This window comes from Herbidospora sakaeratensis, from assembly GCF_001570525.1.
Taxonomy (GTDB): Bacteria; Actinomycetota; Actinomycetes; order Streptosporangiales; family Streptosporangiaceae; genus Herbidospora; species Herbidospora sakaeratensis.
Window position 1 is genome coordinate 23494 of sequence record NZ_BBXC01000023.1, and the last position, 57209, is coordinate 80702.

General features: G+C 71.7%; 49 protein-coding genes (1 of these 49 running past the window's edge). 22 read left to right on the forward strand and 27 right to left on the reverse strand.

Annotated features, from left to right (window positions below):
- Positions 1-141 precede the first annotated feature (141 nt).
- From AW271_RS33145 to AW271_RS33210, 14 genes are all read right to left on the reverse strand, one after another.
- A complete protein-coding gene (locus AW271_RS33145; protein ID WP_062341558.1) occupies positions 142-2637 on the reverse strand; it encodes an ABC transporter permease in 2496 nt (831 codons plus the stop codon).
- Positions 2634-3326, reverse strand: a complete 693-nt coding sequence (locus tag AW271_RS33150) for an ABC transporter ATP-binding protein (RefSeq protein WP_062341559.1) — start codon at positions 3324-3326, stop codon at positions 2634-2636. The genes AW271_RS33145 and AW271_RS33150 overlap by 4 nt, the downstream gene beginning before the upstream one ends.
- Complete coding sequence (locus AW271_RS33155; RefSeq protein ID WP_062341560.1) at positions 3323-3832, reverse strand: PadR family transcriptional regulator; 510 nt, start codon at positions 3830-3832, stop codon at positions 3323-3325. The genes AW271_RS33150 and AW271_RS33155 overlap by 4 nt, the downstream gene beginning before the upstream one ends.
- An 83-nt stretch (positions 3833-3915) precedes the next feature.
- On the reverse strand, positions 3916-5163 hold the full coding sequence (locus AW271_RS33160) for a serine hydrolase domain-containing protein (RefSeq protein ID WP_062341561.1): 1248 nt from the start codon (positions 5161-5163) through the stop codon (positions 3916-3918).
- The gene (gene murQ / locus AW271_RS33165; protein WP_062341562.1) at positions 5156-6052 is read right to left on the reverse strand and encodes an N-acetylmuramic acid 6-phosphate etherase; all 897 of its coding nucleotides are present in this window, start codon (positions 6050-6052) and stop codon (positions 5156-5158) included. The genes AW271_RS33160 and murQ overlap by 8 nt, the downstream gene beginning before the upstream one ends.
- The gene (locus tag AW271_RS33170) at positions 6049-6828 is read right to left on the reverse strand and encodes a GNAT family N-acetyltransferase (protein WP_245653321.1); all 780 of its coding nucleotides are present in this window, start codon (positions 6826-6828) and stop codon (positions 6049-6051) included. Before AW271_RS33170 ends, murQ begins: the two co-directional genes overlap by 4 nt.
- A complete protein-coding gene (locus AW271_RS33175; protein WP_062341563.1) occupies positions 6825-7823 on the reverse strand; it encodes an ABC transporter ATP-binding protein in 999 nt (332 codons plus the stop codon). The genes AW271_RS33170 and AW271_RS33175 overlap by 4 nt, the downstream gene beginning before the upstream one ends.
- Positions 7820-8830, reverse strand: a complete 1011-nt coding sequence (locus AW271_RS33180; RefSeq protein ID WP_062341564.1) for an ABC transporter ATP-binding protein — start codon at positions 8828-8830, stop codon at positions 7820-7822. The genes AW271_RS33175 and AW271_RS33180 overlap by 4 nt, the downstream gene beginning before the upstream one ends.
- 7 nt (positions 8831-8837) lie before the next feature.
- Positions 8838-9737, reverse strand: a complete 900-nt coding sequence (locus AW271_RS33185; RefSeq protein WP_062341565.1) for an ABC transporter permease — start codon at positions 9735-9737, stop codon at positions 8838-8840.
- On the reverse strand, positions 9734-10738 hold the full coding sequence (locus AW271_RS33190; protein WP_062341566.1) for an ABC transporter permease: 1005 nt from the start codon (positions 10736-10738) through the stop codon (positions 9734-9736). Before AW271_RS33190 ends, AW271_RS33185 begins: the two co-directional genes overlap by 4 nt.
- Complete coding sequence (locus tag AW271_RS33195; RefSeq protein ID WP_062341567.1) at positions 10735-12525, reverse strand: ABC transporter substrate-binding protein; 1791 nt, start codon at positions 12523-12525, stop codon at positions 10735-10737. Before AW271_RS33195 ends, AW271_RS33190 begins: the two co-directional genes overlap by 4 nt.
- 109 nt (positions 12526-12634) lie before the next feature.
- The gene (locus AW271_RS33200) at positions 12635-13525 is read right to left on the reverse strand and encodes a MurR/RpiR family transcriptional regulator (RefSeq protein ID WP_062341568.1); all 891 of its coding nucleotides are present in this window, start codon (positions 13523-13525) and stop codon (positions 12635-12637) included.
- Complete coding sequence (locus tag AW271_RS33205) at positions 13522-14997, reverse strand: glycoside hydrolase family 3 N-terminal domain-containing protein (RefSeq protein ID WP_062341569.1); 1476 nt, start codon at positions 14995-14997, stop codon at positions 13522-13524. The genes AW271_RS33200 and AW271_RS33205 overlap by 4 nt, the downstream gene beginning before the upstream one ends.
- The gene (locus AW271_RS33210; RefSeq protein WP_245653322.1) at positions 14987-15910 is read right to left on the reverse strand and encodes an N-acetylglucosamine kinase; all 924 of its coding nucleotides are present in this window, start codon (positions 15908-15910) and stop codon (positions 14987-14989) included. Before AW271_RS33210 ends, AW271_RS33205 begins: the two co-directional genes overlap by 11 nt.
- A 154-nt stretch (positions 15911-16064) precedes the next feature.
- Here AW271_RS33210 and AW271_RS33215 point away from each other — a divergent pair, with 154 nt between their 5' ends.
- From AW271_RS33215 to AW271_RS33225, 3 genes are read left to right on the forward strand one after another with little or no spacing between them, the layout of a single operon-like run.
- Complete coding sequence (locus tag AW271_RS33215) at positions 16065-17021, forward strand: iron-containing redox enzyme family protein (protein WP_062341571.1); 957 nt, start codon at positions 16065-16067, stop codon at positions 17019-17021.
- Entirely contained in the window at positions 17011-17211 is a 201-nt protein-coding gene (locus AW271_RS33220; protein ID WP_062341572.1) for a CDGSH iron-sulfur domain-containing protein, read from the forward strand. The genes AW271_RS33215 and AW271_RS33220 overlap by 11 nt, the downstream gene beginning before the upstream one ends.
- Positions 17208-17975, forward strand: a complete 768-nt coding sequence (locus tag AW271_RS33225) for an SDR family NAD(P)-dependent oxidoreductase (RefSeq protein ID WP_062341573.1) — start codon at positions 17208-17210, stop codon at positions 17973-17975. Before AW271_RS33220 ends, AW271_RS33225 begins: the two co-directional genes overlap by 4 nt.
- On the opposite strand, the gene AW271_RS33230 is transcribed toward AW271_RS33225, so the two are convergent.
- From AW271_RS33230 to AW271_RS33240, 3 genes are all read right to left on the reverse strand, one after another.
- Positions 17972-19432 carry an RICIN domain-containing protein gene (locus tag AW271_RS33230; protein WP_062341574.1) on the reverse strand — a complete coding sequence of 487 codons (1461 nt, stop codon included), beginning with the start codon at positions 19430-19432 and terminating at the stop codon, positions 17972-17974. The genes AW271_RS33225 and AW271_RS33230 overlap by 4 nt on opposite strands.
- 151 nt (positions 19433-19583) lie before the next feature.
- Positions 19584-21299 carry a VanW family protein gene (locus tag AW271_RS33235; RefSeq protein ID WP_169806433.1) on the reverse strand — a complete coding sequence of 572 codons (1716 nt, stop codon included), beginning with the start codon at positions 21297-21299 and terminating at the stop codon, positions 19584-19586.
- Positions 21300-21344: 45 nt separating this feature from the next.
- Entirely contained in the window at positions 21345-21818 is a 474-nt protein-coding gene (locus tag AW271_RS33240) for a low molecular weight protein-tyrosine-phosphatase (protein WP_062341576.1), read from the reverse strand.
- 195 nt (positions 21819-22013) lie between these two features.
- Here AW271_RS33240 and AW271_RS33245 point away from each other — a divergent pair, with 195 nt between their 5' ends.
- From AW271_RS33245 to AW271_RS33290, 10 genes are all read left to right on the forward strand, one after another.
- Positions 22014-24452, forward strand: coding sequence for a M14 family zinc carboxypeptidase (locus AW271_RS33245; RefSeq protein ID WP_062341577.1), 2439 nt, complete (start codon positions 22014-22016; stop codon positions 24450-24452).
- 164 nt (positions 24453-24616) lie between these two features.
- The gene (locus AW271_RS33250) at positions 24617-26221 is read left to right on the forward strand and encodes an arylsulfatase (RefSeq protein ID WP_083977602.1); all 1605 of its coding nucleotides are present in this window, start codon (positions 24617-24619) and stop codon (positions 26219-26221) included.
- 2 nt (positions 26222-26223) lie between these two features.
- Entirely contained in the window at positions 26224-26544 is a 321-nt protein-coding gene (locus AW271_RS33255) for a cupin domain-containing protein (RefSeq protein ID WP_062341579.1), read from the forward strand.
- Positions 26545-26662: 118 nt separating this feature from the next.
- On the forward strand, positions 26663-27883 hold the full coding sequence (locus AW271_RS33260; RefSeq protein ID WP_062341580.1) for a glycoside hydrolase family 16 protein: 1221 nt from the start codon (positions 26663-26665) through the stop codon (positions 27881-27883).
- A gap of 184 nt (positions 27884-28067) precedes the next feature.
- Positions 28068-29216 carry an ROK family transcriptional regulator gene (locus AW271_RS33265; protein ID WP_062341581.1) on the forward strand — a complete coding sequence of 383 codons (1149 nt, stop codon included), beginning with the start codon at positions 28068-28070 and terminating at the stop codon, positions 29214-29216.
- Positions 29217-29302: 86 nt separating this feature from the next.
- The gene (locus AW271_RS33270) at positions 29303-30394 is read left to right on the forward strand and encodes a sugar ABC transporter substrate-binding protein (protein WP_083977604.1); all 1092 of its coding nucleotides are present in this window, start codon (positions 29303-29305) and stop codon (positions 30392-30394) included.
- The gene (locus AW271_RS33275; protein WP_062341583.1) at positions 30391-31842 is read left to right on the forward strand and encodes a sugar ABC transporter ATP-binding protein; all 1452 of its coding nucleotides are present in this window, start codon (positions 30391-30393) and stop codon (positions 31840-31842) included. The genes AW271_RS33270 and AW271_RS33275 overlap by 4 nt, the downstream gene beginning before the upstream one ends.
- The gene (locus tag AW271_RS33280; RefSeq protein ID WP_062341584.1) at positions 31835-32761 is read left to right on the forward strand and encodes an ABC transporter permease; all 927 of its coding nucleotides are present in this window, start codon (positions 31835-31837) and stop codon (positions 32759-32761) included. The genes AW271_RS33275 and AW271_RS33280 overlap by 8 nt, the downstream gene beginning before the upstream one ends.
- Positions 32758-33684, forward strand: coding sequence for an ABC transporter permease (locus AW271_RS33285; protein WP_062341585.1), 927 nt, complete (start codon positions 32758-32760; stop codon positions 33682-33684). Before AW271_RS33280 ends, AW271_RS33285 begins: the two co-directional genes overlap by 4 nt.
- A complete protein-coding gene (locus AW271_RS33290; RefSeq protein ID WP_062341586.1) occupies positions 33677-34480 on the forward strand; it encodes an SMP-30/gluconolactonase/LRE family protein in 804 nt (267 codons plus the stop codon). The genes AW271_RS33285 and AW271_RS33290 overlap by 8 nt, the downstream gene beginning before the upstream one ends.
- Positions 34481-34486: 6 nt before the next feature.
- Here the strand turns inward: AW271_RS33290 and AW271_RS33295 are convergent, their stop codons facing one another.
- On the reverse strand, positions 34487-34867 hold the full coding sequence (locus tag AW271_RS33295) for a winged helix-turn-helix transcriptional regulator (protein ID WP_062341587.1): 381 nt from the start codon (positions 34865-34867) through the stop codon (positions 34487-34489).
- 97 nt (positions 34868-34964) lie between these two features.
- Between AW271_RS33295 and AW271_RS33300 the strand changes: the two genes are divergently transcribed.
- The 3 genes from AW271_RS33300 to AW271_RS33310 all read left to right on the forward strand — a co-directional run bounded on the left by AW271_RS33300 (position 34965) and on the right by AW271_RS33310 (position 37058).
- Complete coding sequence (locus AW271_RS33300) at positions 34965-35369, forward strand: RidA family protein (protein WP_062341588.1); 405 nt, start codon at positions 34965-34967, stop codon at positions 35367-35369.
- Positions 35370-35454: 85 nt separating this feature from the next.
- A complete protein-coding gene (locus tag AW271_RS33305) occupies positions 35455-36333 on the forward strand; it encodes a CPBP family intramembrane glutamic endopeptidase (protein ID WP_218008245.1) in 879 nt (292 codons plus the stop codon).
- Positions 36330-37058, forward strand: a complete 729-nt coding sequence (locus AW271_RS33310; RefSeq protein ID WP_062341590.1) for a MerR family transcriptional regulator — start codon at positions 36330-36332, stop codon at positions 37056-37058. Before AW271_RS33305 ends, AW271_RS33310 begins: the two co-directional genes overlap by 4 nt.
- A gap of 49 nt (positions 37059-37107) precedes the next feature.
- On the opposite strand, the gene AW271_RS33315 is transcribed toward AW271_RS33310, so the two are convergent.
- On the reverse strand, positions 37108-38148 hold the full coding sequence (locus AW271_RS33315; RefSeq protein WP_157554889.1) for a hypothetical protein: 1041 nt from the start codon (positions 38146-38148) through the stop codon (positions 37108-37110).
- Positions 38149-38343: 195 nt separating this feature from the next.
- Between AW271_RS33315 and AW271_RS40320 the strand changes: the two genes are divergently transcribed.
- Positions 38344-38700: a hypothetical protein gene (locus AW271_RS40320; RefSeq protein ID WP_157554891.1), complete on the forward strand. Its 357-nt coding sequence runs from the start codon at positions 38344-38346 to the stop codon at positions 38698-38700.
- Here AW271_RS40320 and AW271_RS33325 read toward each other — a convergent pair.
- Genes AW271_RS33325 through AW271_RS33340 form a run of 4 tightly spaced genes read right to left on the reverse strand, consistent with a single transcriptional unit; the run spans position 38618 to position 48638 of the window.
- Complete coding sequence (locus tag AW271_RS33325) at positions 38618-39556, reverse strand: YihY/virulence factor BrkB family protein (protein WP_245653323.1); 939 nt, start codon at positions 39554-39556, stop codon at positions 38618-38620. The two genes, AW271_RS40320 and AW271_RS33325, sit on opposite strands and share 83 nt — an antisense overlap.
- 34 nt (positions 39557-39590) lie before the next feature.
- On the reverse strand, positions 39591-39860 hold the full coding sequence (locus AW271_RS33330; RefSeq protein ID WP_062341593.1) for a DUF2087 domain-containing protein: 270 nt from the start codon (positions 39858-39860) through the stop codon (positions 39591-39593).
- Positions 39861-39885: 25 nt separating this feature from the next.
- A complete protein-coding gene (locus AW271_RS33335) occupies positions 39886-45984 on the reverse strand; it encodes an RHS repeat-associated core domain-containing protein (RefSeq protein ID WP_062341594.1) in 6099 nt (2032 codons plus the stop codon).
- Positions 45981-48638 (reverse strand): LamG domain-containing protein, encoded by a 2658-nt coding sequence (locus AW271_RS33340; RefSeq protein ID WP_157554893.1) that lies wholly within the window; start codon positions 48636-48638, stop codon positions 45981-45983. The genes AW271_RS33335 and AW271_RS33340 overlap by 4 nt, the downstream gene beginning before the upstream one ends.
- A gap of 209 nt (positions 48639-48847) precedes the next feature.
- Between AW271_RS33340 and AW271_RS33345 the strand changes: the two genes are divergently transcribed.
- Complete coding sequence (locus AW271_RS33345; RefSeq protein ID WP_062341596.1) at positions 48848-51892, forward strand: AfsR/SARP family transcriptional regulator; 3045 nt, start codon at positions 48848-48850, stop codon at positions 51890-51892.
- A 20-nt stretch (positions 51893-51912) separates the two neighbouring features.
- Here AW271_RS33345 and AW271_RS40325 read toward each other — a convergent pair whose 3' ends face one another.
- The 4 genes from AW271_RS40325 to AW271_RS33360 form a co-directional block, all read right to left on the reverse strand.
- Positions 51913-52068 carry a hypothetical protein gene (locus tag AW271_RS40325; RefSeq protein WP_157554895.1) on the reverse strand — a complete coding sequence of 52 codons (156 nt, stop codon included), beginning with the start codon at positions 52066-52068 and terminating at the stop codon, positions 51913-51915.
- A 28-nt stretch (positions 52069-52096) separates the two neighbouring features.
- Positions 52097-52294, reverse strand: coding sequence for a hypothetical protein (locus AW271_RS33350; protein ID WP_062341597.1), 198 nt, complete (start codon positions 52292-52294; stop codon positions 52097-52099).
- Positions 52291-52518: a hypothetical protein gene (locus AW271_RS33355; RefSeq protein WP_062341598.1), complete on the reverse strand. Its 228-nt coding sequence runs from the start codon at positions 52516-52518 to the stop codon at positions 52291-52293. Before AW271_RS33355 ends, AW271_RS33350 begins: the two co-directional genes overlap by 4 nt.
- Before the next feature lie 69 nt (positions 52519-52587).
- Positions 52588-53400 (reverse strand): DUF6119 family protein, encoded by an 813-nt coding sequence (locus AW271_RS33360; protein ID WP_062341599.1) that lies wholly within the window; start codon positions 53398-53400, stop codon positions 52588-52590.
- A gap of 114 nt (positions 53401-53514) precedes the next feature.
- On the opposite strand from AW271_RS33360, the gene AW271_RS33365 reads away from it, so the two are divergent.
- The 4 genes in view from AW271_RS33365 to AW271_RS33380 are tightly spaced (each overlapping or abutting the next) and all read left to right on the forward strand, a layout consistent with a single transcriptional unit that may run on beyond the window.
- On the forward strand, positions 53515-54264 hold the full coding sequence (locus tag AW271_RS33365) for a hypothetical protein (RefSeq protein ID WP_245653324.1): 750 nt from the start codon (positions 53515-53517) through the stop codon (positions 54262-54264).
- Positions 54261-55334, forward strand: coding sequence for a hypothetical protein (locus tag AW271_RS33370; RefSeq protein WP_062341601.1), 1074 nt, complete (start codon positions 54261-54263; stop codon positions 55332-55334). The genes AW271_RS33365 and AW271_RS33370 overlap by 4 nt, the downstream gene beginning before the upstream one ends.
- On the forward strand, positions 55331-56788 hold the full coding sequence (locus tag AW271_RS33375; protein WP_062341602.1) for a hypothetical protein: 1458 nt from the start codon (positions 55331-55333) through the stop codon (positions 56786-56788). The genes AW271_RS33370 and AW271_RS33375 overlap by 4 nt, the downstream gene beginning before the upstream one ends.
- A protein-coding gene (locus AW271_RS33380; protein ID WP_245653325.1) for an AAA domain-containing protein crosses the window boundary here: on the forward strand, positions 56785-57209 show its beginning. Its footprint extends 868 nt past the window's final position; only the first 425 of its 1293 coding nucleotides appear in the window; the start codon lies at positions 56785-56787; its stop codon lies off the right edge, out of view. Before AW271_RS33375 ends, AW271_RS33380 begins: the two co-directional genes overlap by 4 nt.

Here is a 57209-nt window from a genome sequence, read left to right on the forward strand (position 1 = left end):
CCGCCACACCGCGCCCCCCGCCACACCGCGCCCCCCGCCACACCGCGCCCCCCGCCACACTGCGATGGGCACTCCGGGCGCAGGGGCCACCCCGCGCGGGCCGATCGCCGACGCGGCGCGCTCCAGGCACGTCACCTAAGGTCACGACAACCTCCTGGTCAGCGGTGCCCGGACCCTGAAGATCAAGGCGATCGCGCCCGCCAGCAGGGGCAACCCCACCACCAACGTCGCCAGGAACGCCCACGGCATTGCGATCGTGGCCGGGTCGCCGGCGCCTTGTGAGGTCATCGGCCGGCTCAGGGCCACGCCGGTCACCGTTCCGGCGGCCAGGCCGACCGCCGCGCCCAGGCCCGCGATGAAGAGGGCCTGGCCCGCCACGGCCCAGCGCAGCGTCCATGGTGGGGCGCCGATGGCGAGCATGGTCGCGCGGTCGGGGCGCATGTCGGCGGCCGCCAGGCGGGTGGCGGCCAGGGTGCCGCCGACGACCAGGAGGACGGCTGCGCCCAGCCAGATCCACAACCAGATCGGGCCGCTCGGGTTCTGCGGGCCGGGCTCGGTGGCGATCGAGACGCGCTGGGTCACCTTCGTCAGGTCGCTCCACAGGGTGGAGTCCGTGGGCAGGTCGTGTTTCGCATACAGCTGGCGTGGGGTGGCGGTGAAGCCTGCCTGCTCCGCGAAGGCCAAGGGCAGGAGGGTGCCGCCCTGGAACTCGTCGGCCGGGGTGGCGACGACGGCGGGGACCTCTATCCGGCGGTCGGGGTGGGAGGCGACGCTGGCCCGTAAGGTGATCTTGCCGTTGCGCACGCTGGACGGGTCGAAGACGACCGCCTTTCCGCTGGCCAGGGCCGCTGCGGCGGCCGGGTCGTCGCGGCCCTGCAGGAGGCGGAGCAGGTCGCGGTCGCCGACGGCGGCGGTGCGGCGGACGCGGGTGCCGTTCCAACGGGCCGTGTAGCGCATGGCGTAGCGGCGGCCCTCGGCGTCGTGGAGGTGGTAGCCGACGGCCATGGGCACGCCCGGCAGCAGGCGGGACGTCTCGGCGCGCAGTTTGGTCCAGGTCGAGTCGCGCATGTTGCCGGCCCAGACGGCCAGCAGGCCCGCCGGACGGGCCGAGGTGTAGGAGTCGTGGTAGTCCTGTCGCTGGCTTTCCGTCGCGATGCCGACCTCGACGGCGGCGGCGGTCACGGCGATGACGGCGGCCACGGCGCTGACCGTGCGCGCCCGGTTGCGGACGGCGTCGCGGACCGCGATCCGGAACGGCAGGCGCAACCGCGAGGCGATGCGCCCGGCGAACCAGACGAGGAACGGGGTCAGGGCCACCAGGCCGAACAGGATCGGCAGCGAGGAGACGAACGGCCAGACCAATTCGGACTGGCGGCGGGCGGCCACGCTGGCGGCCAGGCCGGCGAGCACCAGCGCCGCGCCGATCAGCGTCCAGGCCAGGGGCCAGGCTCGCCCCGGTGTGGCGGGGGCGCGACCGGCGAGCACCGTCGGGGTGTGCTGCCGTCCGGCCTGCAAGGCCGGGACGAGTGCGGCCAGCATCCCGGTGCAGAGACCGATCGCGGCGACGTAGAGGACCTCGCGCCACGGGATCTCGGCCGGACCGATCTGGCCGCCCAACTGGGCCAGGACGGGCGCGGCGCCCAGGCCCGCGCCGATGCCCAGCGTGGTGGCCGCCACGGCGGCGAAGCCTCCGAGGACCAGGCCGTCGGCCAGCACGATCAGCCGCAGGTGCGCGGCCGAACCGCCCTGGGCGGCAATGGCGGCCAGTTCGCGGCGGCGACGGCGGAGGCCGACCGCGAAGGCCGGGCCGGCGAGCAGGACGGGTACCAGAATCACCATGATCACGATGGCGGCGACGCCGATCGGGAGGGGGGTATTCCAGAGGCCGGCCGGGCGATCGGCCCGGTCGGGGAGCAGGTCGCGGGCGACGACGTACAGGCCGATCTTGTTGAGTGCCGTCACGTCGGCCCACGTGACCGGGCCCGGGACGGTGGCCAGCCAGCCGGGCCCCTCCTCCGGTGTCAGGTGGCCGCGGGACGCCAGCGGCAGGTCGGGGCCCGCCACCTGCCGGATCGTGGGCCGGTGGGGGTGGTCGACGATGCCGGTCACCCTCAGCGGCGGGGCGTCGGCCGGGCGCAGCAGGTCGCCGGGGCGCAGGCCCAAGGCGGGGGTCACCACGACCTCGCCCGCCCGGGGCAGCCGGCCCTCGCCGAGCGTCAGCAGGCCCTTGGTGAGCGGATCGCCGAGGTCGACCTCGATCGCGTCGACCGGGCCGGACGGCAGCCGGATGGCGCCGGTGCCGAAGGGGATCAGGCGGCTGCCCGGCCCGAGGAGCGTGGTGATCTCCGCCGCCTGGGCAGGGGGACGTTCGGCGTCACCGTCGGTCGTCCAGGAGAGGTTGTTCGGGCTCTGCTCGATCGTTCCGTCTGGCGGGAGCTGAACCAGGCCCGCGTCGGCCGCGCCGATCCGGGAGCCGATGCTCTCGTGGGCGTCGAGGGTGGTGGTCGCGTAGAGGACGAGCAGACCGGTGATCAGCAGCACGGGCAGGCCGATCATGACCACGATGAGCACGCTGCGGCCCCGTGCCCGCCACGCGCCGCGCCGCGAGATGCGCAGCGCCGCGACCAGGGCGCTCATCGGGCGCTCGCCATCGGGACGTCGGTGGCGTCGGCGACCAGGCCGTCGCGGAGGAACACGACCCGGTCGGCCCAGGCGGCGTATCGGGGTTCGTGGGTCACGAGCAGCACCGACGCGCCCGCCGCGCACCGGGCGGCCAGTAAGCGGAGGATCTCGTCGCCCGCGACGGTGTCGAGGGCGCCGGTGGGCTCGTCGGCCAGGAGGAGTCGGCGGTCGCCCACCAGGGCGCGGGCGATGGCGACCCGCTGGCGCTGGCCGCCGGACAGTTCGTCGGGGAAACGGTCGGCGAGCGCCTCGGCGCCGATCTCGGCCAGGACGGCCAGCGCCTCGGCGCGGGCCCGCCGCGACCGTACGCCGTCGAGTTCGCGGGGCAGCATCACGTTCTCGGCCGCCGTGAGGGAGGTGATCAGATTGAGGTCCTGGAAGACGAAGCCGACGCTGCGCCGGCGTAAGGCCGCCAGGTCGCGCACGGTCGCCAGGTCGCGGCCGCCGACGTGGACGGTGCCCGACGTCGGCCGGTCGAGGCCGCCGGCGATGTTGAGCAGGGTCGACTTGCCCGACCCCGACGGGCCCATGACCGCGACCAGTTCTCCTTCGCCGACCTGGAGGCTCACCCCTTTCAGGGCGTGGACGGCCGTCTCGCCCTCTCCGTGCACCCTGGTCACCCCGGCCAGTGCTACGACGGTCATGGCGCCTCCTTGAGAACGGCCTCGCAGTGGTCGAGCCACCGTTGTTCGGCCTCGGCCTGAAAGATCATGGAATCGAGCACGAGCAGCTGGGCCCGGCCCTCGGTGCTGTCGCGTTTGGCGCGGGTCAGCTGCTGGAGCGTGCGCATCGTGGCCGTGCGCTGGCGGCGGATGACCTCGGCGACGTCGATCTCTTTCGCGGCGACGGCCATGGCCAGCTTGATGACCAGTTCGTCGCGGGGCCGGTCGGACGGGACGACCGGCGTGGTGAACCACCGCTCCATCTCGGCCCGACCGGCCTCGGTGAGGGCGTGGACGACCCGGCCCTGGTCGTCGGTCTCCCCGGCCTCGACCAGGCCGTCACGCTCCATGCGGGCCAGCGTCGTGTAGACCTGGCCGACGTTCAGCGGCCAGGTCGCCCCTGTGGACGCCTCGAAGTCGACCCGCAACTGATAGCCATGGCGAGGCCCTCTGCTGAGCAGAGCGAGCAACCCGTGCCTGATCGACATGGTTACTCAGTATGCATACCGGGTATGCATCCGGCAACTCGACGTCCACATAGACCGGGAAAAGGAAGCAGGGACGCGGGAACTCAGAGCAGCGAATGACCGAACGCGGCGACCGCGTTCCGGAGGTCGCGGATCCCGGCCCGGCCGCGAAGAGGATGCACGTTGTTGGTCAGCAGGATCACGGTCAGCCCGCGTTCGACGTCGACCACGAGCGACGTCCCGGTGAACCCCGAATGCCCGTGGGCGTCGGCGAGCGGCCCGACGATCGCCGGATCCCCGATCCGGAAACCGAGCCCCTGCCGGAACGACGCCCCGGCCACCCGTTGATCGCGCATCATCTCGGCGACCGACTCCGCAGAAAGCACCCCGGCCCCGCCTGTCCGCAGAATCCCGGCGAACCGCAACAGATCCGCCGCCGTCGAGAACAATCCGGCGTGCCCCGCCACTCCCCCGAGCGCATGGGCGGTCTCGTCGTGCACCTCGCCCCGGACCACGCTTCCCGCCTGCCCCGACGACTCAGTCCCGGTTCCCAGAGCAGCCCCACCGCCGGCCGCCGTCGAAATCAGCCCGGCATTCCCACCCCGGACCACGCTTCCCGCCTGCCCCGACGACTCAGTCCCGGTTCTCAGAGCAGCCGCACCGCCGGCCGCCGTCGAAATCAGTCCGGCATGCCCACCCCGGACCACGTTCGCAGCAGCCCCACCGCCGACCGCCGCCGTGCGTTCCGGCTTGAACTCGGTCGCGGCGATCCGCGGCAGCAGTGCCGCCCCCGGCCGGTACGTCGTGTCGGCCAGCCCCAGCGGCCCCGTGACCACCCGCTCGACCAGCACATCGAGCGACGCCCCGGAGGCGATCTCGCAGACCCGCCCCAACGTGATCATGCCGACGTCCGAGTACGCGTAAGGACCGGGAGGCCCCGTCACCCCCGCCGACAACACGAAGTCCCACCGCGATTCGGGCGCGATCCCGTCGGGCCGCCGCCCCGGCGGCAGCCCGGACGTGTGCGTCAGCAGGTGGCGCAGGGTGATCGACGGCCGGTCGCCGTAGTAGGACGGCAACCACGTCGCCACCGGCTCGTCCAAACCCAGCGAACCGGCTTCTGCCAGCGACATCGTCACGACGGTCGTGAACAACTTCGTCAGCGACGCCAGGTCGAAGACCGAGTCGGCCGACGCGGGAGGCCGGTCTGGCAGGAGGGTCTCGGCCGCGTCGGCGTACCGGACCAGTTCACCGGCCGCCGACACGGCTACCGGCTCGCCGTCGACCGCCACCAGGGCCACCGCCGCCGACGCCACCCCCGGGACGGCCGAGGTCAGGAGGCGGTCAAGCATGGTGGAGGGCGGTGTCCAGGCGGTTCCCCGAGTCGGCGAGGATGGCGCGGGCCCGGTCGGCCGGGACGGCGCGTTCGATCATCACGACCGCCGTCTTGAGCTCCAGGTCGGCGGCCTCCAGCACGGTGCGGGCCTCGTTGAGGCCGGTGCCGGTGATGTCGCTGACGATGCGGGCGGCGCGGTCGGCGAGCTTGGAGTTGGTCGGCGACATCTCGACCATGTGGTTCCCGTACGTCCGCCCGCTGCGGATCATCGTGATCGTCGACATCATGTTGAGCACGAGCTTCTGCGCCGTCCCGGCCTTGAGGCGGGTCGAGCCGGTGATCACCTCGGGGCCGACGACGACCTCGATGGCGTGGTCGGCGGCGGCCGACAGCGGTCCGCCGGTGTTGCACGACACCCCCACGGTCAGCGCGCCGCGCCGGGCCGCCTCGGCCACCGCGCCGACCACGTAGGGGGCCCGGCCGCTGGCCGAGATGCCCACGACGGAGTCGAGCGGACCGGCCCCGGCGACCGCGAGCGCGCCCGCCTCGGCGTCGTCCTCGGCGCCTTCGACCGACCTGACCAGCGCCTGCTCGCCTCCGGCGATGATGCCGCAGACCTGGTCGGGCGCGGTGCCGAAGGTGGGCGGGCACTCCGAGGCGTCCAATACGGCCAGGCGGCCGGAGGTGCCGGCGCCGACGTAGATCAGGCGTCCGCCACGGGACATCCGGGCCGCGATGGCGTCGATCGCGGCGGAGATCGCGGGGATCGCCAGGGCCACCGCGCCGGGCACGGTCGCGTCGGCCGCGTTCATGCGGCGGGCGATCTCCTCGGTGGGGAGCTCGTCGATGCGGCGGTGCCGGGGATCACTCTGCTCGGTGACCAGGCCGCCGAGTGACTGTGTCATGAGAACTCCTTGCGATAGAGCCAGAAGACCCGCTCGACCCGGGCGCCGACGGCCTTGGCGTAGAAACCGATGGGCCCGACCCAGGCGATCTCCGCGGCCGGCAGGCCGGCGGCGGCCATGTCGGCGAGGCAGCGCCGCAGCAGCGCCGTGCCGACGCCGAGACCACGTGCCTTCGGGGTGGTGCCCATGGGGCCGAACCAGGCGGGGCGCGCCCCCCAGGCGGCGAAGCCGACGATCTCCCCGTCGACCTCGGCGTGGTAGCAGCGTTCGGCCTCCACGGCCTCCCAGGCCCAGGCCTCGTTCCAGTTCTCCCGGACGAACTCGGCGACCCCCGCCCGGTCGTCGGAGATCGTGAAGTCGCCCGGGGCCACGGAGAAGTCGGCGTGCAGGTCGACGGTCATGTTGCAGGCGGCCCGGTAACGTTCGTACCCGAGGCTGTCGGCCAGGCACAACGCCGGCGTGTAGCGCACGTCGATGCCGGGCCAGGCGTAGCAGGGCGGATTGCCCGCGAACCGCATCTCCCGTGCGCCGTGGGACCGGGCCCACTCCTCGGCCGCGAGCACCAGGGCCCGCCCGGTGCCGCGCCGCCGGGCGGCCGGATCGACGGCCAGCAGGTCGACATGCCCGATATCTCCCCCGTGGGACATCGAGGCGAACACGACGCCGTCCTGCTTGGCGAAGGACGTCCAGACCCGGCCGTCCGGCGGCGTGACGAGGCGGTCCACGAGCGCCTCGGCGGCGTCCGCGTCCCAGATCAGCGCGTCTCGGAGTTTCACGCCGCTTCCACGGGGATCACGTTGCGCCGCTGCGGGTGGTAGCAGGCGTGCGCCTGCTCGCCGTCGGAGACCAGCGAGGGCAGTTCGGCCTCGCACCGGTCGGTGCGGAACGGGCAGCGGCGGGCGAACAGGCAGCCGGTGTCGGGGTGGGCCTCGTTCAGGGCCTCGGTCGGCACGACCCGCTCGGGGCCGGGCCGCTCGACGCCGTGCAGGACGGGGATCGCCGACAGCAGCGACTGCGTGTAGGGGTGGACCGGGCCGGAGATCACCCGCTCGGTCGGGCCGCTCTCCACGACCTGGCCCCGGTAGATCACGTAGAGCTCGCCGTCGCCGCCGATGTAGCGGGCGGTGGCGATGTCGTGGGTGATGAACAACACGCTCACGTTCAGGCGTTCGCGCAGGTCCTTCAGCAGGGCCAGGACGCCGAGCCGCAGCGACACGTCGATCATCGAGACCGACTCGTCGGCGACCAGCACCTCCGGGTCGACGGTCAGCGCCCGCGCGATCACGACGCGCTGGCGCATGCCGCCCGACAGCTGGTGCGGGTAGCGCGGCAACACGTAGCCGGGGTCGATGCCGACGAGGGCCAGCAGCTCACGGGCCCGCTCCTCCATCCACGCCTTGCCCCGGCCGGTCTGCTTGGCGCGCAGGGCCAGCGGCGCGGCGAGGGTCTGGTGGATGGTCCGGGTCGGGTTGAGCGCCGAGTAGGGGTCCTGGTGGATCAGCTGGATCCGGCGGAAGAACGGCTCGCGGTGCCGGGGCTTCAGCGACGACATCGGGGTGCCGTCGATGACGATGTCGCCGCCGTCGTAGGTCTCCAGCCCGGCGACGATCCGGCCGAGGGTGGTCTTCCCGCAGCCCGACTCGCCGATGAAGGTGACCGCGCCGCCCTTCTCGATGCGGAAGTCGACCCCGCGCAGGGCCGGCACCGCGCGGGCGCCGAGCATGTTCCCACGCTGCTTGTACGTCTTGGTGATGCCGCTCGCGGTGATCACACATACTCCTTCGGGACGACCGGGGTGGCGAGATGCCCCACCGCGTGACAGGCCACGGTGCGGGCGTCCCGGGTGACCGGCTCGGGGTCGACGGTGTCGCAGACGGCGATGCGCAGCGGGCAGCGCTCGCGGAACACGCACCCCTGCTTGGGGATGGTGCCCAGCGTGGGCGGCCGTCCGGGCAGCGCCCGCGCCTCGTCGATGTCGCCCGAGAGCCGGGGGATGGCCCGGATCAGGCCCTTCGTGTACGGATGCCGGGGCGAGCCCAGCACCTCGGTGGTCGGGCCGTGTTCGACGACGCGGCCGCCGTACATGACGGCGAGGCTGTCGGTGACCTCGGCCGCGACCCCCATGTCGTGGGTGATGATCAGCGTGGTCAGGCCGCGCTCGTGGTGCACGTCCCGGACGATCTTGAGGATCGCCGCCTGGGTGATCATGTCGAGGGCGGTCGTGGGCTCGTCCAGGACCACCAGGTGCGCGTTCAGGACCAGCGCGAACATGATCCCGACCCGCTGCCGCATCCCGCCGGAGAGCTCGTGCTGGTAGGAGTCGAGCACCCGGCCGCCGTCGAGGCCCATCCGGCCGAGCAGCGCCCGCGCGTCCTTCAGCAGGGCGGGCAGGTCGTCGAAGTCGTGGGAGCGGCCCAGGTCGAGCAGCTGCTTGCCGACCGTCTTCAACGGGTTCAGGGAGTTCTGGGCGGCCTGGAAGACGTACCCGACCTGACGGCCGCGGGCCCGCCGCAGCTCCTCGCCGGTCAGTTCCACGACGTTCCCGAGCCCGTCGATCTCGACGGAGCCCTCCTTGATGCGGCCGGGCGGCTGCACCGCGTTGAGCAGCGACAACGCCAGGGTCGACTTGCCGGAGCCCGACTCGCCGACGATGCCGGTGATGGTGCCGGGCGCGAGCGACAGGGAGACGCCCCCGAGCGCGGGCAGTTCCCCGGCGGGGGTCTTGTAGACGACGGTGAGGTCCTTGACGCGCACGCCGGGTGCGGAAGTCCTGGTCATGTTCGGCCTACTCCTCACGCAGACGTGGGTTGAAGATCTCGTCCATCGCGTCGACGACCAGCACGATCCCGAGGGTCAGCAGCAGGATCGCCAGCAGCGGGGCCAGCAGGTAGGGCAGCGCGGCCGTGCTCGACAACGCGCCGCCGCCGAAGACCGACAGGTTGAGCATCACGCCCCAGTTGTTGGCGTCGAACGGCAGCACGCCCAGGAAGAACAGGCCGACCTGCGCGTAGATCGCGCCGGTCACCGCGATCAGCATGTTCATCGCGATGTACGGCGCCATCGAGGGCAGCAGCTCGCGCACCACGATGTGGCGGGTGGGCAGGCCCAGGCCCTTGGCCGCCTCGATGAAGCCGCGTTCGCGCAGCGAGAGCGACTGCGACCGGACCGCGCGGGCGATGCCGCCCCAGCCGAGCAGGCCGAGCACGACGCCCATCTCGATCGGGCTGGTGAACTTCCAGACCGTCGACAACACCAGCAGCAGCGGCAGGCCCGGGATGGTGAGCTGGAGGTCGGTGAGCCGCATGAGCACGGTGTCCCAGCGGCCCCGGTGGAACCCGGCCAGCAGCCCGATGGCCGTGCCCAGGGCGACCGTGATCACGGCCGTGGCCAGGCCCGCGAGCAGCACGTAGCGGGTGCCGGTGACGACCAGGGCGAGCACGTCGGTGCCCTCGAAGTCGGTGCCGAACGGGTGGGCCCAGCTCGGCGAGGCGTAGAGCGCGTTGTCGTCGCGCGGCAGCGGGTTCGGGTAGAGCAGCGGCCCGAAGATCCCCATGAACACGAACAACACGACGATGGCGACGCCGACCATGCGGCTCGGCTTGCGCCGCAGCACCCGCCCGACGCCGCGCCAGAAGTTGCGGCGCAACGAGATCGGCGCGGGCGCCACCGGTGAGGTGACGGTCATGCCTCGGCTCCCTTGCGGACTCGGGGGTCGATGACGGCGTACAGGAGGTCGGCCGCGATGTTGGCGACGACGATGGCGACGGTGAGCACCAGGAAGGTGCCGCCCATCAGCGCGTAGTCGCGGGCGCCGATGCTGTTGACCAGCAGCAGGCCCAGACCCGGGTAGTTGAAGATCGACTCGATGAAGATCGCGCCGCCGAAGAGCAGGCCCAGGGACAGGGCCAGGATCGTGAACAGCGGCAGGATCGCGTTGCGGGCGATGTAGCGGAACAGGATGCCCCGGCTCATGCCGCGCAGCTCGGCGGCCATGATGAAGTCGTCGCCGAGCACGGTCGCCACGCTCGACTTCATCGCCAGGATCCAGCCGCCGTAGCTGGCCAGCGCGTAGGTGAGCACCGGCAGGGTGGCGTGCTGGATCAGCGAGGCGATGTAGGGGCCGTTGAAGCCCGGGGTGAAGTCGATGTCGACCGGGCCGCCCGCGGGCAGGATCGGCCAGAGCGTGGAGAAGACCGCCACGACCAGCAGGCCGATGACGTACTGCGGGATGCCGTGCAGCAGCGAGCCGGAGATCGCCAGGGCGTCGCCGAGCTTGCCCGACCGCTTGATCGCCGCGTAGACGCCCAGGGTCACGCCGAGCAGGAAGCTCAGCAGGGTGCCGCCGAGCACCGGCAGGATGGTCCATTTGGCCGCCGACCCGATGATGGTCGCGACGCCGGTGCCCGGGGTGCTGAGCGACTGGCCCAGGTTGCCGTGGAGCAGGCCGTTCAGGTAGTCGACGTACTGGCTCCACAGGCTGCCCTTCGGCAGGAAGCCGTAGAGCGCCGCCGTGGCGCGTTCGGCCGCGTCGGGTGACATGCCCTGTTCGATGAGCTTCTCGTACTGGCCCCTGACGGGGTCACCCGGGATGTTGCGGATGATCACGAAGCTGAGCGTGGTGACCACCCAGATCATGGCCAGGCCGCGGGCCAGGTGGCCGGAGAGCCGCCGGACGACGGTTTTCATCGGGTCCCCTGTTCCTTGATCAGGCCGAGCTGCATCCACACGCCCGCCGACAGGCGCAGCACGTCGCTGTCGTCAGGCGGCCAGCCGGTGAAGCGGCTGTTGTTGACGAACTGGGTGTTGACGTAGTCGTACAGCTGGATCATCGGCAGGTTCTGGTTGGTCAGCCGGGCCAGGGTGCCGACGATCTGCTTCTGCTGCTCGGGCGTGGCCGCGTTGAGCTGGTTGGTGAGCGCGCCCGGGTTGACCCCGTCGAGGGTCTCGGGGCCGCCCATCCAGTTGCCCTCCTTGCCGGGGGGCACGTGGGTGAGGTTGCCCGCGAGCAACTGCCAGCCGTTGGCCGAGCCGTAGATGCGCTGGTAGATGTTGTACGGCGCGGGCCCGAGGGCCATCAGCCACAGCCCGATGTCGTACTTCCCGGCCGCCAGCTCGTCGAGGTAGAGCGTGTAGTCGGCCGAGGTCAGCACCGACGCCTGGATGCCGTGGTCGTTGAGCTGGCTGGTGATCGCCTTGGCCGCGGCGACCCAGTCGGAGAACGAGGCCGGCACGTGCAGCTCCACCACCCAGGGCGACCCGTCGGGCATCGTCCACTTGCCGTTGACCTGCTTCATGCCGGCGGCCCTGAGCTCCTGCGCCGCCTTGGCGGGGTCGAGCGTGTACTGGTCGAGGCCGCCGATCGAGTCGCCGAGCCACGACTTGGCCGCCTCGGCGTGGATGCCGGTGGTGGTCGGCGACGGGGTGCCGCCCTCGGGCGAGGCGACCTTGGTGACCTGCGAGCGGTCGATCAGGTACGCCAGCGCCTTGCGGACGTGCACGTTGTCGTAGGGCGCCTTGGTCTGGTTGAACGCCATCGACACGGCGACCGGGGAGAAGCCCTTGACGACCTCGTTGCCGTCGGTCTGCCGGATGCGGTTCAGCACGCCGCTCGGCACGGCCGTGAAGGGCGCGCTGTCGAGGCGTCCGGCGATCAGGTAGTTCCAGATCTGCTGGTTGCCGGTGTAGTTCAGCACCTTCACCCGGTTGGGCGCGATCTTGTCGCTGGCCCAGAAGTGCTTGTTCTTGACCAGCAGCGCCTCGCCCGGGTTCACCCGCTCCAGCACGAAGGGCCCGGCCGACACGTCCTTGGCGGGGGCGAAGGAGATGACCTTCTGCGCCAGCCCGGTGATCGACGCCTTGGCCTTCTCGGCGGCGGGGCCGCTCCCCCGGGCCAGCTTGAGCTGGGTCCAGAAGTCGGCCGGCAGCAGCGAGCCGAACACGTGGGTGGGGACGACCACGGTCGACAGGACGTTCCGCAGGAACGTGTTGCTCTTGTTGGCGCCCTGGGTGACCTTCACCGTGTGGGGGTCGACGACGATCACGTCGGCCGCCGCGCCCGCGGCCTTCGGGTCGACCGCGTAGGCGGTGCCGCCCTGGGTGTAGGCCAGGCCGATCGAGGTCTTGACGTCCTGGCTGGTCACGGGCTTGCCGTCCGACCACTTGGCCTTGGGCTGGAGGTGCACCACGACCTCGCTCTGGTCGGGCGTGGTGGTCCAGCTCTGGGCGATGCCCGGATAGAACTGGTTGGGGTCGACCGGGTCGTTCTTGGGCCAGGCCAGCGACATGGCGTCGTAGCCCAGGAAGGTGTTGCCCTGCGGGTTGAACGGGTTGATCGGCGCGGTGGCGTCGATCTGCTTGGCTCCGTCGATCGTGGTGTAGACGCCCGCCTCGCCGGACCCCCCCACGCCGCTGCACGCGGTGCCCGTGACGGTTGCGATCACCGCCACGGCTGCGATCGCCGCGAGTCGTCTCATGAACTACTCCTGGTTGCCGGTTTCCCTGGACGATACGGGCGGCTTCCGGAGAGGTCAATTTTTTTCACCCGTGGCGACGGATGTGGAGTTAATTTTTACCCGTAGGCATCTAGCTGCGATGACGCCGTTCGGCGTAACGATCGAGAGCGTCCTTCGTGACCCGGAGCGCGGTGTCGGCGGTGCTGAAGGTGCGCTGCGCGACGCCCACGAAGACGCAGTCGACGATGAGCAGCTGGCTGATCCGGGAGGCGAGCGCGCCGGGCCGGAACTCGGTCTCGCGGCCCGCCGAGACCAGGACGTGGGCCGCCAGCCCGGCCAGGGTCGAGCGCGGGTTGTTGGTGATCGCGACGACGGTCGCGCCGGCCTCGCGGGCGGCCCTGATCGGCTCGACGACGTCGGCCGTCTCGCCGGTGCAGCTGACCGCCACCCAGACGTCGCCGGGCGCGGCCAGGGCGGCGGCCGTCATGGCGAGGTGGACGTCGGTGAACGGGTGCCCGGCCAGGCCGATGCGCATCAGCTTCTGCGCCATGTCGGCCGCGACCAGCCCGGAGGCCCCCACGCCGAGCATGCTGACCCGGTTGGCCTCGACGACGGCGTCCACGACCTGGGCGAGCTTCTCGGGGGCGAGCTGGGCGGCGGTGTCGGCGATGGCGTCCGACTCGGCCCGGGTGACCTTGGCGATGACGTCGGCGAGCGGGTCGGAGGGGGCCAGGTCGCCCGGCACCAGCCGGTCGGCCGCCTGCCGCGACTGGGTCTGCGCCGAGGCCGCCGCGAGCGCCAGGCGCAGCTCGGAGTAGCCCGAGAAGCCCAGCGCGCGGGCGGTCCGCACGATCGTGGCCTGGCTGGCGCCGGAGGCGGCGCTGAGCTCGGTGATCGTGCTGCGGGCGACCATCGCGGGGTCGTCGAGGATCAGCCGGGCGATCGACCGCACCGAGGGGGTGAGCGAGGGCAGCACGGCCCGCACGCTCGCCACCAGGTTCGCGGCTGTCGGTCCGCTCATGGGGGGCTCTCCTTCTCCGGAGCAGGGGGTCGATGGGCCAGCCGGCGCGCGGCGGCCCTGGCGGAGGCACGGGAGTTGCCGTGGGTGGCGACGTAGCCCGCGCCGGCCGGGGGGCCGGGCAGTCCGGTCTCCACGACGATCGCGTCGGGACGGGTCTCCAGCGCCCGGCCCAGCACCTCTCTTATCCAGCCGTGCCGGGCGGCGTCCTGGACGACGACCACGAGCGGGCGGTCGGCGCTGAGATCCGGGAGGGGGTCGCCGACGGTGACGGAGACCGCCTGGGTGCCGGGGAGGAGCTCGGCCAGCGCGCGGGCGACGCCGGGCGGAGTGCCGCTGTCGGCGGCCTGGTTCGGGCGGGCGGTCACCTCGACGACCAGCGGGGCCCGGTCGAGCCGGGGCTCGCCCACCACGTGGAGGGCGGCGATGGCGGCCGTCAGGCCCAGGTCGTCGTCGGGCTCGGTCGCGGCGGCGGCCCGCGCGGAGGCCTGGCCCGCGTGCCAGCCGACCAGGTCGCCGACCCGCGCGGCGGCCTCGGCCAGGCGTTCCTCCGGGAGCCGTCCCTGCCTGACAGCGGCCACGATGGCGTCGCGGAGGGCGTACACGGACGAACCGTCGGCGGAGGAGATGCCGGCGCAGACCGCGTCGGCCCCGACCGACAGGGCGCGGACGGCGATCTCCTCCGGCGGCCAGTGGGCGGCCACGGCCCGCATCTCGATCGCGTCGGTCACCACGAGGCCGCCGAATCCGAGGGTCTCGCGGAGCAGGCCGGTCATGACGGCGCGGCTCAGCGTCGCGGGCACGTCGTCGAGGGCGGGCACGAGCAGGTGCCCGACCATGATCGCCCGCACCCCGGCGTCGATCGCGGCCCGGAAGGGGCGCAGGTCGCGTTCGGCGAGGACCTCGGGGGACGCGTGCACGGTCGGCAGCTCGACGTGGGAGTCGGCGATCGTGTCGCCGTGGCCGGGGAAGTGCTTGGCGCAGGCCGCCACCCCGGCGCCCTGCAGGCCGTCGACCCAGGCGGCGGTGTGCCGGGCGACCAGCCCGGGGTCGGCCCCGAACGAGCGCACGCCGATGACGGGGTTATCGGGGTTGGCGTTCACGTCGGCCACGGGGGCGTAGTCGAGGCTGATGCCGGTCGTGCCGAGGAGCCGGCCGATCCGGCGGGCGACGTGCTCGGTGACGTGGACGTCGTCGGCGACCCCGAGGGCCCGGTTGCCCGGCCACGAGCTGCCCGTCCGGGCCTCCAGGCGGGTGACCGACCCGCCCTCCTCGTCGACCGCCACCACGACGTCGGGGCTCTCGGCCCTGATCTGGGCCACCAGGTCGGCGGTGCGCACCTGGTCGGACAGGTTGCGGGCGAACAGGACGACCCCGCCGAGGCCGTCGCCGAGCGCCCGGCGCAACCAGTCGGGCGGCGCGGTGCCGTCGAACCCCGGCTGGAGCACGCTCATCGCCATCCGCTCAAGCCGCATGCGCGTCCCCGATCACCCGGCGGTGCGCGTCGGCCGACGGGCACGCCACCCGCAGGCCCAGCGCGGCGGCCCCGGCCGCGTTGTCACGGGCGGGGATGGTCGCGACGTCGCCGAGTTCGGCCCTGACCAGCCGCGCCAGCTCGGTCGGCTGGGTGAGCAGCGACCCGGCGAGCACCATCGGGCCGGGGCCGGGCCCGAGCGCGCGGGCCGTGGCGGTGAGGCGGCGGGCGGCGTCGATCAGGATGGCGAGGGCGGCCTCGTCGCCGTAGCGGGCGGCCTCGTCGGCGATCGGCGCGAACCGGCCGAGGGAGGCCGGGCCCTGGTCGGCGACCTGGGCGTACACGCGGGAGACGATCTCGTCGGGCGACCGGCCGAGGTCGAGCCGGTCGACCAGGTCGGTGCGGGGGCCCCGGCCGTCGAGCGACTTCAGGGCCGCCGTCACGGCCTGGCGGCCGATCCAGACGCCGGAGCCCTCGTCGCCGACCAGCCAGCCGTGGCCGTCGGCGACCCTGACCACGTCCCATCCCGCGATGCGGGCCGCGACGGAGCCGGTGCCGGCGAGCAGGACGGTGCCGTCGGGCTCGGCCGTCGCCCCGGCGAAGGCCACGAGCACGTCGGCCACGACGAACGGCCGCCCGGGGAGCCCGGCCGCCCGCCACGCCTCGGCCGCGAGCTTCCCGGCCCGTCCGGCGCCCGATCCGGCCAGGCCGAACACGCCGCCGACGACCCGCGCGGGGTCGAGCCCGCGCATCGCCTCGCGGAGCGCGGCCAGCAGGTTGCCGGCCGGATCGGCGGCCGAGACCACGTTCGCGCCCGCGGCGTGGCCGCGCCCGGCGACCCGGCCGTCCTGACCGACGACCACGCACCGGGTGCTGGTGCCCCCGCCGTCGACTCCGATGATCAACGCTGTCACAGCTCATCCCCCTGGAAATACCTTCCAAGAAGGTACAAGAGGATGAAGATTTCCTACAACGACCACGCTGTTAGCCTCGTCACTTCCGGTGTCGCGAGTCCCTTATGGATCACTTTGAGGCGGTTAGCCGTCGTCAGCCGGGTATGGGGAGCGCATGGGACAGCTGCCCCGGCCCCGAGGGCCGATCTCCGAGGGGATCCTCGCCGCACTCTCCGGCGGAGCCCCGCCACCCGCCGGAGACCCCGACCCGTTCGGGGAGGATCTCCACTTGTCCCTGTACGTCTGCTACGAACTCCACTACCAGGGCTTCGACGGCGTCGACCCCGAATACGAGTGGGACCCCGGCCTGCTGGCCCTGCGCCGCGACCTGGAACGCGTCTTCCTGACGGCGCTGCGCGACGGCGTCGAGGGAGGAACCGACGTCGAGGCGGCCGTCGACGCGGCGATGATCGACTCCCCCGGCGGGATCTCCCACTTCCTGGAGGACAAGGGCGAACTCTGGCACCTGCGCGAGTACGTCGTGCACCGGTCGGCCTACCACCACAAGGAGGCCGACCCGCACGCCTGGGTGATCCCCCGGCTGACCGGCCAGGCCAAGGCCGCGCTGGTCGCGGTCGAGTTCGACGAGTACGGCGGCGGCCGGTACGCCCGCATGCACGCGAAGTTGTTCGGCGACCTGATGCGCGCCCTTGGCCTCGACGACGGCTACCTGGCCCGGCTCGACGACGTCCCGGCGCCGATGCTGGCCGTGGTGAACATGATGTCGCTGTTCGGCCTCCACCGGTCGCTCCGGGGCGCCCTGGTCGGCCACTTCGCCTCGGCCGAGATCACCACCTCGCCCGGTGCGGCCCGGATGACGCGGGCCCTCGACCGTCTGGGCGTCGCCGAGACGGTGTTCTTCACCGAGCACGTGGAGGCGGACGCCGTCCACGAACAGGTGCTGCGCCGCGACGTCGTCGGCGACCTCCTCCGGCGCGAACCGGCGCTGGCCGGGGACATCGTCTTCGGGTTCCAGGCCACCGACCTGCTCGAAGGCCGGTTCGGCGCACACGTGCTCGGCGCGTGGGACCAGGGCCGGACCTCGCTCCGGGAGACCCCCGATGGCCGGTGACCCGACGCGGATCACGATGGTGACCGGCGGCCCGATCCTGGTGGAGGGCCCGGTCGAGATCACCCTCGACGACGGCCGGGTGGTGCGCTCCGACCGCTTCGTGGTCGCCCTGTGCGCGTGCAAGCGCAGCCGGACCTATCCCATCTGCGACACCAGCCACCGACCCAAGCACCGACGGGGAGAGTCATGAACATCGATCTCACTGGCAAGACCGCGCTGGTCACCGGCTCGACGCAGGGCATCGGCCTGGCCATCGCGACCGGCCTGGCCCGCGCGGGCGCCAGGGTCGGGGTGAACGGCCGCGACCCCGAACGCGTCGAGAAGGCCGCCGCCGAGGTCGGCGGCTTCCCGGTCGTGGCCGACGTGGTGGACGGCGCCGACGCGGTGCTCGCGGCGCTGCCCGACGTCGACGTCCTGGTCAACAACTTCGGCGTCTTCGAGTCGCGTCCCGCCCTGGAGATCACCGACGGGGAGTGGCGGCGCTACTTCGACACCAACGTCCTGTCGGCGGTCCGGCTGACCCGCGCCTACCTGCCCGGCATGATGAAGCGGGGCTGGGGCCGCGTCCAGTACATCGCCAGCGACTCGGCCGTGGCGACGCCCATCGAGATGATCCACTACGGCATGTCGAAGACGGCCCTGCTCTCGGTCTCCCGCGGCTTCGCCAAGGCCGCCGCCGGGACCGGCGTGACGGTCAACAGCGTCATCGCCGGCCCGACCCACACGGGCGGTGTGGAGGACTTCGTGTACGGCCTGGTCAGCCGGGACCTCCCGTGGGAGGAGGCCCAGCGCGAGTTCATGCGGCTCCACCGGCCCCACTCGCTGATCCAGCGGCTGATCGAACCGGAGGAGATCGCCAACATGGTGACCTACCTGGCGTCGCCGCTGGCCTCGGCGACGACGGGCGGGGCCCTCCGCGTCGACGGCGGTTACGTGGACGCGATCCTGCCCTAGACGGCCGTGCGCGACCACTGCTGGTTGGCGCCGGAGTTGCAGGTGTACTGCTTGAGGATCACCCCGTCGGCGGTCGCGGAGGCCGGCACGTCCACGCACTTGCCGCTGTGCCGGGCCCGGAGCTGGAAGTAGCCGCCGTTGGCGACCATCTGGAACTGCTGGTTGCCGCCGCTGCCGCAGGTGTACTGGACGAGCTCGGCGCCGTCGGCGGTCGAGGCGCTGACCACGTCGAGGCACTTGCCGCTGTGGCGGCTGACGATACGCCAGTAGCCGCTGCCGGCGTCCTGGAACTGCCACTGCTGCCACGCGTCGCCGCCGTAGGCGTACTGGCTGACGCGCGCGCCGTTGGCGGTGTTCGGCTGCTGGACGTTCATGGCCTTGCCGCTGTGGCGCGCGTCGATCCGGTAGGCCGACGGGGGCGGGGAGTCGTTGACGGCGTCGCCCCAGGCGTACCTGACCCGGTTGGCGCCGTGGCCGTTGCGGGTGGCCAGGTTGAGGGTGGTGCCGCTGCCGCCGAGAGCGAACATCGAGTAGTGGTCGTAGCCGAGACCCGCGGTCACCTTGCCGCCGATGGCGGGCCAGTAGGTGCCGCCCATCTGGTTGTCCCGCATGACCTGGGCCATGGCGCGGAGGTAGCGCACGAAGTTGTCGGTGCTGTTCGGGTCGCCGTAGTTGAGGCCGGTGGCCATCGGCGCGCCGAACTCGGTCGCGACCGCGCGGGAGGCGCAGGTGCCCAGACGGGTCTGGATGTGGCCGCGGAACTCGTCGTAGGTCATCGCGCCGTAGAAGAAGGCGTAGTAGTGGAAGGACAGCAGCGTCGCGTTGAACCGGCTGTCGTTGCAGATGTCCCGCAGGTCCTGGCTGAAACCGGTGCCGCCGATGAGCACCCGGCCGGGCGCCGCCGAGGTGTGCCGGCTGAGCCAGTCGGCCGCGACGTTGCGCCACTCGGCCGAGCTGTAGCCGTGCGGCTCGTTCATCGGCTCGAAGTAGACGTTGCCGTTCGCGCCGTACGTGCTGGTCACGCTGGACCACATGGTGTTCCAGGCGGCGAGGTTGGTGATCCGGCCGCCGGAGGCGGCGCCGTCCTCCCAGTAGGCCAGGATGACCTTGAAGCCGCGCTCGGTGGCGGCGTCGATGGCGCCGCGGTAGGAGTTCCACCAGGTCGTGTCAGCCACGGTGTGCGTGTTGATGGGCAACCTGACGGTGTTGACCCCCATCAGGTATTCCATGCTGTCGTAGATCGAGTTGGCCTTGGCGCGAACCGTCGCGTTGGTGTCGGACTGGCTCAGGCCCTGCACGACGAGCGTGCCGGTGGTGAAGTTGTCGCCCAGCACGGCCCAGTTCATGCCCCGGAAGTGGCTGGTGGCGGCGTGGGCCGACGGGGCGGAGACGACGAGGCTCGCCGCCGCGGTGAGCAGGGTCACCACGGCGGCGCTCAGTAACCGGCGGAACACCATGAGAGGTCCCCTCTTGTTAGCGTTAACATCCTGGGAGGAGTCTCGGGTTCGCCGCCGGGCCTGTCAAGGTTCGCTGACGGCAGTCAGGCCCGGCCGTCGGCCTATCGCCTGGTCAGCCCCCCGGCGGCCGGGACGGCCCGGATGAACGTATTCAGTCTTCGCACGTGAGCACCGGTTCGGCGTCGTAGACCGTGTGGAACTTCTGCCGCCGGACCTCCTTGCCGTCCTTCTTGAAGACCCGGGTCACGTCGATGGAGAAGCCCTGCGCCCCGCCCATCGGCAGGCAGTCGGGCCCCGAGTCGGTGATGGGATCGGCCGAGTTCACGTTGTACGGCCCCGAACTCTCCGCCTCGATCTCCCAGCGCTTGGTGCTCCAGAACGTCACGGTCACCGACGTCGAGGTGTACGACGTCGTCACCAGCACCCCGTACTTCGAGTCGTTCTTCCAGCGGAAGTCCGGTTGCGGATACGACACCGTCGACTCGCGGCCGGCCGGGTAGCGGGAGATGTAGTACTGGTGCGCCATGTGCTGGACGTCCTCGAAGCCGCCGAAGAACACCGCGTTGAACATGGTCGTCACGAACTGGGAGATGCCGCCGCCGACGTCGTTGACGAACCGGCCGCTGGAGATCATCGGGGCCGAGACGAAGCCGCGCGCGGTGTCGCGCTCGCCGACGGTGCCGTTCAGGGAGAAGGTCTCCCCCGGCATCACCAGGTGATCGTCCAGGATGTCGGCGATGGTGTGGATGTTGGTCACGCGGGGGGCGCAGCAGGGGTGGTGGGTGGTGAAGGTCGACACCTTCTCCTTGACGCCGAGCGCCTTCGCCTTCTCCGTCGTCAGTTCCGGCTCGCTGGTGGTGAACGACACCTCGACGGTACGGTCGCCGCCCCCGGTCACCACCTGCTCGACCGAGGTCTTCAGCGCCGCCGCGTCGACCCCCTGGCCGGTCTGCGACGGCACCACCACGGGCTTGCCCTTGACGATCTTGAAGCGGGCGTCCTTGGGGGCCTTGGCCGCGTCGACCAGGCGCTCCTCGACCCCGGCCAGGGCCTTGCGGGCGTTGAACGCGGGGCGTAAGGCGCCCTGCTCGTCGGGCAGGAAGCGCAGGTTGGCCGCGACGACGGCGGCCGGCAACCGGGCCGACCGGCCGCCGTTGGTCAGCGTGATCGGCCCGGCCGCCTCCTTGGCGGTGGAGTCCGCGAAGCGGCGCATCGTGTCGGCGGTGGCGTAGGGCTCGACGACGCCGAGGGGGAGGGAGACGGTCCGGGCGCCGTCGAGGTAGGCCTGCCGCAACTTCCCGACGGCGTCGGCCTGGTCGACGGCGCGTCCGGCGGCGGGGGTCACGACCCGGGGGGTGAGGCCCCGGTAGAGCACGCCGCCCTGCCGGGCCGGACGGTCGGCGCCCTCGGCGATGGCCGCGACGGCGGCCTTGAGGCGTTCCTCGTCGACCGTGAGGCGCAGCGGCACGTCCCGGCGGCCGAAGAGGGCCTGCAGCGAGTCGACCACGCCCCCCTGCGCGGCGGCCACGGTGCCCGGGAGGTCGAAGGCGAGGCCGGCGTCCTCGGGGACGAGCTCGGTCTCCTTGCCGCCGGCCGTGACGGTGATGGGCCTGTCGGCGCGGACGGCCAGCCCGGCCTCGAGTCTCTCCCGCGCGTCCTCGGGGTCGAGGCCGCCGATGTCGATCCCGGCGACGAAGGTGTTGCGCGGTAACTCCCCGGCGAACGCCACGGCGGGCCCGCCGACGGCCGCGACCAGTGCCAGGACGACCAGGCCGGCGATGAGGAGCGGGGTGCGCGACCGGCGTCGCGGCTCGGGCGGGGGCACGCTCCGGCCTACTCCGCTGGTCCCATCGGTCACGTACGTCACAACCGGCCTCCCACCCATTTCGGGCATTTTAGGGGGCCGGGCGACCTACGCGGTCAGCCGCGTCCTTATCTCCGTGACAAGTCCGGGGGCCGCCGCCTCGATCTGCACGCGCACTTTCTCGAAGTCGGCGCGGCCGCCGTAATAAGGGTCGGCGACGTCGGGGGAATCGGCGTCGGGGTCGAATTCGCGCAGCAGCCGGACTTTCTCCCGGTCGGCCTCACTCGGGGCCATGGAGCGCAGGTCGCGCAGGTGCCCGGCGTCGAGGGCGATGATCAGGTCGTACCGGCCGAACCACAACGCGCGGAACTGGCGGGCGCTGTGGGCGCTGGTGTATCCGGCCCGGCGCAGGGCGGCGATCGTGCGGTGGTCGGCAGGTTTGCCGATGTGCCAGCCCTGGGTGCCGGAGCTGTCGACCTCGACGTCGAGACCGGCGTCGCCGAGGCGGCGGCGGAGGATGTGCTCGGCCATCGGGGAACGGCAGATGTTGCCGGTGCAGACGAACGTCACGCGAAAGACCACGACGCGAACCCTATACCGGAGTGTTTTATCCCTCAATGTCCGTATAGACCATTTAGTTATCGAAACTTCCCAAATCGGTTGTTTCGACACCTTGACGGTGATCATCTTATGGGCGAAGACTTCAAAAATACTCGCGTGCCCTCTCCCGCCCGGTAGAACCTCGCCCGGCAGGCACGCTCATCTGGAGGAACTTCAGTGAGGATCGTTCCCCGAAGGAGGAGCCGCCAGCTGGCGGTCGGCCTCGCCATCCCCATCGCCCTCGTGCTCAGCCCGCTGCCGAGCCTCGCCGACCCGGTGCCACCGGTCAGCGCGGTGCCGGCCGACCGGCAGCCCGCCGGCACCCAGGACGGTGTCGCGCTGATTCGCATCGTCGTTCCCGACCAGGCGGCCGTCGACCGCCTGAACGACATGGGCGTCGACCTCGCCGAGTACAAGAAGCCCACCGACGAGGGCCTGGAGATCCACGCGGTGCTCAGCCCGGAGGAGGCCCAGGCGCTCCGGGACCAGGGCTACGACCTGCGCGGCACCATCTCCGACCAGAGCGACGTCGCCGAGAACCAGGCGCAGCGCCGCCAGGCCCTCGCGCGCATCGCCGCCGCGGAGGCGGCCGACAGCGACAAGCTGACCGTGCTGCGCTCGGAGTGGTTCACCAACACCGGCAACCAGCGTTTCCTGTCGGTCGAGGTCAAGTCGAGCGCCGTGGACGCCGAGACCGTGCTCACCGTGAGCTGGGACAACGGACCGGGCACCGAGCCCGGTTCGGGCGGCACCGCCACGATGAGCCGCTTCACCGACGCCGGCCAGTACATGTACCACCGCTTCAACTCGCCGCTGCCGATCAACACCGCTCCCTCTAAGGTGACGATCACCAGCAACCGCGGCGGCACCGTCACGGTCGACGTGAAGCAGTGGCTCGGCGCGCCGCAGAAGGCGCCCAGCCCCCACTACGTCTCCGACTTCATCGACCACTACATGGACCCGACGGAGATCACCGACCGCATCGTCGGCCTCGCCGCCGAGTTCCCGAAGATCGCCGAGATCGTCGACCTGCCGAACAAGACCAACGGCTACCGCCGCCTGGCCCAGGCGCAGTTCGGCGGCACCGGCGCGGCCGCGTTCTACGTGAGCTCCAAGGTGTACGGCCACGAGGGCGGCAACGACATCACGTTCGGGCTGACCAACCCGGGCACCGCGAGCAGCCCGCTCTCCGTCGCGGTGAACGCCAAGGCGATCACGGTCAGCCTCGGCACCGACGCCGCCGGCGCGGTGAACAGCACCACCAAGCAGGTCGTGGACGCCGTCAACGCCAGCGCCCCCGCCGCGGCCCTGGTCAAGGCCAGCCTCTACCGCACCAACACCGGCGCGGCCGTGGCCCCCACCTCGGCGGCGACCGCGCTGACCGACGGCCTGAAGGCCCCGGCGACCATCTCGCGCGAGCCCTTCCAGACGAAGGCGCTGCGCATCGGCCGCGACCGCGACGGCTCCAAGACCGGCGTCTTCCTGTACTGCCAGGAGCACGCCCGCGAGTGGGTGGCCCCGATCACCTGCCTGGAGACCGCCGAGCGGCTGCTGCGCAACTACGCGCACGACCGCCAGACCAAGGACCTGGTCGACGACCTCGACATCTTCGTCCTGCCGGTCACCAACCCCGACGGCGCGCACTACAGCTTCTACGACTTCAACTCGATGCGCCGCAACATGACCAACCACTGCCCCGAGAACAACGCCGACCCGGGCCGACGCAACTCGTGGGGCGTGGACCTCAACCGCAACTTCTCCGTCGGTTCGCTCACCGACGGCTACAGCGGCGCGTCGTCCTCCTGCACCAGCGACACCTACGCCGGTCCGGCGGAGTTGTCGGAGCCGGAGGCCAAGAACGAGGTCTGGCTGACCCACCAGTTCCCGAACATCAAGTTCGCGATGAACACCCACTCGTACGGCGGCTACTTCATGTGGCCTCCGGGCGCCTACAAGTCGGCCGGCCGTGAGCTGCTGCCGCGCGTCGACTTCGGCACCGAGAACTACTTCTGGGACGCCTCGTCCGAGATCCTGTCGGCCGTCCAGGCCTGGCGCGGCACGGGCATCTGGCCGGGCCGCACCGGTCCCGTCCCGGACGTGCTGTACTCGGCCGCCGGCAACAGCGCCGACGAGCACTGGTTCAACCGCGGCATCATCGGCTGGGACTTCGAGGTCGGCGCCGACCTCTGGAACCCGACCACCAAGCGCTTCGAACCCGTCGGCTTCCAGCCGCCGTTCGCGGAGGGCCACCAGGAGGCCATGGAGTTCGCCAACGGCCAGATCGCCATCCTGAAGGTGGCGAGCGAGTTCGCCGACGACGGCAAGCGGCCCACCTCCAGCCTGGTCAAGGTGTCGAGCGGGCCGGGCACCGCGACCTTCACCTTCTCGGTGAACGAGGCGGCCAACGTCTACTACACCCTCGACGGCAGCAAGCCGACGCTCCAGAGCACCAAGCTGGAGCAGGCCGGCATGCGCGAGGGCGCGGCGCACCTCACGGTCGACAAGGACACCACCGTCAACTGGTTCTCGGTCGACATCGCCGGGAACGTCGAGCGGAACTACGACCCCGCCACCGGCACGGGCAACTACAGCTCGAAGGTCGTCAAGGTCGGATAACCGCAGTACCAGATGGCCGCCGGGCGTCTCGCCCGGCGGCCATCGCCGTTCCGTTTCATTAGAGGTTTCCCGACAGCTGGCGTGAAAAGATCAGATCCGGTACGTTCCAGCACGGCGGGCCGCATTCCCGGCTCCCCCCTGCCCTCACCAGAAGCCAAGGATCAATGCTGTCCACTACCAGGCGAGGATTCCTCGCGGGCACCGGCGGGATGTTCGCCGCCGGTCTGGCCTCCGCGAGCGTGGCCCAGACGGCGGAGGCGCGTGCCCGCGCCCCGCGCAACATCGTCCTGATCCTCGCCGACGATCTGGGCGTGAGCGAGATCGGTCCCTACGGCCAGCGCATCATCGCGACGCCGAACCTCGACCGGATGGCGGCCCAGGGCGTGCGCTTCCGCAACGCCTTCGCGGGCTCCTCGCTCTGCGCGCCCTCCCGCTGCGCCCTCCTGACCGGCCTGCACACCGGGCACGGGACCGTGCGCGAGAACCCCGAAGGGGGTCCGCAGCACGCGCTGAACCCGGGCGACCTGACCTTCGCCGAGGTCGCGCGGCTGGCCGGCTACCGCACCGCCCTCATCGGCAAGTGGGGTTTCGGGCCCGAGCAGCCCGACCAGGACTCCCACCCGAACGTGCGCGGTTACGACGAGTTCTACGGCTACATCACGCACGTGCACGCCCACCAGTACTGGCCGACGTACCTGTGGCACAACCGCGAGATGGTGGCCTTCGACGGGGCGACGTACTCCCCCGACTTCCTGCGCGACCGCGCGGTCAGGTTCATCAGGGAGTCGGCCAAGGACGGCAAGCCGTTCCTGCTCCAGTTCGCCACGATCCTGCCCCACTCGCCGAGCGAGATCCCGGGCGACGCGGGCCAGTACGCCGACGCGCCGTGGACCAAGCCCAACCGCCGCCACGCCGCCCAGGTGACCCGACTCGACGCCCACGTGGGCGACATCCTGCGGACCCTGCGCGAGGCGGGCGTCGCCGACGACACCATCGTGATCTTCACGGCCGACAACGGCCCCCATCACGAGAAGGGCGTCGACCCGAACATCTTCAACTCCAACGGCCCCTACCGGGGCGTCAAGCGCCAGCTGTACGACGGCGGCATCCGCGTCCCGATGATCGCCTACAACCCGTCGTTCAGCCCGAAGGTCGTCGACGACCCGGTGGCGTTGTGGGACGTGCTGCCGACGGTGGCCGACGTCGCGGGTCTCCCCGTCCCGGCCCACATCGACGGCCGATCCTTCCTCGGCGCGTTGACCGGCGGCCGCTACGCGGGCCACCCGTACCTGGTCTGGAACCGCCCGAAGAAGATGCAGGCGATCCGGCGCGGCCACTGGAAGCTGATCCGCTTCCACCCGAACATCGCCGGCGCCGGCCCCGAGGGCCGCAACGAGCTCTACGACCTGCGCAGCGACCGGGGCGAACGCCACAACGTGGCCGAGCGCCACCCGAACCTGGTCGCCGAGCTCAACGAGCTGCTCGACGGCGCGATCGGCCCCGACCCGCGCATCCCCTACGGCCTGTCGGCCCGCGAAGAGGGCGACGGCGTGGTGGTCTCCCTGGCCAACGGCTCGGCCGGCCCGTGGACCAAGGTCCGCCTCTACCTCGACGACGACGACGCCAAGAGCGTCGGTCAGGAGCGCCTGGTCAAGGCCGAGTCGTTCGTGGCGACGTTCCCGAAGAAGGGCAGGGTCGCGCACGCCCGCTTCGTCGTGAACGGCGAGGAGATCCACTTCCGCACCAAGGTCCAGAAGGCCCCCCACTGACGATGCGGATCATCGAGGGCGCCGGCGTCTGGGCCGGCGCGGCCGACGACTGGACCGAGCACCTGCGCACCCCCGACCTGTCGGTGGGCACCTACTGCATCCCGGCGGGCGGCGTCGACGACCAGAGCCCCCACACCGAAGACGAGATCTACGTCGTGACGACCGGCCGCGCCCGCATCGTGACCCCCACGGGCGACGCGGAGGTCGGTCCGGGCGCGGTCATCTTCGTCCCGGCGGGCGAGGACCACCGCTTCGTCGACGTGACCGAGGACCTGACCCTCCTGGTGGTGTTCGGCCCGGCCTACGGCTCCCGCGGCGCGTGACCCGTCCTGCTCTGGGAGCTTTCCTAGATCAATAAGGAAACTTTCCTATTGACAACTCAAGTGACAGCGGTGTTACATCCTCTTAATTTAAGCCGTAAAGCGCTTTCGGAGGACTCCCATGCGCCGACCGAGGCTGCTCCTCGCCCTGTTAACCGCGGCCGCCACGCTCGTCAGCGGGCTGGTGGCCATGCCGCAGGCCCAGGCCGCCATCGGGCCTGTGACCTGGTCTGATGAGTTCAACGCTCCGGCGGGCACGTCGATCGACGGGTCCAAGTGGAAGTTCGACATCGGCGGCGGCGGCTGGGGCAACAACGAGCAGCAGTACTACACGAACTCGACTCGCAACGTTTACCACGACGGCGCGGGCAACCTCGCGATCACGGCCCGGCGGGAGAACCCGTCGAACCTCCAGTGCCACTACGGGACCTGCCAGTACACCTCCGGCCGCATCCTCACGGCCGACCGGTTCACGCAGGCGTACGGCCGGTTCGAGGCGCGGCTGAAGATCCCGCGGGGGCAGGGCATCTGGCCGGCGTTCTGGATGCTGGGCGGCGGCACCTGGCCCAACGGCGGCGAGATCGACATCATGGAGAACGTCGGCAACCAGCCGAACACGGTCTACGGCACCGTCCACGGCCCCGGGTACTTCGGCGGCACGGCGGTCGGCGGGAACCGGTCGATCGGCGCGCCGCTCGCCGACGCCTTCCACACCTACCGCGTCGACTGGTCGCCCAACCTGATCATCTGGTACCTCGACGGCTCGGAGTTCTTCCGCGTCACCCCCTCCAGCCTGCGCGGCAACGCCTGGGTGTTCGACCACCCGTTCTTCATGATCCTGAACGTGGCGGTCGGCGGCTACTGGCCCGGCTACCCCGACGGCACCACCCAGTTCCCGCAGACCATGCTGATCGACTACGTCCGCGTCTCGGCCTGGCAGCCCGACGGCGGGGGCGGCACCGGAAGCAACCTGCGCTCGGCCCTGAACAGCAAGTGCGTCGACATCCCCGCCGCCAACCCGGTCGACGCCGCGAGACTGCAGATGTACGACTGCAACGGCACCGCCGCCCAGCAGTGGTCGGTCAACTCCGACGGCACGGTCCGCGCGATGGGCAAGTGCATGGACGCCGCCGCGGCCGGCACCGCCAACGGCACCCCGATCCAGCTCTACACGTGCAACGGCACCGCCGCCCAGCGGTTCACCCTGTCGGGCGCGGGTGACCTGGTGAACATCGCCGCCAACAGATGCGTCGACATCGCCGGCCGCAACACCGCCAACGGAGCACAGCTCCAGCTGTGGGACTGCACGGGCGCCTCCAACCAGAAGTGGTCGCGCTCGTAACGTCCACCAAAAAGAGAAGAGGGCGCCCGCGACCCGGGCGCCCTCTTCTTTGCCCGGAGTTCTGCCTGTTTCAGGCTTAATTCAGTCGTGACACGCCGGTCAGCCGGTTGAGTATTGACGGTTTTCGGCACCGGTCCGATACTCGGTTCACTCCGAGAGAGCGTTCTCTGTGAGGGGGTGAACCATGTCCCGGCGGATCGCCAACCGCACCCGTGTCATCCGCGCCCTGCGTGAGCGCGGTCCGTTGTCGCGCCGGGAACTGGCCGGCATCGGGTTGTCCCGGTCGACCGTCACCTCGGTCGTCGACGAGCTCGCCGGCTCGGGGCTGGTCGTGGAGGTCTCCGGGCCCGCCCGGGGGGCCGGGCGGCCGGCGCAGCTCATCTCGCTCTCCCCCGCGCTCGGGGTGGCGGTGGGGGTCGAGATCGCCAACGGGGTGGTCCGGGCGGCGGTCTGCGATCTCTCCCGGCGGCTGCTCGCCCATGAGGCGGTCGCGGTCGACGAGCGTACCGGACCCGAAGAGACGCTGGTCGTGGTGGCCGGGCTGGTCGACCGGCTGCTGGCCGGGCGCTCGCGCGACGACGTGCTCGGGGTGGGCATCGCGATCCCGGGGCCGATCCAGCGCGGCACCGGGCGCAACGGGCGGGCGACCACGCTGAAGCCGTGGGTGGACGTCAACCCCTACGTCACCGCGGCCGAGGCGCTGAAGTTGCCGATCGCCGTCGACAACGACGCCAACCTCGCCGCCGTCGCCGAGGCCACGTGGGGCGCGGCGCGCGGGCTGCGGGACGTCGCCTACGTCTACTCCGCCGCCGGCATCGGCGTCGGGTTCATCCTCAACGGGTCCCTGTACGCCGGGGCGAACGGCACCGCCGGGGAGCTCGGCCACACCACGATCGACGAGAACGGCGAGATCTGCGAGTGCGGCGGCCGGGGCTGCCTGAACACGCTGGCCAACGCCGCGTCGATCTCCCTCAACCTGCGCCGGAGCCATGGACGCGAACTGTCCATCGCCGAGGTCATCACGCTGGCCCACCAAGGGGATCTCGGTTGCCGCCGGGTCATCGCCGACGCGGGCCGGCACATCGGGCTGGCCGCGGCCAACCTCTACAACCTGCTCGACCCCGAGCTGATCATCCTGGGCGGGAACCTCGCGCCCGCCGGGGAGATCCTCCTGGGGCCGCTGCGGGAGTCGATGGCCCGCCGGGCCATCCACGCCGGGGAGGTGCTGCCGCCCTTCATCGTCGGCGAGCTCGATCAGGACGTGGTGGTCGGGATGGGCGCCGCCGCCGTCGTGTTGCGGGACGACGAGAGGTTCCCGCTGCCCGACAGGTGACGGCCCGGCTCACGGTTGCCGCCGGGAGCCGGGCCTTTTACGCCACGGGGTGGGCCCGTGGCGGCGACACAAAAAGTGGAGCAGTCATGAATTTACCTCGCCTCGGCATGCTCATCGTGCTGGTGCTGGCGACGGCCTGCGGGACGGCGGCCGAGCCGCCCGCGTCGGCCCCCGCGGGCGCCGGAGGGAAGCTGAAGATCGCCCTGTCCAACTCGTTCATCGGGAACCAGTGGCGGGTCGAGATGGAGAACGTCTTCAAGGCGGCGTGCGCGATGCCGCCGTACAAGGACCAGGTCGAGTGCAGCGTCTTCAACGCCGGCAACGACGTGTCGACGCAGTCGCGGCAGATCTCCAACCTGATCTCGCAGGGCGTCGACGGCATCGTCATCAACGCGGCCTCCACGAGCGGGCTCAACGGGGTCGTGCAGCAGGCCTGTGACCGGGGGATCACCGTGGTGTCCTTCGACAACACCGTCGATCACCCGTGCGGGATCACGGTCAACACCGACCAGGTGAAGTTCGGGCAGCAGCTGGCGCAGTTCATCGTCGACGAGCTCGGCGGCAGCGGCAACGTGGTGATGGTCACCGGCGTGGCCGGGACCGGCGCCGACAACGACCGCAACAAGGGCGCCAAGGAGGTGTTCGCGGCCAACCCCGGCATCAAGGTGGTGGCCGAGTACAGCGGCATGTGGGACTCGGCGACCGCCCAGCGGGTCACGGCCGCGCAGTTGCCGAGCCTGCCCGACGTCGACGGCGTGTGGGTCTCGGGCGGCACCGACGGCGTCATCAAGGCGTTCGCCGACGCCAAGCGGGAGATGCCGGTGTTCGGCGGGGAGGCCGAGAACGGCTTCCGCAAGTACATGGCCGGCACCCTGACGCCGCAGGTCAAGGGCATGTCGATCGGCCAGCCGCCCTACCTGTCGGTGGTCGCGCTGGAACTGGCGCGGGCGGTCATCAAGAAGGAGCGTGAGAAGGGCAACCTGACGATCCCGTTCCCGGTCGTGACCGGCTCGGCGCTGACCCCGGGTGAGACCGTCTTCCCCGACCTGCCCGACAGCTTCTTCGCCGACTTCACCGACTCGGGCCCGAACGCGATCCTGGTCCTGTGCCAGCAGGCCGCGACCGACGGCACCCCCTGTCCTGGCGCGACCCTCTCCGTCAAGCTCGGCACCCCATGACCGTCGTGGCCACCGGGGTCGGCCGCGCGTTCGGCGGCGTCCAGGCCCTCCGGGACGCGTCCTTCGCGGCGCGTCCCGGGGAGATCCACGCCCTGGCCGGGGAGAACGGCGCCGGGAAGAGCACCCTCATCAAGGTGCTCTGCGGCGCGATCCGCGCCGACACCGGGACCGTCACGGTCGAGGGCCGGATCGCGACCGCCTTCCAGGAGCTCTCCCTGCTGCCCGACCTGACCGTGGCGGAGAACCTGCTGCTGGCCGCGCCGCCCCGGGGGCGGCTCGGCCTGGTCCGCCGCGGCCGCCTCGCCGACGAGGCCGCCCTCGTGCTCTCCCGGTACGGGGCCACCGGCGTCGACCCCCGCTCCCCCGCCCGTGACCTGGCCGTCTCGCAGAAACAGGTGGTCGAACTGGTGCGGGTGCTGGCCATGGAACCCGACGTCGTCTTCCTGGACGAGCCCACGGCCGCCCTGGCCGAACGCGAGGTCGACTGGCTCGCCGGGCACATGCGCCGCCTGCGGGACGCCGGGGCGTGCGTCATCTTCACCTCGCACCGCTGGCGGGAGATCGAACGCCTGGCCGACCGGGTGACCGTCTTCCGCAACGGCACCGACGTGGCGACCCGCGAGCGGCTGACCGAGGAGGAGGCGATCACGCTGATGACGGGCCGGACCCTGGGCGCCACCTATCCCGATATTTCGGGAATCGTTCCCGGAGAGAACGCGCTGACGGTGTCCGGCCTGACGAGCGGGCGGCTCCGCGAGGTGTCGTTCGAGCTGCGCAGGGGCGAGATCCTGGGCGTGGGCGGCCTGGCCGGGCAGGGCCAGCGGGACCTCTTCCTGACCCTGTTCGGCGCGGGCAAGCCGACCGCCGGGGGGTTGTCGGCGGGCGGGTCGAGAGCCCGCGCGGTGCGGCAGCCCCGGGACGCGATCAGGGCGGGCATCGCCTACGTGCCCGAGGACCGGAAGGCCGAAGGGCTGCTGCTGCACCTGTCGATCCGCGACAACGTCGCGCTCGCCACCCTGGCCCGGCGTTCCCGCGCCGGGTTCATCCGGCAGCGGGCGGAGAAGGCCGCCGTCTCGGGCATCGCCGCGAAACTGGACATCGGGGCCGGGCGCTCGACGGCGCAGGCGGCCGGCACGTTGTCGGGCGGCAACCAGCAGAAGGCGGTGATGGCGCGCTGGTTGCTCACCGACGCCGACGTCTTCCTCCTCTACGACGTCACCCGGGGCGTGGACGCCGCCACCAAGCACGACATCTACCACCTCATCGCCGACCTGGCCCGCGACGGCAAGGCGATCCTCTTCTACTCCAGCGAGACCGAGGAGATCGCGGGCCTGTGCCACCGGGTGCTGGTCCTGCGCGAGGGCCGCATCGTGAGCGAGCTCCGCGGCCCGGTCGGCGACGCGGAGACGATCGTCGCCGCCTCGATCAGGGAGCCCGCCGATGCGTGATCTCCAGGACCGGCTCGGCTACCTCGTGCTGGCCGCGACCGCGCTCGCCTACTTCGCCGTCTACACCACCAGCCTGGGCCGTCCGCCCGGGTCGTTCGACTACCTCGCCATCCTCAACACCACGATGCCGCTCGTGCTGGTCGCGCTCGGCCAGAGCCTCGTCGTGCTCACCGGCGGCATCGACCTGTCGGTCGGCGGGGTCGTGAGCCTCTGCGTCGCGATCACCGCCGCCACCGGGGGCGCCCCCGGCTGGATCGTCGCCGTCGTGCTGCTCGGCGCGCTCTGCGGCCTGGTCAACGGCCTGGTCGTGGCGTACGGCCGGATCGCGCCCATTCTCACCACCCTGGCCACGCTGTCGGTCTACACCGGGGCGGCCCTCTGGGTGCTGCCCGTCCCGGGCGGGTCGATCGTGCCCGAGGTCAGAGCGGTGTTGTCGAACCCGAACGTGCCCACCGGCCTGGGCTGGCTGGCGCTGGCCGTGGCGGGCTGGTGGGTGCTGCGCCGGACCCGGTTCGGTCTGCGCGTCTACGCCGTCGGCAGCGACGAGACCGCCGCCCGCGCGGTCGGCGTACCGGTCGAGCGGGTCAAGGCGACGGTCTACGCGCTCTCGGGACTGTGCTCGGCCGCCGCGGCCGTCTTCTACGTCGCCACGACGACGGCGGGCGACGCCAACGCCGGGGCGCCGTTCATCCTCACGTCCATCGCCTCGGTCGTCGTCGGCGGGGTCGCGTTCACCGGCGGGAGGGGCAGCGCCATGGGCGCGGTGGCGGGCGCGGTCGCGCTCACGCTGGTCATCGACGTGTTGTTCTTCGCCGGCATCGACCCGCTCTACCAGTCGCTCTTCCAGGGGTTGTTCCTGGTCGTCGCGGTGCTGCTCGGCACCGGGGCCGCGCTGCTCGCCCGTAGGAGGGCCGCGTGAACCGCCGGGTCGCCTACGCCGTCGCCGTCGCGGCCGTCGTGCTGATACTGGGGGCCGTGTTGTCGCCGGGCTTCGCGTCGTGGCCGGGCCTGCGGGCCGTGCTGATCGTGGCGAGCTTCACCGGTTTCGTCGCGGCCGGGCAGATGCTGGTGGTCCTGGTCGGCGGCATCGACCTGTCGATCCCGTGGGTGCTCAACGCGGCGGCGATCGTGCTGACCACCACCGGCCTGGGCCTGGCCGACCGGCTGCCCCTGGCGCTGGCGCTGGCCGTCGGTGCGGGCCTGCTGGCGGGCCTGGTCAACGGCCTGGGCGTCGCCTGGCTCGGGGTGCCGGCGGTGGTCATGACGCTCGGCATGAACGGCGTCCTGCAGGGCCTCACCCTGGGCGTGTCCCAGGGTCTGACCTGCGGAGACTGCGGCCACTACGCGCCGCAGCCGCTCCGGGACCTGTTCGCCGGCACCGTCCCGGCCGCGCTGCTGGTCTGGCTGGGCGCCGCCCTGTTCGTGACGGTCCTGCTCACGCTGACCACCTTCGGGCGCCGCGTGTACGCGACCGGCGCCAACCCCCGCGCCGCCTACCTGTCCGGGGTCGGGGTGAAGGGGGTGACGGTCGCCCTCTACACGCTGTCGGGCGGCTTCGCCGCGCTGGCGGGCATCATGCTGGTCGGCTACGGCGGCCAGGCGTCGCTGGGCCTCGGCGACCCCTACCTGTTCGAGTCGATCGCCGCCGTCGTCGTCGGCGGCGTGTCCATCCTCGGCGGGCGGGGCGACTACCTCGGCGTCGTCGCGGGGTCGCTGACGCTGGTGGCCGTCACGACGGTGCTGCGCGCCCAGCAGGTGCCCGAGTACGGCCGCCTGATGATCTACGGCCTGGTCATCCTGGCCATCCTTTTCGCCTACGGCCGGGAGAGGGCCCATGATTGACGTCTTCAGCGACATCCCCTGCGCGCTGGGCGAGAGCGCCCTCTGGGACGGCGAACGCCTCTACTGGGTCGACATCCTCGGCGACCGCATCTACGCCAAACCCTGGACCGGCGGGGACACGGCCGTCCTCGACACCCCGGGCCCGGTCGGCGCGGTCGCGCTGCGCCGCACCGGCCTGCTGGCCACCCTCCGCCACACCATCGCCTTCGCCGACGTCGACCGCGGCACCGTCGAAAGCGTCGTCCCGGTCGAGAGCGCCCCGGAGAACCGGCTGAACGACGGCGCGGTCGACGCCGAGGGCCGGTTCTGGTTCGGTTCGATGAACCTGGACGAGGCCGCCCCGACCGGCGCGTTCTACCGCCTGAACCCCGACCTCACGGTGGAGAGGATCTTCGGCGGCGTGACCTGCTCCAACGGCCCGGCCTTCAGCCCCGACGGCACCACGATGTACCACGTCGACTCCTCGGCGCGGCGCATCACCGCCTACAGCGGGGGCGAGAGCCGCGTCTTCGCCACCGACGACGACTGCTTCCCCGACGGCCTGGCGGTCGACGCGGAAGGCGGCGTGTGGAACTGCAAGTGGGACGGCTCCCGCGTCGTCCGGTACGCCCCCGACGGCACGATCGACCGGATCATCACGGTCCCGGTCGAACGGCCGACCCGGTGCGCCTTCGCCGGGCCCGGCCTCGACGTCCTGGCGATCACCACGGCGAAGGGAGACCACCCGCTGTCGGGCCAGGTGCTCTTGGCCGACCCCGGCGTGAAGGGGCTCCCGGCCCATCCGTTTCTGGGCTGACCGCGGTCAGCCGTCGAAGCGGCGGCGGGCGGTCTCGATGTGGCCGAAGTACTGGTGGGTCCAGCCGCAGATGAGATCGACCGTCGCGCGCAGCGCCTGCCCCGGCGCGGTGAGGGTGTACTCGACCCGGGGCGGCACCGTGGGATACACCGTGCGCTCGGCCAGGCCGTTGCGCTCCAGCATGCGCAGGTTCTGGGTGAGCATCTTGTGGCTGATGCCCTCGACCTCGTCGCGCAGTTCGCTGAAGCGCAGGGTGCGCTCGCCGAGGGTTTCGATGATCAGCAGCGCCCACTTGTTGGCGACGTCGGAGAAGATCTCCCGCGCCAGGGAGTCGGCGCGCCTGAGGTCGGCCTCGTCGGCCGTGCCCGCGAACTGCTTGGTCACCATGAGGTTCCCCAGTCTCCGAAAAGTGCGTTCTTCCATGTCAACGTACACTCTCCTATGGTTCCCGAGTAACCAGAAGAGAGCACTATCGGGAGATCTCATGGCCGTTTCACTCATCAACCCCGACGGGCACGTCCAGATCCCGCTCTACCACCACCTCGCGGTGGCGAGCGGCAGCAGGCAGGTCCACATCGCCGGACAGGTCGCCTGGGACGAGCACGGCGAACTCGTCGCGCCGGGCGACCTGGCCGGGCAGGTCGCCCAGGTCTACCGCAACGTCGCCAAAGCGCTGGCGGCGGCCGGGGCGACGTTCCACGACGTCGTCCGCATGACGTGGTACGCCGCGGGCTGGAAGAGGGAGATGTACGACGCCTTCAACGCGGGCGTGGCCCAGGCGGCCCGCGAGTTCGACCTGGCCGCGCCGCCGGCGGCGCTGATCGGGGTGGACGTGCTGTTCGAGCCCGGCATCCTCGTCGAGGCCGAGGTCACCGCCGTCGTCGAGTAGGACTTGAGTGTGCCCCCGGGGCACGGTGTTCGCTGGTCGGCGGAGCGACGGACGCGAACCTGGAAGGAAACAGACGATGAGTACCGTGACGCTTGGACAGTCCCAGGAGGCCCGGCCGTTCGGCGCGCATCTGCGTATGAGCCGGTGGAAGCCGCTGGTGGTCATCGTCGTGCCGTCACTCGTGATGCTGGCCCTGCAGATCCTGCTCTACCAGGTCGTCGGCGTCGTCGAGGGCAGTGACGACCCGCTGGCCGCCACGTTCACGCCGCTGAAGTTCCTGGCCGTCAACCTGAGCGTGGGCGCGGCGGGCCTGCTGGCGATCACGCTGCTGGCGTGGGTGGCCAAGGTGCCGTGGCGGGTGCTCCTCAGCGCACCGCGCGCCTTCGACCCGCGCCGCCTGGCGCGTCACCTCCTCGGCGCGGCGCTGCTGGTGGGCGCCGGGATCGGGGTCGTGGCGCTGGTCGCCCCCGACGCCCCGGGCTGGACCGCCTTCGGGGTGAGCGCCACGACGGTCGCCATGCTGGCGCTCATCCTCGTGACCACGCCGATCCAGGCCGCCGGAGAGGAGCTGATGTTCCGGGCCGTCGTGCTGCCCGCCGCCGCGTCCTGGCTGCGGGCGGTCCGCCCGGCCCTGGCCGTCGGACTCGTGGTCTCCAGCCTGGCCTTCGCCGTGATGCACGGGTCGACCGACCCCTGGTTGTTCGGCTACTACGCCTTCATCGGCGTCTCCACCGGCCTGATGGCGATCATCAGCCGGGGCCTCGAGGCGCCGATCGCGTTCCACGTCGCCAACAACGTCCTGATGACGACCGTCAACACGCTGATGGCCGACGGTGCGGCGTTCCCCCTCGACCGGTCCACCGACACCGGCGACGCGTCCCTGCTGATCCTCGCCGCCGTCAACGTCGGCATGGTCGTCCTGGTCTGGCTGCGCGAACGACGGGAGAAGGCGGGCAACCCGTGACCTGGAGCACGCGCGAGTTGGCGGAACTCGCGGAGACCACGGTGAAGACGGTGCGCTACTACCACCAGATCGGCCTGCTCGACGAGCCCGACCGCGCCCCCAACGGCTACAAACGCTACGAGGTCCGCCACCTGACGCGGCTCCTGCAGATCAAACGGCTGACCGGGCTGGGGGTGCCGCTCGCGCAGGTGGCCGCGATCGCCGCCGACACCGACCGTCAGACTTCGGTCTTCCGGACCATCGACGCCGAACTCGAGGCGACGGTGGAACGGCTCCAGGAGATCCGCCGGGTCCTGGCCACGCTGTCCGAACCGGGCACGTCACTGGACGTGCCGACCGGGTTCAGCCGCGCCGCCGGGCCCCTGGGCGACAACGACCGCGCCCTCCTCACGATCTACGCGCGATTCTTCTCGGACGAGTCGATGAACGCCGTGCGGCACACGCTGGAGGCGGACCCCGACCCCGCCCTCGACGAGGAGTTCCGCGATCTCCCCGAGGACGCCGACGACGCCACGCGGCAGGCCCTCGCCGAGAAGCTCGCCCCGTTCGCCGACGGCGCGGGCGCCGATCACCCGGTCAGGCTGGACCTGAAGGCCGCCACCCCACGCCAGGCCCGAGCGGCCCGAACCGCCCTCGGACACGCTCTCACAGCCCTCTACAACAGGGCCCAGATCGACGTGCTGCACCGGGCCCACGTGATCAGCACGACCGGCCGCCGGCCGTGACGTCGACGGTTCCCGTGCGCGGCGGAGGACGCCCCTATCCAGCGGGGCCTCAGCCGGAGGCGCAGGTCTGGTAGCCGCGGCTCGCCGTCGTGATGACGCCGTTGACGCCGACGACCTCCAGACGCCACGAGGCCGAGTCGCCCATGCTCGAACCGACCACCTTTGTGACGGGTGCGCGGCCGCCCGCCGAGGAGGTGATCATGACGGTCTTCCACGGCTCACGCGCCCACACGGCCTCCTCGGTGAAGCGGGACCAGGCGTAGGTGAGCTGTCCGGAGGTGTTGCTCTCGACGTGGCCCTCCAGCCGGTACTTGAACGGCGTCCACGGAGTGCACGTGCCGGCGGTGCGGGTCACGGAGACGAAGTCGGCGCCGATGCGGTGTTCGCCCGCGCACACCGTGCGGTAGGACCCCCACTCGACCGCGTCGACGTGTGTCTCGGGGCTGACGATCCGCACCGAGATCCAGTCGCTCCCCACTGGGCTGGCGACCGGCAAACGGTGGAAGGGAGTGCTCACGGTTCTGGTGCCCGGTTCGGTGAAGACCACCTCGTGCACTCCCTGGGCGCCCCGCAGGTCCGAGCCGTCATTGGTGATCCACCGGTAGCGCACGGTCTGCGCGATCGGCGAGGTGATCTGCGCGGTGGCCGTGTGCACGACACTGGCACCGCAGGGGCCGAGATAGTCGGCCACCGGTTGGATCTCCGGCCTGTGCGGCATGGGCTCGTCGCAGGCCAGGGTGTACGCGATGGTCGCCGTGCTCCCGGCACCGATCAGCCGGATGGTCGTGGATTTCGGCCCGTGCCCCCAGTGGTGCGTCTTCGTGGTGGTCACGGTCGTGGATCCGGCCTCGGCGAAGACCACCTGCTCGACGCTGCCGGTGCCCCACTGGTAGGCGACGACCCGGGGGCCGTCGACCGTGATCGTGGCGCTGAGGGTGATCCGCGCGGGCTCCGGGTAGCAGGAGCCGGTGTGTGAGGGTGGTTGTGCTCCCACGGCCGCCACCGTGGCGTTCGGGGTCTCCGCGTGGGCTGGAGGTGCGCCGGCCAGCATCACGGCCGTCAGCGACACCAGGGCACTCCATAACCGCATGTCTCGTCCTTCCGGGAGGGATCGAGATCATCCTGAGGAGGCCGGCTTGCGGCCGGATGGTGGATGGGTTGGAGCAGTTCTCTAGTTCGGGCCGCCGGCCCGGCGGAGCCGTAAAAGAAGAGCGAAGCGAGCGTGAGGGGGCGCAGCCCCCTGACAGCGGGGGGCTCGGGGGTCGGCCCCCCGTATGCTCGAACCATGTATGACGACGGGCTGGTGACCTGCACGGACGCCGAGCTGATCATCAGGACGTACTACCTCTGGGGTGGCGACAAGAGGATCTCCCTGAGGGCGATCCGGGCGGTCAACGCGGTTCCGTTGCCGCGGGGCAGCCGGCGGTTGTGGGGCACCGGTGACTTCGTGCACTGGTACAACCTCGACCGTGACCGTCCCCGCCGCCGGATGGCGCTCTGGATCGACGTGGGCGCGCGGATCGTGCCGGCCGTCACGCCGAAGGACCCCGGACGGTTGATCACTGAACTGGCGTCGAGAGGGATCCGGACGAATCGGGCCGGGTTTGTGCAACGTGGTCAGAGCTGGATGCGGCCGGCCTGACGCGCCGCCCCGTCGCGAGGTCGACCACGGTGCCGTGGCGGCTGGTGGCGGCGTGCGCGGCGGCGTACAGGATCAGGACGTTCATGAGTTTCAGGAACAGCAGCATGCCGACCGCGCCGGCCACCACGGTGTACGCCGGGTTCGACGAGCTCAGGTTGAAGTAGAGCTGACCGGCCGTCTTCAGCACCTCCAGGCCGACCGTGATGATCAGGGCGGGGCCGATCACGCGGCGCGGCGACAGGCGCAGTCGCGGCGCCAGTGTCAGCAGCGCGGCCGACAGCAGCAGGTTGACCGCGAAGCCCAGGCCGAAGGCGGCGGCCTGGAGGAAGAACCGGGCCGTCGGGGCGTCGGGGCCGACGGTGTGGCCGGTCACCCACAACAGTGCCGACTGCGCGCCGAACGACAGGGTCAGCGACGCCGCCAGCAGCAGGCCCAGCGCCGCCAGCACGCCCAGGTCGATGAGCCAGCGGGTGAGGAAGCGGCCCGGGTACTCGTTGAGGCCCCACACCGCGCGGCTGGACGACCGCATCGAGTCGACCCAGAACAGGCCGGTCAGCGGGAGGCCGAACAGGGCGATCCAGCCCGCCGTGTCGCGGGCGTCGCGCAGGGCCACGACGTCGAGGCGGGGAAAGGTGTCGGACAGGTAGTCGGCGACCTGGGCCAGCGCGCCGGGGGTGTCCCAGACGTGGCCCATGATCACGAAGGCGAGCAGGCCCAGCGCGAAGATCGCGAAGAACGCGTAGTAGGTCATGCCCGCCGACAGCCGGCCGCCGTCGGCCTGGTCGAACCGGAGGACCGCGCGGACGTGGTGGTCGATCCAGGGATGGCGCAGGCGGAGGTCACTCCATCGACTCACCCGCATGGCCCCTTATTACCCGAGAAGCGCTGATTCAGACGGTGCCGCCACTGCGCCAGTAGACCCCGTCCTCCCTGGACAACAGGTCATTATCGATGAGGTAGCGGCGCAGGGCGGCGTAGTCGTCGAAGAAACCGGCGAGGACCGTGTTGACGTCCTTCTCGGAGTAGCGCACGCCGATCTCGAACGACTGGGCGACGCGGTCGAGGACCGCCAGGCGCACCGCGTGTTTCGCGGGCATCTGCACCAGGCGGCCCCCGACCAGGAACCTCTCGATGACTTCTTGGGTGATCTCGGCGCTCATGCCTCGATCGTAGGGCGGCTCCCGGCTACATCAGGAACTGCGGCGGGATGCGGAACCGCCGGGGCGGGCTCGTCACCGTCTTGACGAGCGTCGGGACGAAGACCTCCCGCTCGTGGCAGATGCGGTAGCCCTTGCAGACCTCGTTGTAGCCGTTCTCGATGTTCATCGCGGTGCCCCAGGTGTCCCACGCCCGGTCCCGGGCGCGGGCCCTGGCCTGCGCCGCGAGCGCGCGTTCGCGGTCCTTCTGGGCCTGGATCATCTTGAGCCGGTTCTGGTAGAGCCGTTCGGCCTCGATGTCGACGTTCATGCCGGGTTTGGCGTGCCCCATGACCGCCTCGTCGATGGTGACGTCCTGCCTCCTGGCCTGGATCTTGGCGTCCGCCTCTCTGATCGCCTTCTTGGCGGCGTTCTTGGCCGGGCCGTTGGCCAGGGCCTTGCCCACGATCGGCACGAGCCCGGCCGCGCCCACGGCGCAGTCGATCTTCTTGCCCTCCTTGCACGACTTCACCGTGTCGATGACGCCGGTCACGGTGGAGACCGCGCCGAGCACCGCCGCGAACGGCTGGCCGCCGGGGATCATCGCGGCGGCCATCGCCGCGTACCCGGTGACCGCGGAGATCTTGCCGGAGTGCTCCCAGAGGAACTTGCCGGTGCCCTTGGCCGCGCTGACGACGGGGCTGGCCACGGTGGTGGCGACCGCCTTGGCGACGTTGGTGACCTTGTCCATCCACGCCGGCTTCTTGATCCCGAACAACAGGCCGTCGGGGTCGGTGAAGGTCAGCGGGTTGCCGTTGGAGTAGCTGTAGCCGTGCATCTGCTGCGGGTCGAGGGGGTCGATGACCGGGTCGACGCTGATGAACGCGCCGAGCAGCGGGTCGTAGTCGCGGGCCCCGATGTTGACCAGGCCCGTGGGGTCGTTCGTCCCGCCGACGAAGCCCTTCTCCCCCGCCCAGAAGGCCGGGTTGGCGCCGCGCTGGGCGCCGAAGGGGAGGCTGCGCTTGCGGGTGGCCGACAGGTCCGCGGCCCTGATCATCGCCTCGGCCGTGTTGTGGTGGTCCTGGGCCAGCCAGGTCAGGCCGGTGAGCCCGGTCCCGGTCCGCACCGCGACGGTGTCGTCGCCCTGCAGGTAGTAGCGGGTGCCGGTCACCGTGGCGCCGACCGCCTTCACCTCCTGGCCGTGCGGCAGGTAGGCGGTGATGGCGCCGGGCTCCTTGCGGATCAGGCGGGCGCCCTCGGTGTCGTACAGGTAGGAGGTGGTCTGGCCGTTCTGGACGGTGGTGGCCAGGTCGCCCTCGGGGTCCCAGGTGAGGGTGGTGGCGGCGCCGTTGACGGTCCGGGCGTTCATGTTGCCGGCTTCGTCGTAGGCGTAGGTGTCGGAGCCGCCGGTGGACTTGTCGACCCGGGTGACGGCGTGCGGCTTGGAGCCGGCGGCGCCGCCCTGGGCGGGCTGGACGAAGTCGCGGATCGTCGTGGTGGTGGCGGTGCGCCAGGTCTCGGTGTCCCGGCTGCCGGTGGTCGTGTACGCGTAGCTGTGCCAGTAGGGCGCCGGGCCGCCGAGCGTGGCGGCCGAGCGGGCGGCCGGGTTGCAGTCGCCGTTGGCCGGGGTCCACGCCTCGGTCATGCGGCGCAGGTGGTCGGTGGTGAAGCACTGGTGGTCGGCCTGCTGGCCGCCGTTCGGCCGGTCGCTGACCTTGGTGACCGAGCCCATCTGGTCGTACTCGTAGTTGAAGTTGGCCGTCTGGTTCTTCAGCTCCGGCGTCGTCGAGCTGGTCACCAGTCGGCCGGTGGGCTCGTCGAAGGTCTCGGTCTGCCAGACGCGCTTGTCGTCCTGACCGAGGATGCGCTGGATGCGCCCGCCGATCTGGTTGTAGACGGTGTCGTTGACGTAGATCTGCACGCCGCTCTTGATGTACGACTGCTTGCCGACCGGGTTGTAGCCGTACTCGAGCTTCTCCTCGGGCAGGTTGCCGGCGGCCGGCAGGGTCAGCGTGGCGGGCTGGCCGTCCTGCTTGTAGGTGGTCTTGTACTCGTACGTCTTGGCCAGCGCCCCCGTCTCGGCGGGCAGGGTGACCGTCAGGCCGGTCGCGTAGCCGCCGGCGTCGTAGCCGCTGATCAGGGTCGAGTACTTGGCGGAGCCGTTGTGCCTGATGGAGCCGGCGGGCTTGCCGAGGCCGCCGGGGGCGGTGTCGTACAACCACTCGGAGCGCAGCGGGCCGGTCGCCGAGCCCTCGCGCAGGGTGGTCTTGCGGCCCAGCGGGTCGTAGGTGTACGCGAGGACCACGCCCCGCGCGTCCTTGACGCCGGTGAGCTGCCCGGCCGTGTCGAAGGTCTGCTCGCTGACGCCCTTGTCGGGGTCCTCCAGCTTCACCTTGTTGCCGCGCACGTCGTAGGTGTTGCGCCAGACGTTCCCGGCCTGGTCGGTGATGCTCGCCAGGTCGCCCTTGTCGGTGTAGGTGTAGCGGGTCCGGTCGTAGGTCCCCGCCGTGAACGAGTGGAACTGGCGCAGTTCGACGGTCCGGCCCCGGGCGTCCTGGACGGTCTCCGTCTTGGTCCCGCCGATCGGCGGCGTGACGACCGTGCCGGTCCCGGTGTAGGCCGTCGTGGTCGCCCACTTGGCCACGCCGTACGCCTTGAACTCGGCCTTGGTGACCCGGCCGGCGCCGTCGTAGGTGTTCTCGGTCACCGACGGGATCGCCTTGGTCGGCACCGCGATGGCCTCACCCGGCCCGGCGGTGTCGTGGTAGTACGGGTCGGAGCTCCAGGCGACCAGGCCGCGCGAGTCGTAGACGGTGTCGGCGATGACCCGGCCGCCGCCGACCGCCTGGCTCTGCGCCTGGCGCTGGCGCAGCAGCGCGTCGAACAGCACGGTCGAGGTCTGGTAACGCCCGGTGCCGTCGGGGAGCAGCTTCTTCGTGGTGGTGACCGACGGCGCGGTGTTGCGCACCTTGTAGGCGTACAGGATGTTGGCGGCCTCGCTCCTGGCCCGGCCGGGCAGCCAGACCTTGGTCAGCCGGCCCGCGCCGTCGTATTCGAGCTCGGTCTTGCGCCCGCCCGCGTCGGTGATGGTCGTCGGCACCTGCCAGGCCGCCTCCATCAGCGAGGAGGCCGTGTGGTCGAGCGCGTTGGTCGTCTTCACCTCGGTGACCGGCCCGGCCTTGTCCGGGACGTACTGCGTCCTCGTCGTCCGGTTCAGGGAGTCGGTGGCCGAGGTCGCGCGGCCGTTGGCGTCGTAGGTCGTGGTGGTGACGGCGAACCACTGCGGCGTGGTGCCGTTCCAGCCCTTGAGCTCCTCCTCCTTGACGACCAGGCCGCGGGTCGGCGCGGTGCCGAGCGGCTTGGTCGCGTCGTCGTAGTAGTTGCGCTCCTGCATGATCACGTCGCCGGGAATCGACGGGGTGGTGGCGCAGGCGACGCCGTACTGGTCGGTCTGCAGCACCTTGTCCTTGATCCACAGGGTGCCGTTGTGGACGTAGGACGTCTTGGTGCACTGGTCGTCACTCGCCGTGGACTCGTCGCCGAGGTCGCTGACCTCGGTCGGCAGGTTCTCGGCGTTGACCTTGGTCAGCACCTTGGTCCACTGGGTCCGCCCGTCGGCGAGCCGGGTGCGGGTCAGCTGCACCGGCGTGTGCACCATGTACGCCTTGAGCGCCCCCGACGCGCCGGTCTGGGTGAAGCCGGGCTCGGTGAGCTTCCCGGTGATCCACTGGCCGCCGACGCCGTCGAAGGTGGTCTGCTCGCGGAGCTGCCCCTGGTAGGCGTCGTGGTCCTCGATGCGCTTGGAGTGCGCGTCGCCCGTGCCGTCGAGGCTGTCCTTCACCCAGACGTCGCGGACCTTGTCGTCGGGCTGCTTGTCGCCGTCCATGCCGCGGAAGTAGCGGTACTCCGACACCGACTGCGGGCCCGACTCCAGGCCGACCCTGACCCGGACGTGGCCGTAGCCGCGCCACTGGCCCCAGGTGCGCTTCTTCTCCTCGACGAGCTCGCTGTCGTCGTACTTCCACATCGGGGCGTCGAGGTAGTCGTAGTTGGTCTGCTCGTGGGTGAAGCCGCCGCCGTTGTCGTACAGGTCGATGCGGCCCACCACGTACTTGTTGAACCAGTCGAGGGTCGGGTCGGTGCCGTCCTGGGTCGACCACTGCGGGAAGCAGCGTTTGCCGTTGGAGTGCACCGCCGGCAGGGAACTGCGGGTGCAGTCGCTCGCCAGGTAGGTGACGCCGATCTGCGCGCCGGTCTCGGTGGTGATCGACACGACGCGGAAGCGGTTGAGCGCGGTCCGGCCGTCGTTCGCGCCGTCGACCCGGTTGGGGAACGGGTCGGCGCCGGGCGAGAAGGTCACCGCGGGGTCGGTCACCGTGGCGCCGCCCTTGACGCCCGAGCCCGAGTGGGTGATCGAGTCGAGCCACATGGGCACGCCCTCGTTCTGGCTGACGCCCGCGTTCAGCCACGAGTGCTTCAGCGTCCACGACTCGACGGTGCGGAAGCCGCTGCCGTCGCGCACCTGGGCGCGCACCGCGGCCAGCCGCTTCTGCGTCCAGAACGTGGGCGACATCTGCTCGGTGCACTTGTCGCGGCAGTACTGGTCCCACGGCACGTCCGGCCACGACGCCGCGACCGCCTTGCCGCCCGAGTCGAAGCAGGTCGCGCCGGCCAGGCAGCGGTCGGCCACCTCGAACGCGATGCGCGTGGAGGCCGTCGACTGGTCGGTGCGGGTGCCGTAGTCGATCGTGGTGAGGTAGCCGCCCCGGTCGTAGGTCTGGCGCTTGTCGGCGTCGAACTCGCGGCCGTAGGCGCCGGTCTCCTTGCCGTAGTTCAGCGTCATCGTGTTGCCGTGCGGGTCGACCACGTAGTCGAGGTTCCAGCGCCACGCCTGGGTCTCGCGGCTCCCGGCGAAGTCGCCGGCCTCGTAACCGGGGTCGCCGGGGTGGTTGCCGAAGACCTGGGTGGTCCAGGCCGAGTCGGTGCGGCGCCCGAAGAAGTACTGGGTGCCGTCGATCGTGGTGACCTTCCAGTGCTCACCGTTGTAGACGCCGTTGGAGGCGTCCGGCAGCAGTTCGACGCGGGAGCCGTCGTCGCCGGTGCCCTTCCACTTGCCGCCGCCCAGATCGATCAGCTCGGTCGAGCTGCCGTTGAGGCTCATGGTGGCGTTGGGCTTCCACCAGCACTGGTCGCCGGTCTTCTTGTCCTTGTTGTTCGGGTCCTTGCCGCCGACCGCCTTGGTGTCGTCGAGACAACTCTTGTACGTCCGCTCGATGAAGCCGGTCCACATGTCCCAGCCGTCGCCGACCCACGACCCCTGGCCGTTCTGGCCGGAGGTCTTGCCGTCGACCGCCTGCGACGAATACGAGAAGGCCAGCGAGGGCGCCGGGCCGCCCACCGCGGGCGGGCTCTTGATCGGGTACTTCCAGGAGAACGCGCCCGTCTGCTGCGACACCTGCCACGTCGAGGCCGGGGTCAGCGAGGTCGCCTTGTAGTCGCCGTTCGGCCCGGCCGGGGCGGCGGCGGCCGCCAGCAGCTGGGGCGCGCCGGCCGCCGGGAGGGCGACGTCGGCCGTGAGGGTCTGCGTCGCGGCGTCGTTCCTGCCGTCGACGGGGACGGCGGCGTCCAGGCCGCAGCCCTTCGCGCCGGGGGTGGTCAGGGCGCAGGCCGGGAGCCGGACCAGCCGCAGGCGGCTGGCCCAGTCGCCGCCGAAGGCGCCGGCGAACCCGGAGTAGTCGAGGTTGACGCCGACCGTGCCGGTCGACCGCTGGCCGTCGCTGCGGGCCACCGACATCATGACGCCGCTGATCCCGGCGGTCTCGGCGGCGGCGCGGCCGTACACCCGCACCCCGACCTTGCCCACCGAGGCCGCCGCGGCGACCGAGACCGCCTGACCGGCGGCGGCCCGCGCGCCCGGGGTGATCTGCGCGGCGGTGTCGGCGGGCCAGACGATCGTGGCGGGGCCCTTGACCCGGGGCGGCTGCGCCGTCTCGACGACGGTGCGCCGCGTGTTGTCCTCGACGGGGACGGGGGTGACGTCGACCGGGACCGGGGCCTCCCAGTCGGCGAGGGCGTTGGCCGTCCCCCCGCTGACGATTCCGGCCCCCGACAGTACGAGGGCGATCAGTAACGCGGCCGGTTTCCTCATCCCTTGGCTCCGTCCGTGACGATCTCACTCTGGGTCAGTGCCTTCTGGTAGGCGCCGACCCTGTCGACGGCGCCGGTCCAGTACTGCGTGAGGGCGCCGGCGTCCTTGGCCCGGCCGACCGACCAGCCCTGGGTCGCCGACCACGTCGAGGTGAAGGGGACCTGGTCGGCCTCCTCCCAGTTCAGGCCGTTGACGTAGACACGCAGGCGGGTGCCGTCGTAGACGCCGGCCAGGTGGGTCCAGCCGGTGCCGACCGACTCGGTGGAGCAGGCCTTCGTCTCGGCGCCGCCGTCGGCGGCGTACATCGAGAAGCACCAGCCCTCGGCGCGGTAGCCGAGGCGGAAGCCCGAGCCGGTCGCGCCGTGCGAGGAGACGGCGGTGATCGGGCCGCTCACGGTGGTGGAGGTGAGCTTCACCAGGGCGGTCACCGTGAAGGGCGTCTTGGTGTCGACGACCGGCTGGGTGCTCGCCCAGGCCGAGGCGCCGTCGAGGTTGAGGGCGTAGCCGCCGTTCTTGCCGGCGACGCGGGCGGCCGGGCCGGCCTTGCTGTCGAGCGTGGTCCCGGCGGGGTCGGAGGCGGCGGTGGTGCCGGTCGCCTCGTTGAAGCCCCACCCGATGGCCTTGGCCGGGACCGGGCGGACCAGGAACTCGTAGGTGAACGGGCTGCCCGCGACGTTGCCGGCCGCGTCGGCGGCGCGGGCGGTGAGCAGGTTGACGCCGTCGCGGTCGGGGGTCAGCGCGCCGGTCCAGACGTCGCCGGTGGTGTTCACCCAGCCCTTGTTCACGCCGTTGAGGGTCAGCTCGAAGCGGTTGGCGCCGGACGCGCCGATCGCGAACGTGCCCGCCTGACCGGCCCCGCCGTTCCAGGTGCCGTCGCTCGCTGGCGGGTACTCCGCCGACGTCACGCTCACGTTGGTGGGCGCGGTGGTGTCGACGGTGAAGTCGAACCAGCCGCCCCAGCCGCCGCAGACGTAGGCGTCGCAACCCCGGACCCGCCAGGAGTAGGCCCCTTCGGGCAGCGCCGGCGTGACCTTCCACGCCGCGGCCTGGCCGGAGGCGCGGTTGGAGACGGCCGTGCCGGACGCCGCCTTGCGGCTGGCGCGGGCGCGGTCGTACACCTCGAACTCGACCCGGGCGAGGGTGCCGCCGTTGGGGTCGGCGGCGACGGCCGACAGCGTGGGCGTGCCCGAACGCACCCAGGCGCAGGAGATGCCGCAGTCGGTGGTGATCTTCAGCGAGGTCGGCACCGTCGGGGTGTGGTTGTAGGTGATGATCAGCGCCACCGAGCCCGGGATGAAGTTGCTCCACCCCATGTGGTCGCCCTCGTCGGAGGAGATGAGCGCGAACGTGGTCTGCGAGGCGCGGGCGTTGGCCTGGCTCTGCATGCGGCCTTCGAGCACCTTGGCGCTGCCGTCGTCGTAGACCTTCTTCTGGTCGCCCGACGGGCAGCTCGACTCGTTGGCGTCGAACTTCTCGGTGCCGATGGTCTGCACGTTGCCGCTGCTGGTGCTGTTCCAGGTCGCGGTGTTCATGGCCGAGATGTTGTTGCGGAACAGCAGGTTGGTGTTGGCGCCCGCGCAGTTGGCGACGTGGTCGGCGGTCACCGCGAACTCGGCGGCCTGGATCGTCGCGCCGGCCAGCTGGGCGGTGTCGAACCGCATGTAGGCCCGCCACTTGCACGAGGTGTTCCACTGGCGGCCGACCCGCAACTCGCTGCGGTAGCTGGTGTAGAAGCTGGTGCCGGGCGAGCAGCTGTTGGTGTGCGTCCAGTTGCCGCCCATGCTGGGCTTGCTGAACGCCGGGTCGATGTAGATCGGGAAGGTCGCGTCGGACGCGGTCAGCAGCGCCTGGTCGGGCACGACGACCAGTTCGTGCGCGCCCACCTCGACGTCCATCTCGGCGGTGCGGCCGGGCGCGCTGTCGGCGCCCTCGTCACCCGCGCCGTCGGCGTCCCACATGAGCGCCGAGCCCGACGCGAACAGCACGTTCCCGGCGGCGTCGACGACCTCCAGGGCCGACTCGTTCTCGCGGATCGACGCCCCGCCGGACGCCTCGATCGGGAACGCGATGCGGGCGAGCTCCGCGTTGGCGGCGGCCGCCGGCGTGTTCACCACGAGGTACTGCGAGAAGCCGTCGGGTTCGGCCCGCAACTGCAGGTCGACGCCGGGCAGCACATTGGGGTAGGTCGCGGTGTCGCCGTTCAGGGAGGGCGTGGGAAGGTTCCACGGCGACTTGATCCGGATGGAGGCCGCGCCCTCGGTGAGGGTCACCATGGGGTCGGCGCCGCCGGTGGAGAAGCGCACGTCCGCCGAGGTCGCGACCGGGGTCACCCCGCCCGACAGGCGCAGGTCGGTGTTCACGTCGGTCCAGACGCCGTTCTTGACGACCTGGGTCGGGTAGAGGGAGGTGACGGCCTCCATCGTGCCGTCGGGCTGGGCGAAGACCTGGCTGGTCTCGGTGCGCTCCGAGAGCACCTCGACCTCGGTGCCGCACTGGGCGGCCATCCCGGCGGCTCCGTCGGGATTGTCGGCGGCCGCCACGCACGTCGGGGCCGTGGGAATCGGGACGGGCACGGCCGCCGCCGGAGCGGGTAGGGCGACGATGGCGGAAAGGGAGAGAAGGACGGCCGACAAGGCCGTCCGGGAGCGGGACACCACGATGTCTCCTCAGGTATGGCTGGGGCTGAGGCACACCATGAGGCACGGGCGTATTTTTGCCGTATAGGCGACGTGAGAGGCGTATATACCGTTCTGGAGTTTCGTGGGATATACGGCTCTTGACCCGATCCGATAATGGATAAGGCACATATAACGATCGACCGGTAAGGTGCATCTCACTCCCGGAGATCACCCCGAAGGTGGCGATGAGGCTTCGCGTTCTCGGTCCCCTCGACATCACGATCGACGGCGCGCAGGTGCCGCTGCGGTCGGAGAAACAACGGCTGCTGCTGGCCGTGCTGATCGGCAACGCCAACGCTCCCACGGCGGGTTCCCGCCTGATCGGGGCGCTCTGGGAGGAACCGCCGGCCTCGGCGCACGAGAATCTCCGCCTGTACGTCTACCACCTGCGCAAAGCCCTGGGAGACCGGGACCGGGTGGTCCGCCACCCCTCCGGCTACGCCCTGGCGGTCGGCCCCGGCGAGCTCGACGCGGCCGACTTCGAGGCCCTCACGGCCGAGGGCGCGCGGGCGATGAACGGCGGCGACCCCGCCACCGGGCGGCGGCTGCTGGCCAGGGCCCTGGAGATGTGGCGCGGACCGGCGTACGGCAACCTCGCCGACCACCCCGCGATCTGGCCCGCCGCAACCCGTTTGGAAGAGGCGCGGTTACGGGCGGCCGAATTGCGGATCACCGCCGACCTCGCACTGGGCCGCCACGAGGACCTCATCGGCGAGCTCACCGGCCTGGTGGCCGAACACCCGACCCGCGAACGGCTGCGTGCCCACCTGATGCTGGCCCTCCATCGGGCCGGGCGGCGGGCCGAGGCGCTGGAGACCTTCCGCGAGGGGCGGCGCGTCCTCATCGGCGAGCTCGGCCTCGAACCCGGCGCCGAGCTGCGCGCGCTGCACGAGGAGATCCTGCGCGGCGACTCCGGCACGTCCGCGCCGCGCCCGGCCGAGCCCAAGACCGGGCCGACCCTGTTCCCCACGCCCGCGCAGCTGCCCCACGACGTCGCCGACTTCGTCGGCCGGGCCGAGGAGCTCGGCGAGCTCGACCGGCTGCTCGACCTGCGGCAGAGCCAGGGCGTGCCGGCCTTCCTCGGGCTCACCGGCATGGGCGGCGTCGGCAAGACCGGCCTGGCGGTCCACTGGGCCCACCGCGTCTCCGGCCGCTTCGCCGACGGCCAGCTCTACGTCGACCTGCGCGGCTACGCCGAGGACGCGGAACCGCTGGCCCCCCGGCAGGTGGTCGACCGGTTCCTGCGGGCGCTCGGCGTGCCGGGCAGCCGGATCCCCGACGACGTCGACGAGCGGGCCGGGTTGCTGCGCAGCGTGCTCTCGCGCCGGCGGGTGCTGCTCGTGCTCGACAACGCCCGCGACGCCACGCAGGTCAGGCCGCTGCTGCCCGGCTCCCCCGGGTGCGCGGTCATGGTGACCAGCCGCGACGGGCTCGACGGGCTGGTGGCGCAGGAGCGCGCCGACATCCTCCAGGTCGGCACCCTCGGCGATTCGGAGGGCGTGGCCGTGCTGGCGGGCCTGGCCGGGGGCGCGGTCGACCCGGCCGACCCCGAACTGGCCCGGCTGAGCGAGCTCTGCGGCGGGTTGCCGCTGGCGCTGCGCATCGCCGGGGCCCGGCTGGCCGGGCGCACCCGCCTCACCGCGGGCGTGCTGGCCGGTCACCTGGCCGACGAGCGCAACCGGCTCAGCGAGCTCAGCCACGGCGGGGTGCGGGTGCGGGCCAACTTCGGGCTCAGCTACCGCGACCTCGACCCGGAGGCGGCGACGCTGTTCCGGCGGCTCAGCCTGCTCGGGGTGCCCGACTTCGGCGAATGGGCCGGCGGGCCGCTGCTCGGCATCGGCCGCGAGCCCCTCGGGGAGCTGTTCGAGCAGCTCGTCGCGGCGCAGCTGCTCGAAGTGGTGGCGCAGGAGGGCGCGGGCGGGGTGCGCTACCGCTTCCACGACCTGGTCCGCCTGTTCGCCCGCGAACGCGCCATGGAGGAGGACGACGAGGCCGCCCGCGCCGCCGCGATGGGCCGCTCGCTCACCCTGTGGTTGTCGCTGGCGCAGGAGGCCCACCGCCGCGAGTACGGCGGCGACTTCGCCGTGCTGCGCGGGAGCACGCCGCGCCGGGTGCCCGACCCGGCGCTGGCCGACGCGCTGCTCGGCGAGCCGATCGAGTGGCTGGCCGCCGAGCGGGCCGGGCTCGTGGCGGCCGTCTCGCAGGCCGCCGGCCTGGGGCTGGCCTCGCTCGCCTGGGAGCTCGCGATGACGTGCGTGACGCTGTTCGAGGCCCGCAGCCTGTTCGACGACTGGCGCGCCACCCACGAGGTCGCGCTGGCCGCCGCCCGCGCCGCCGGCGACGGGCTCGGCGAGGCCGCGATGGTGTACGGACTGGGCAGCCTGGCCCTGTTCCGGCAGGAGTACGCCACCGCGGCCGAACTGCTGGAGGACTCCTCGGCTCGGTTCGAGGCCCTCGGGGCCGACCACGGCGTGGGGCTGGCGCTGCGCAACCTGGCGCTGCTCGACCGCATCACCGGCACCCCCGAACGCGCCCACCACCGCTACAAGGAGGCGGCCGACCTGCTCAGCGAGGCCGGCGACCGGGCGGCCCAGGCCCACTCGGGCATCGGGATGGCCCAGATCCGCCTGGAGGAGGGCGTGTTCGCCGAGGCCGAGACGCTGCTGCGCGACGCCCTGCGCACCTTCGAGGACATCGGCAACCGGCGCGGGCAGGCGCAGGCGCTGTTCCGGCTCGGCGACGCCTACCTCCGGCAGGAGCGCCCCGAACCCGCGCGCGACGCGTTCGCGGCGGCGCTGCCGTTGGTGCGCGCCATCGGCGACCTCGTCGGCGAGGCCTACCTGCTGCGCGGCCTCGGGCAGGCGCAGCTCGCCTCCGGCGAACGGCCGGCCGCCGAAGCCTCGATGAAGGCCGCCGTCGCCGCCGCGCAACGGGTCGGCGACCAGTTCGCCGAGGCCAGCGCGTCTCTCGGGCTCGGCTCCCTCTACGAGTCCGGCGATGACCTCGGCGCCGCGGTGCCGCCTCTCGAACGAGCGGTGACGTTGTTCGCCGAGATGGACAACACGACCTGGCGGGCCCGCGCAATGGACGCCCTCGCCGTCACCCTCCAGAGGACGGGCGACGAGGAGGCCGCGCGGGCCCTGTGGGAGACGGCCCACTCCCTGCTGCTCGGCCTCGACTCCCCCGAGGCCGCGAAGCTGGCGGCGCGGCTCACGCCCCGCCCCGAGTAGGCCGTCTCCGTCCTGGGACGCTAGGGGCAGTCGTAGTTGCCCCAGTGCATGTTCTCCGGGCACAGGTTGACGATGACCTCGTTCCACGGCACGGCCGAGGCCGGCCCGTGGAACGTCAGGAGCACGCCGATGACCAGAGCGAAGACGATCAGTCCTGCTTTGACGACTCTCTTCATGTGATTCCCCGTCAGGAAGGGAGCCCGTTCAGTCGCTGGGACGTTCGTTGCCCCAGTGCATGTTCGGGTCCGGAGGGACGACGCACTCGTCGGGGTCGACAGCGTAGTCGCACGGAGGAGGCGGCAGCGGCCCCGGCGCCGCGAAGGCCGGGGCGCCGAACACCCCGATTCCGCCCGCTGCCAGCGCGGCCACGACGACGGCCTTCCGGCCCTTCTTCAGGTTCACGTGGCGCCCCCATCCGGGTTGTCGTTCCCACAGGTGGGGTTGCCCCAGTGCATGTTGCTCCCGCACACGATGGGGTTCTGCTGATACTTGGAGGGATCGTTGACGGTGATGATGATCAGGACGCCGCCGTCGGGTTCGTCGGCCGCCGCGGGCGCGCTGAGTGCCCCGAGGACGCCGGCCGTCAGCGCGAGAACGGCCAGCCCCTTGATCGCTCTTTCCTTCATGGTTGGTCCCCCGTCAGAGGTGGGAGGCCAGCCTGGCACGCCCGCGTATACGGGGCGTATATCCCCGCGTCAGAAGCGGCTTCCGCTCGGGTGGACGACCACCTCGACGCCCACGCCGAGGTCGCCGAGCGTGCGGGCGGCGTCGGCCAGCGAGAGGCGGACCAGCGGGAACAGCCGCTCCGGCGGCAGCGGGGTGACCGACAGCACGACGAAGACCACCCGGGAGGGGCGGGCGCCGCCGGCGAACCGGCGGCGGGCCGCCGTCGCGGCGGTGGTGACGACCGGGCCGAGGGCGGCGGGGGTGGTCACGTAGACGAGGTCGCCGCGCGCGGTGAGCAGGTCGCCGAGGTCGCCGCCGGGCAGGGCGAGCAGGTCGGGGCGGAGGTTCCCGGCGTTGGCCGCGTAGACGCGGGGCGACTCCCCCGGGCGCCAGTCGGGCAGTTCGGGGTCGGCGCCGAAGAGGGGGCGGACGGTGGCCAGGGCGGCCGCCAGGCGCTCGGGGTCGAGTTCGTGCCAGTCGCCGTCGACCAGCGCCCAGCGGTCGTCCATCACCGCCTGGAGCCAGGCCAGCGCGCGGGCGCCGCCGATGTCCGTGCGGCCGGCGTACATGCGGACGGTTCCCGACCGGAGCGCGGCCACCCTCGCGCCGGCGGGCTGGAGGAGGGCGCGCTGCAGCAGGTAGCCGACGTCGACGGCGTCGCGGTAGCCGGACACGCTGCCGACCTTGACGCGGTAGCGGTCGGCCCGCGTGTGGGCGGCGCGGCAGGCGGGCGGCACGACCGCCTGCCACGTCACGGCGGCTCCGTCGGCGCGGGTGTCGATCCGGGCGTCGAGGCGGGCGTCGAGTTCGGCCCGGGGTAATGGAGGGCGGCAGCGGCTCATGGGTCGTCTTCCTTCTCGCGGGTGTCTTCAGTTGTGGAAATGTAATGCTGGAAATTACTGGAAGCAACTGGAATAGCTTGGCTTTCCCTGGGGCCGCTGTTAAGGTGCGGAAACGTGGATCTGGACGGGCTGGAAGCACAGATGGGGAAGCTGAGGAAAGCCATCCGGCAGGCGACGACGGCCGGGCGGCACGCCGAGGCGCGGGCGCTGCGGGCCCGGCTGCGGGAGGCCGAGCGTCAGTGGGACGCCGAGGTCGAGCAGCCCGCGACACAACCTCCGCTGGTTCCGGTACGCGAACAGGTCCACCGGGCGCTGACCCTGCTCGGCGCCCCGACCGCCGCGAAGATGATCGTCGCGGTCGACGAGTCGTTCTTCGGCGGCCAGATGGCCAACACCCAGCTCACCAGCCTCCGGCGCGACGAGGAGAAGTCCTACCGGTCGGCGCCCGGCGCCCGGCCCTACTACCTGTGCGCGGCGCTCACCTCCGAACTGCTGTCCCCGGCCCGCGGTTTACTGGCGCTCAGCACGTGGGGGCTGCCGCAGCGGATCATCGGGCCGCTGAGCCCGCGCACCGACTTCCTGACCTCGGCCGTCCGGCTCGCCGAGCACCTCATGCGGCTCGACGACGCCTCGCCGGGCGCGTTCCGGCTGCTGGGGCAGCTGGCGCAGAACATCCCGGGGGCCGGCGACGGCTTCGGACCGGCCGATCCGGCCAAGGTGATCGCCGCGGCGGGGGCGGAGCTGGCCGTACACCAGGAGAGGGATCAGATGGACAGGCGGGAGGCGGCCGCGCGGGCGGCAGACCGGCTCGGGCCGGTCGAGCGGCTCTTCGGTTCGGGAGTCAAGACGGTGAGGTCCGCGTGAACCGGCTCGACGCCATCCGGGGCACCACGCCGGGGCAGGACCACAACGCGCGCAGCATCGCCGCCCTGGCGGCGAACCCGGCGTGCGACCGGCGGGCGGTCCTCGACGCGGCGGCGATCGACAAGCCCCGGCTGATGCGGCGGTTGCGGTTCGACGACCGGTGGGGCCAGTCGCCGTTCGCGATCCAGCGCAACCAGCAGTTCACCGACCTGGTGAAGGCCAACGGCGCGGCCCACCTGCTGCGGCTGCTGCGCACCCTGCTCGACCTGCCCATCGAGGAGGCGGGTTACGTCAACCTCGAAGACGCCGGGGGCAACGAGGGCCACGTCGCGCGGCACGGGCACACCCGCCGCATCATCCGGCAGACCGCCGAGGGCCGGGGCCGGGCCACCATCCTCGACCGGCCGCTGCTGCGGCTCGACGTCGCGGGCGCGCAGGTCTACCTGGAACCCGACGTCATCGCGTTCCAGCTGGGCGGCCGGTTCCACATCGTGGCGATCAAGTCGTTCGCGATCGTCGACGACCAGGCCGACACCCCGAAGGTGTCGGCGGCGGCGCGCGAGGCGGCGGTCTACGTCCACGCGCTGCGCGACCTCGTCGGCCGCGACCTGGTCTCCCACGACGTGATCCTGGTCTGCCCGCGCGACTTCACCAACGAGCCGACGGCGACCACGGTCGACGTCCGCCACCAGCTCGTCACCCTCGCCCGGCAGCTCTCCCGGCTGACCCGGATCGACACGATCCTCGACCGGCTGCCCGCCGGCCTCAGCCTCGACGTCGACGCGCTGCCGGCGGCCCAGATCGAGGCCGCCGTGGCCGCCATCCCGGCGCGTTACGCGCCGCAGTGCCTGTCGGCCTGCGAGTTGTCGCACCTGTGCCGCCGCGAGGCCCACGACCTGGGTCACCTCGACGCGCTGGGCCGCATCGTCCGCGACGACCTGGGCGGCATCGAGTCGGTGCAGACCGCGCTGCGGGTGGCGACCCCGGGCGAGCCGGTGGCCGACGACCAGGCCGAGATCGCCGAGCGGCTCCGCCACGTGGCGCGCCTCTACGACGAGGCGGTCGCGTGAGCCTGCTCCACTCCTACGTGAAGGTGCGGGCGCGGGAACGGGGACGGGCGCTGCCGCGCGCCACCGTGCGCCACGTCCATCTGGCCGAGGCGCCCATGGTGTTCGTGCCGCTGCGGCTGGCCGGTGAGGCCGCCGCGCCGCTCGGCGCGATGGTCGGCACCGACCCCGCCCGGCCGAAGTTGCTCGTGGTGCCGCAGCCGCGCAACCGCGACCTGCGGTTCCAGTTCCTCGCCGACCTGGGGGCGGTGCTGCTGCCCTACGTCGACCGCATCTCCCGGCAGGTCGAGACGGTCGAGGCCAAGACGCCGTTCGACCGCTGCCTCGACGCGCCCCAGATCGTCGTGCCGAGCCCCGGCGGCGTCGAGTTCACCGCCAAGCTGGGCCGCTCCTCGCGGTTCCGGCGCACGACCGGGCCCTACGCGGTCGACCCGGCGGTGCCGATGCTGGGCCGGTGGTTGACGTTCCTGGCCGAGCAGAGCGAGTTCGCCGGGTCGTCGCTGATGGTGGCGATGACCGACCTGCTGACCGCCCACTGGGTGACCGGGCAGAGCGCCGCCGAAGACGGCGACCTGGCCGCGCTGCTCGGCTGGATCGACCCGCCCGAGGGCCTGACCGGCCCCGAGGCGGCGGCGCTGGCCGACGACCCGCTGAGCCCACCCGCCGGGCCTGACACCCATCCCGAGTTCGACCGGCAGGAGCTCCAGAAGGCGATCGAGCACTACGACGCGACCGGCTCGGCCGCGCAGGTCGAAGAGGCGCTGCACGGCCAGCTGCGGCCCACGTGGGATCGCATGTGGCAGGCGATCGGGCTGCTCGCGGCGCTGAAGGAGTCGCCCGGCGCGACCGCGCGCTGGGAGCGCGACCGCGTCCACGTCGCCCTCCACCGCGCCTGGATCGACGGCGGCGGCCTGCCGCAGGGCAAGCGCGACAGCGCGGTCGCGGCGGCCAAGCGGCTGGCCCGGCTGGAGGCGGCGCAGCAGTCGTTCGAGGCGACCCGCGCCTTCGACGACCCGCTCGTGATGGCCGAATACCGGGCCGACGGGGTGGCGTTCGCGGGCGAGGTCGTGGCCGTCGACCTGACGCGGCGCATCGTGCCGCCGGGCGGCAAGCGCGAGGTACCGCGTCCCCTGGTGACGATCGAGACCGCCGATCCGGTACGCCTGGCGAAGGGCAAGAAGGTGCGCTCGCCCTCCCGTCCGCGTCAGTCGGCGACCATCGCCGACATCACCGAGACGACGGTGACCGTCCAGATCGACGACGGCATGGGCCGGGGCGGCCAGCCCGCCGAGGGCAGCGTGCCGGGGGTCGGGACCGTGATCTGCTACACCGAGCTCGACCCCGGCGAGTCGCGCCGCGCGCCCCTGCCGCCGCGCGAGGAGACGCCGTGGACCCACGGCGGCCCGCCGCCCGAGTACGTGCCCACCGACGACGACGCGATGGAGCCCTGGTCGTGACCCCCGCCGAGGCCGCCAGGGCGGCCACCGAGACCATCCTCGCCGACTACACCAGCGCCGCCTCCCCGGGCCTGGTGGTCGACTCGCCGCCCGGCGCCGGGAAGACGACGCTGGTCGTCGAGACCACCGCCGCCATCGCCGCCAAGGGCGAGCGGCTGATGATCGTGGCCCAGACCAACGAGCAGGTCGACGACCTGGTCGACCGGCTGGCGCGCCGCTCCCCCGAGCTGACCATCGGGCGGCTGCACGCCGAGGGCTTCGACCCGCCCGAGCGGGTCCGCCGCCACGCCGCCGTCACCACCGGCAGCAAGATCGCCCAGGTCGACGCCTGCCAGGTCGTCACCGCCACCGCCGACAAGTGGGCCTACGTCGCCGACCGGAGCTGGACGTGGGCGATCGTCGACGAGGCTTACCAGATGCG

Excerpts from the sequence above, each read along its gene's own strand:
- AW271_RS33145 (WP_062341558.1), bottom strand. The coding sequence starts at position 2,637 with ATGAGCGCCCTGGTCGCGGCGCTGCGCATCTCGCGGCGCGGCGCGTGG.
- AW271_RS33150 (WP_062341559.1), bottom strand. The coding sequence starts at position 3,326 with ATGACCGTCGTAGCACTGGCCGGGGTGACCAGGGTGCACGGAGAGGGC.
- AW271_RS33155 (WP_062341560.1), bottom strand. The coding sequence starts at position 3,832 with ATGTCGATCAGGCACGGGTTGCTCGCTCTGCTCAGCAGAGGGCCTCGC.
- AW271_RS33160 (WP_062341561.1), bottom strand. The coding sequence starts at position 5,163 with ATGCTTGACCGCCTCCTGACCTCGGCCGTCCCGGGGGTGGCGTCGGCG.
- murQ (WP_062341562.1), bottom strand. The coding sequence starts at position 6,052 with ATGACACAGTCACTCGGCGGCCTGGTCACCGAGCAGAGTGATCCCCGG.
- AW271_RS33180 (WP_062341564.1), bottom strand. The coding sequence starts at position 8,830 with ATGACCAGGACTTCCGCACCCGGCGTGCGCGTCAAGGACCTCACCGTC.
- AW271_RS33185 (WP_062341565.1), bottom strand. The coding sequence starts at position 9,737 with ATGACCGTCACCTCACCGGTGGCGCCCGCGCCGATCTCGTTGCGCCGC.
- AW271_RS33190 (WP_062341566.1), bottom strand. The coding sequence starts at position 10,738 with ATGAAAACCGTCGTCCGGCGGCTCTCCGGCCACCTGGCCCGCGGCCTG.
- AW271_RS33195 (WP_062341567.1), bottom strand. The coding sequence starts at position 12,525 with ATGAGACGACTCGCGGCGATCGCAGCCGTGGCGGTGATCGCAACCGTC.
- AW271_RS33200 (WP_062341568.1), bottom strand. The coding sequence starts at position 13,525 with ATGAGCGGACCGACAGCCGCGAACCTGGTGGCGAGCGTGCGGGCCGTG.
- AW271_RS33205 (WP_062341569.1), bottom strand. The coding sequence starts at position 14,997 with ATGCGGCTTGAGCGGATGGCGATGAGCGTGCTCCAGCCGGGGTTCGAC.
- AW271_RS33215 (WP_062341571.1), top strand. The coding sequence starts at position 16,065 with ATGGGACAGCTGCCCCGGCCCCGAGGGCCGATCTCCGAGGGGATCCTC.
- AW271_RS33220 (WP_062341572.1), top strand. The coding sequence starts at position 17,011 with ATGGCCGGTGACCCGACGCGGATCACGATGGTGACCGGCGGCCCGATC.
- AW271_RS33225 (WP_062341573.1), top strand. The coding sequence starts at position 17,208 with ATGAACATCGATCTCACTGGCAAGACCGCGCTGGTCACCGGCTCGACG.
- AW271_RS33230 (WP_062341574.1), bottom strand. The coding sequence starts at position 19,432 with ATGGTGTTCCGCCGGTTACTGAGCGCCGCCGTGGTGACCCTGCTCACC.
- AW271_RS33250 (WP_083977602.1), top strand. The coding sequence starts at position 24,617 with ATGCTGTCCACTACCAGGCGAGGATTCCTCGCGGGCACCGGCGGGATG.
- AW271_RS33255 (WP_062341579.1), top strand. The coding sequence starts at position 26,224 with ATGCGGATCATCGAGGGCGCCGGCGTCTGGGCCGGCGCGGCCGACGAC.
- AW271_RS33260 (WP_062341580.1), top strand. The coding sequence starts at position 26,663 with ATGCGCCGACCGAGGCTGCTCCTCGCCCTGTTAACCGCGGCCGCCACG.
- AW271_RS33265 (WP_062341581.1), top strand. The coding sequence starts at position 28,068 with ATGTCCCGGCGGATCGCCAACCGCACCCGTGTCATCCGCGCCCTGCGT.
- AW271_RS33270 (WP_083977604.1), top strand. The coding sequence starts at position 29,303 with ATGAATTTACCTCGCCTCGGCATGCTCATCGTGCTGGTGCTGGCGACG.
- AW271_RS33275 (WP_062341583.1), top strand. The coding sequence starts at position 30,391 with ATGACCGTCGTGGCCACCGGGGTCGGCCGCGCGTTCGGCGGCGTCCAG.
- AW271_RS33280 (WP_062341584.1), top strand. The coding sequence starts at position 31,835 with ATGCGTGATCTCCAGGACCGGCTCGGCTACCTCGTGCTGGCCGCGACC.
- AW271_RS33290 (WP_062341586.1), top strand. The coding sequence starts at position 33,677 with ATGATTGACGTCTTCAGCGACATCCCCTGCGCGCTGGGCGAGAGCGCC.
- AW271_RS33295 (WP_062341587.1), bottom strand. The coding sequence starts at position 34,867 with ATGGTGACCAAGCAGTTCGCGGGCACGGCCGACGAGGCCGACCTCAGG.
- AW271_RS33300 (WP_062341588.1), top strand. The coding sequence starts at position 34,965 with ATGGCCGTTTCACTCATCAACCCCGACGGGCACGTCCAGATCCCGCTC.
- AW271_RS33315 (WP_157554889.1), bottom strand. The coding sequence starts at position 38,148 with ATGCGGTTATGGAGTGCCCTGGTGTCGCTGACGGCCGTGATGCTGGCC.
- AW271_RS40320 (WP_157554891.1), top strand. The coding sequence starts at position 38,344 with ATGTATGACGACGGGCTGGTGACCTGCACGGACGCCGAGCTGATCATC.
- AW271_RS33330 (WP_062341593.1), bottom strand. The coding sequence starts at position 39,860 with ATGAGCGCCGAGATCACCCAAGAAGTCATCGAGAGGTTCCTGGTCGGG.
- AW271_RS33335 (WP_062341594.1), bottom strand. The coding sequence starts at position 45,984 with ATGAGGAAACCGGCCGCGTTACTGATCGCCCTCGTACTGTCGGGGGCC.
- AW271_RS33345 (WP_062341596.1), top strand. The coding sequence starts at position 48,848 with ATGAGGCTTCGCGTTCTCGGTCCCCTCGACATCACGATCGACGGCGCG.
- AW271_RS40325 (WP_157554895.1), bottom strand. The coding sequence starts at position 52,068 with ATGAAGAGAGTCGTCAAAGCAGGACTGATCGTCTTCGCTCTGGTCATC.
- AW271_RS33355 (WP_062341598.1), bottom strand. The coding sequence starts at position 52,518 with ATGAAGGAAAGAGCGATCAAGGGGCTGGCCGTTCTCGCGCTGACGGCC.
- AW271_RS33360 (WP_062341599.1), bottom strand. The coding sequence starts at position 53,400 with ATGAGCCGCTGCCGCCCTCCATTACCCCGGGCCGAACTCGACGCCCGC.